The 57,671-nt window shown below is 37.5% G+C and carries 53 protein-coding genes, 1 pseudogene and 1 other annotated feature (1 of these 55 running past the window's edge); of the genes and pseudogenes, 46 read left to right on the plus strand and 8 right to left on the minus strand.

Annotated elements, in window-relative coordinates:
- Positions 1-189: 189 nt before the first annotated feature.
- A complete protein-coding gene (locus LQU94_RS00005; RefSeq protein WP_230633885.1) occupies positions 190-561 on the minus strand; it encodes a zinc ribbon domain-containing protein in 372 nt (123 codons plus the stop codon).
- Between the two features lie 119 nt (positions 562-680).
- Here LQU94_RS00005 and LQU94_RS00010 point away from each other — a divergent pair, with 119 nt between their 5' ends.
- From LQU94_RS00010 to LQU94_RS00055, 10 genes are all read left to right on the plus strand, one after another.
- Entirely contained in the window at positions 681-1,565 is an 885-nt protein-coding gene (locus LQU94_RS00010) for a metal ABC transporter solute-binding protein, Zn/Mn family (RefSeq protein WP_230633886.1), read from the plus strand.
- A gap of 8 nt (positions 1,566-1,573) precedes the next feature.
- Positions 1,574-2,302, plus strand: a complete 729-nt coding sequence (locus tag LQU94_RS00015) for a metal ABC transporter ATP-binding protein (protein ID WP_230696342.1) — start codon at positions 1,574-1,576, stop codon at positions 2,300-2,302.
- Entirely contained in the window at positions 2,295-3,371 is a 1,077-nt protein-coding gene (locus LQU94_RS00020) for a metal ABC transporter permease (protein ID WP_230633887.1), read from the plus strand. Before LQU94_RS00015 ends, LQU94_RS00020 begins: the two co-directional genes overlap by 8 nt.
- Positions 3,368-4,495 carry a metal ABC transporter permease gene (locus tag LQU94_RS00025; protein WP_230633888.1) on the plus strand — a complete coding sequence of 376 codons (1,128 nt, stop codon included), beginning with the start codon at positions 3,368-3,370 and terminating at the stop codon, positions 4,493-4,495. Before LQU94_RS00020 ends, LQU94_RS00025 begins: the two co-directional genes overlap by 4 nt.
- Before the next feature lie 68 nt (positions 4,496-4,563).
- Positions 4,564-5,898 (plus strand): hemolysin family protein, encoded by a 1,335-nt coding sequence (locus LQU94_RS00030; protein WP_230633889.1) that lies wholly within the window; start codon positions 4,564-4,566, stop codon positions 5,896-5,898.
- Positions 5,899-5,948: 50 nt separating this feature from the next.
- Positions 5,949-6,115 (plus strand) — a binding site (T-box leader).
- A gap of 34 nt (positions 6,116-6,149) precedes the next feature.
- Entirely contained in the window at positions 6,150-7,439 is a 1,290-nt protein-coding gene (gene serS, locus LQU94_RS00035) for a serine--tRNA ligase (RefSeq protein WP_230633890.1), read from the plus strand.
- A gap of 209 nt (positions 7,440-7,648) precedes the next feature.
- Positions 7,649-10,348, plus strand: a complete 2,700-nt coding sequence (locus LQU94_RS00040; RefSeq protein ID WP_230633891.1) for a calcium-translocating P-type ATPase, SERCA-type — start codon at positions 7,649-7,651, stop codon at positions 10,346-10,348.
- 231 nt (positions 10,349-10,579) lie between these two features.
- Complete coding sequence (locus tag LQU94_RS00045) at positions 10,580-11,938, plus strand: sodium:alanine symporter family protein (RefSeq protein WP_230633892.1); 1,359 nt, start codon at positions 10,580-10,582, stop codon at positions 11,936-11,938.
- 585 nt (positions 11,939-12,523) lie between these two features.
- Positions 12,524-13,270 (plus strand): SDR family NAD(P)-dependent oxidoreductase, encoded by a 747-nt coding sequence (locus LQU94_RS00050; RefSeq protein ID WP_230633893.1) that lies wholly within the window; start codon positions 12,524-12,526, stop codon positions 13,268-13,270.
- A 654-nt stretch (positions 13,271-13,924) separates the two neighbouring features.
- Complete coding sequence (locus tag LQU94_RS00055) at positions 13,925-14,479, plus strand: NADPH-dependent FMN reductase (protein ID WP_230633894.1); 555 nt, start codon at positions 13,925-13,927, stop codon at positions 14,477-14,479.
- A gap of 548 nt (positions 14,480-15,027) precedes the next feature.
- Here the strand turns inward: LQU94_RS00055 and LQU94_RS00060 are convergent.
- Entirely contained in the window at positions 15,028-16,080 is a 1,053-nt protein-coding gene (locus LQU94_RS00060; RefSeq protein ID WP_230633895.1) for an ArgE/DapE family deacylase, read from the minus strand.
- A gap of 455 nt (positions 16,081-16,535) precedes the next feature.
- Here LQU94_RS00060 and fni point away from each other — a divergent pair, with 455 nt between their 5' ends.
- Entirely contained in the window at positions 16,536-17,552 is a 1,017-nt protein-coding gene (gene fni, locus LQU94_RS00065) for a type 2 isopentenyl-diphosphate Delta-isomerase (RefSeq protein ID WP_230633896.1), read from the plus strand.
- A gap of 41 nt (positions 17,553-17,593) precedes the next feature.
- Here fni and LQU94_RS00070 read toward each other — a convergent pair whose 3' ends face one another.
- On the minus strand, positions 17,594-18,526 hold the full coding sequence (locus LQU94_RS00070) for a DUF2207 domain-containing protein (protein WP_230633897.1): 933 nt from the start codon (positions 18,524-18,526) through the stop codon (positions 17,594-17,596).
- A 91-nt stretch (positions 18,527-18,617) separates the two neighbouring features.
- Between LQU94_RS00070 and trxB the strand changes: the two genes are divergently transcribed.
- The gene (gene trxB / locus LQU94_RS00075; protein WP_230633898.1) at positions 18,618-19,544 is read left to right on the plus strand and encodes a thioredoxin-disulfide reductase; all 927 of its coding nucleotides are present in this window, start codon (positions 18,618-18,620) and stop codon (positions 19,542-19,544) included.
- A 30-nt stretch (positions 19,545-19,574) separates the two neighbouring features.
- On the opposite strand, the gene LQU94_RS00080 is transcribed toward trxB, so the two are convergent.
- Positions 19,575-20,249, minus strand: a complete 675-nt coding sequence (locus tag LQU94_RS00080) for a hypothetical protein (protein WP_230633899.1) — start codon at positions 20,247-20,249, stop codon at positions 19,575-19,577.
- 105 nt (positions 20,250-20,354) lie between these two features.
- Between LQU94_RS00080 and LQU94_RS00085 the strand changes: the two genes are divergently transcribed.
- From LQU94_RS00085 to yihA, 11 genes are all read left to right on the plus strand, one after another.
- The gene (locus tag LQU94_RS00085; RefSeq protein WP_230633900.1) at positions 20,355-21,305 is read left to right on the plus strand and encodes an RluA family pseudouridine synthase; all 951 of its coding nucleotides are present in this window, start codon (positions 20,355-20,357) and stop codon (positions 21,303-21,305) included.
- Positions 21,306-21,317: 12 nt separating this feature from the next.
- Positions 21,318-24,089, plus strand: coding sequence for a PD-(D/E)XK nuclease family protein (locus LQU94_RS00090; RefSeq protein ID WP_230633901.1), 2,772 nt, complete (start codon positions 21,318-21,320; stop codon positions 24,087-24,089).
- Positions 24,070-27,030, plus strand: coding sequence for an exodeoxyribonuclease V subunit beta (locus tag LQU94_RS00095; protein ID WP_230633902.1), 2,961 nt, complete (start codon positions 24,070-24,072; stop codon positions 27,028-27,030). The genes LQU94_RS00090 and LQU94_RS00095 overlap by 20 nt, the downstream gene beginning before the upstream one ends.
- Positions 27,031-27,063: 33 nt before the next feature.
- Entirely contained in the window at positions 27,064-29,652 is a 2,589-nt protein-coding gene (locus tag LQU94_RS00100) for a heavy metal translocating P-type ATPase (RefSeq protein ID WP_230633903.1), read from the plus strand.
- 93 nt (positions 29,653-29,745) lie between these two features.
- Positions 29,746-29,955, plus strand: coding sequence for a YdbC family protein (locus LQU94_RS00105; RefSeq protein WP_230633904.1), 210 nt, complete (start codon positions 29,746-29,748; stop codon positions 29,953-29,955).
- A gap of 23 nt (positions 29,956-29,978) precedes the next feature.
- On the plus strand, positions 29,979-30,392 hold the full coding sequence (locus tag LQU94_RS00110; RefSeq protein WP_230633905.1) for a zinc-ribbon domain-containing protein: 414 nt from the start codon (positions 29,979-29,981) through the stop codon (positions 30,390-30,392).
- 141 nt (positions 30,393-30,533) lie between these two features.
- A complete protein-coding gene (gene tig, locus LQU94_RS00115; protein WP_230633906.1) occupies positions 30,534-31,856 on the plus strand; it encodes a trigger factor in 1,323 nt (440 codons plus the stop codon).
- Between the two features lie 33 nt (positions 31,857-31,889).
- A complete protein-coding gene (gene clpP, locus LQU94_RS00120; protein ID WP_230633907.1) occupies positions 31,890-32,474 on the plus strand; it encodes an ATP-dependent Clp endopeptidase proteolytic subunit ClpP in 585 nt (194 codons plus the stop codon).
- 12 nt (positions 32,475-32,486) lie between these two features.
- Positions 32,487-33,719, plus strand: a complete 1,233-nt coding sequence (gene clpX, locus LQU94_RS00125; RefSeq protein ID WP_230633908.1) for an ATP-dependent Clp protease ATP-binding subunit ClpX — start codon at positions 32,487-32,489, stop codon at positions 33,717-33,719.
- 106 nt (positions 33,720-33,825) lie between these two features.
- Positions 33,826-36,156 carry an endopeptidase La gene (gene lon / locus LQU94_RS00130; RefSeq protein ID WP_230633909.1) on the plus strand — a complete coding sequence of 777 codons (2,331 nt, stop codon included), beginning with the start codon at positions 33,826-33,828 and terminating at the stop codon, positions 36,154-36,156.
- Positions 36,143-36,763: a ribosome biogenesis GTP-binding protein YihA/YsxC gene (gene yihA, locus LQU94_RS00135; RefSeq protein WP_230633910.1), complete on the plus strand. Its 621-nt coding sequence runs from the start codon at positions 36,143-36,145 to the stop codon at positions 36,761-36,763. Before lon ends, yihA begins: the two co-directional genes overlap by 14 nt.
- A gap of 39 nt (positions 36,764-36,802) precedes the next feature.
- Here yihA and rd read toward each other — a convergent pair whose 3' ends face one another.
- The gene (gene rd / locus LQU94_RS00140; protein ID WP_230633911.1) at positions 36,803-36,964 is read right to left on the minus strand and encodes a rubredoxin; all 162 of its coding nucleotides are present in this window, start codon (positions 36,962-36,964) and stop codon (positions 36,803-36,805) included.
- A 170-nt stretch (positions 36,965-37,134) separates the two neighbouring features.
- On the opposite strand from rd, the gene LQU94_RS00145 reads away from it, so the two are divergent.
- The 5 genes from LQU94_RS00145 (at position 37,135) to LQU94_RS00165 (ending at position 40,996) form a co-directional block, all read left to right on the plus strand.
- Positions 37,135-37,539 carry an ATP-binding protein gene (locus LQU94_RS00145; RefSeq protein WP_230633912.1) on the plus strand — a complete coding sequence of 135 codons (405 nt, stop codon included), beginning with the start codon at positions 37,135-37,137 and terminating at the stop codon, positions 37,537-37,539.
- A gap of 120 nt (positions 37,540-37,659) precedes the next feature.
- Entirely contained in the window at positions 37,660-39,483 is a 1,824-nt protein-coding gene (gene typA / locus LQU94_RS00150) for a translational GTPase TypA (RefSeq protein ID WP_230633913.1), read from the plus strand.
- 82 nt (positions 39,484-39,565) lie between these two features.
- On the plus strand, positions 39,566-40,162 hold the full coding sequence (locus LQU94_RS00155; RefSeq protein WP_230633914.1) for a LysE family transporter: 597 nt from the start codon (positions 39,566-39,568) through the stop codon (positions 40,160-40,162).
- A gap of 11 nt (positions 40,163-40,173) precedes the next feature.
- Positions 40,174-40,638: a YbaK/EbsC family protein gene (locus LQU94_RS00160; RefSeq protein ID WP_230633915.1), complete on the plus strand. Its 465-nt coding sequence runs from the start codon at positions 40,174-40,176 to the stop codon at positions 40,636-40,638.
- Positions 40,639-40,723: 85 nt separating this feature from the next.
- The gene (locus tag LQU94_RS00165; protein ID WP_230633916.1) at positions 40,724-40,996 is read left to right on the plus strand and encodes a hypothetical protein; all 273 of its coding nucleotides are present in this window, start codon (positions 40,724-40,726) and stop codon (positions 40,994-40,996) included.
- A gap of 174 nt (positions 40,997-41,170) precedes the next feature.
- Here the strand turns inward: LQU94_RS00165 and pdxS are convergent, their stop codons facing one another.
- The gene (pdxS, locus tag LQU94_RS00170) at positions 41,171-42,028 is read right to left on the minus strand and encodes a pyridoxal 5'-phosphate synthase lyase subunit PdxS (RefSeq protein WP_230633917.1); all 858 of its coding nucleotides are present in this window, start codon (positions 42,026-42,028) and stop codon (positions 41,171-41,173) included.
- A 97-nt stretch (positions 42,029-42,125) separates the two neighbouring features.
- Between pdxS and LQU94_RS00175 the strand changes: the two genes are divergently transcribed.
- Positions 42,126-43,487: a PLP-dependent aminotransferase family protein gene (locus LQU94_RS00175; protein WP_230633918.1), complete on the plus strand. Its 1,362-nt coding sequence runs from the start codon at positions 42,126-42,128 to the stop codon at positions 43,485-43,487.
- A gap of 24 nt (positions 43,488-43,511) precedes the next feature.
- Here LQU94_RS00175 and LQU94_RS00180 read toward each other — a convergent pair whose 3' ends face one another.
- Positions 43,512-43,865: a YbaN family protein gene (locus tag LQU94_RS00180; protein ID WP_230633919.1), complete on the minus strand. Its 354-nt coding sequence runs from the start codon at positions 43,863-43,865 to the stop codon at positions 43,512-43,514.
- An 89-nt stretch (positions 43,866-43,954) separates the two neighbouring features.
- Here LQU94_RS00180 and LQU94_RS00185 point away from each other — a divergent pair, with 89 nt between their 5' ends.
- Genes LQU94_RS00185 through rlmD form a run of 3 tightly spaced genes read left to right on the plus strand, consistent with a single transcriptional unit; the run spans position 43,955 to position 46,625 of the window.
- Entirely contained in the window at positions 43,955-44,527 is a 573-nt protein-coding gene (locus LQU94_RS00185) for a hypothetical protein (RefSeq protein WP_230633920.1), read from the plus strand.
- On the plus strand, positions 44,518-45,336 hold the full coding sequence (locus tag LQU94_RS00190) for a S1-like domain-containing RNA-binding protein (protein WP_230633921.1): 819 nt from the start codon (positions 44,518-44,520) through the stop codon (positions 45,334-45,336). Before LQU94_RS00185 ends, LQU94_RS00190 begins: the two co-directional genes overlap by 10 nt.
- A complete protein-coding gene (gene rlmD, locus LQU94_RS00195; protein ID WP_230633923.1) occupies positions 45,333-46,625 on the plus strand; it encodes a 23S rRNA (uracil(1939)-C(5))-methyltransferase RlmD in 1,293 nt (430 codons plus the stop codon). The genes LQU94_RS00190 and rlmD overlap by 4 nt, the downstream gene beginning before the upstream one ends.
- 106 nt (positions 46,626-46,731) lie before the next feature.
- On the opposite strand, the pseudogene LQU94_RS00200 reads toward rlmD, so the two are convergent.
- Positions 46,732-47,664: pseudogene (locus LQU94_RS00200) on the minus strand (IS30 family transposase).
- 385 nt (positions 47,665-48,049) lie between these two features.
- On the opposite strand from LQU94_RS00200, the gene LQU94_RS00205 reads away from it, so the two are divergent.
- The 14 genes from LQU94_RS00205 to LQU94_RS00265 form a co-directional block, all read left to right on the plus strand.
- Complete coding sequence (locus LQU94_RS00205; RefSeq protein ID WP_230696343.1) at positions 48,050-48,172, plus strand: recombinase family protein; 123 nt, start codon at positions 48,050-48,052, stop codon at positions 48,170-48,172.
- A gap of 139 nt (positions 48,173-48,311) precedes the next feature.
- A complete protein-coding gene (locus LQU94_RS00210) occupies positions 48,312-48,998 on the plus strand; it encodes a Crp/Fnr family transcriptional regulator (RefSeq protein WP_230633925.1) in 687 nt (228 codons plus the stop codon).
- 76 nt (positions 48,999-49,074) lie between these two features.
- Entirely contained in the window at positions 49,075-49,776 is a 702-nt protein-coding gene (locus tag LQU94_RS00215; protein ID WP_230633927.1) for a DUF542 domain-containing protein, read from the plus strand.
- Positions 49,776-50,993 (plus strand): MBL fold metallo-hydrolase, encoded by a 1,218-nt coding sequence (locus LQU94_RS00220; RefSeq protein WP_230633929.1) that lies wholly within the window; start codon positions 49,776-49,778, stop codon positions 50,991-50,993. Before LQU94_RS00215 ends, LQU94_RS00220 begins: the two co-directional genes overlap by 1 nt.
- Positions 50,994-51,236: 243 nt before the next feature.
- Positions 51,237-51,530, plus strand: coding sequence for a hypothetical protein (locus tag LQU94_RS00225; RefSeq protein WP_230633931.1), 294 nt, complete (start codon positions 51,237-51,239; stop codon positions 51,528-51,530).
- 465 nt (positions 51,531-51,995) lie between these two features.
- On the plus strand, positions 51,996-52,340 hold the full coding sequence (locus LQU94_RS00230) for an MATE family efflux transporter (protein WP_230633933.1): 345 nt from the start codon (positions 51,996-51,998) through the stop codon (positions 52,338-52,340).
- A gap of 287 nt (positions 52,341-52,627) precedes the next feature.
- On the plus strand, positions 52,628-52,861 hold the full coding sequence (locus LQU94_RS08100) for a GNAT family N-acetyltransferase (RefSeq protein WP_370631495.1): 234 nt from the start codon (positions 52,628-52,630) through the stop codon (positions 52,859-52,861).
- A gap of 416 nt (positions 52,862-53,277) precedes the next feature.
- A complete protein-coding gene (locus LQU94_RS00235; RefSeq protein WP_230633935.1) occupies positions 53,278-53,625 on the plus strand; it encodes a hypothetical protein in 348 nt (115 codons plus the stop codon).
- A 141-nt stretch (positions 53,626-53,766) separates the two neighbouring features.
- Entirely contained in the window at positions 53,767-54,075 is a 309-nt protein-coding gene (locus tag LQU94_RS00240; RefSeq protein ID WP_230633939.1) for a MarR family transcriptional regulator, read from the plus strand.
- 500 nt (positions 54,076-54,575) lie between these two features.
- A complete protein-coding gene (locus LQU94_RS00245; protein WP_230633941.1) occupies positions 54,576-55,079 on the plus strand; it encodes a TetR/AcrR family transcriptional regulator in 504 nt (167 codons plus the stop codon).
- Positions 55,063-55,425 carry a hypothetical protein gene (locus LQU94_RS00250; RefSeq protein ID WP_230633944.1) on the plus strand — a complete coding sequence of 121 codons (363 nt, stop codon included), beginning with the start codon at positions 55,063-55,065 and terminating at the stop codon, positions 55,423-55,425. Before LQU94_RS00245 ends, LQU94_RS00250 begins: the two co-directional genes overlap by 17 nt.
- Positions 55,426-55,479: 54 nt before the next feature.
- On the plus strand, positions 55,480-56,130 hold the full coding sequence (locus LQU94_RS00255) for a DUF2871 family protein (RefSeq protein WP_230633946.1): 651 nt from the start codon (positions 55,480-55,482) through the stop codon (positions 56,128-56,130).
- Positions 56,120-56,557: a hypothetical protein gene (locus tag LQU94_RS00260; protein WP_230633948.1), complete on the plus strand. Its 438-nt coding sequence runs from the start codon at positions 56,120-56,122 to the stop codon at positions 56,555-56,557. The genes LQU94_RS00255 and LQU94_RS00260 overlap by 11 nt, the downstream gene beginning before the upstream one ends.
- A gap of 619 nt (positions 56,558-57,176) precedes the next feature.
- Positions 57,177-57,671 carry the 5' end (the start) of a Cna B-type domain-containing protein gene (locus tag LQU94_RS00265; RefSeq protein WP_230633950.1) on the plus strand. It continues 4,374 nt past the right edge of the window, so the window shows 495 of its 4,869 coding nt (coding positions 1-495); its start codon is at positions 57,177-57,179; its stop codon lies beyond the right edge, outside the window.

The following is a 57,671-nucleotide window of genomic DNA, read 5'->3' on the forward strand; positions in this document are numbered from 1 at the left end:
GAGAACGTAAAAGGCGTGTGAGATTTCTCCACTCGCAATTTCTATCGAAATTCCTCGGTCGAAATGACGTAACTGGTGGAGGATAACAGAGGAAAAGCCCTTGGGTGTGAGAACGTAAAACCCCTGTCAGATTTCCCGCCCCTTCCAAAAATCCCATAAAAAAAAGACGCATTTTTGCGTCTCTTTTTTTTATACTTTTGTGCCGCAATGGGAACAAAAATGGTCTTCTTGGTCGAGGATTCTTCCACAGTTGTGGCATACTTTTTGGTTGGTTTGCCGATAGTCGTTTAGGGGGGTTAAGTCTTGGATGGATAGTTTTCGGTTTCCTTTTTTCCATTCTTTTGCTATTTTTGGATCGAGTCCATAGACTTCGCCGCAACAGCTCATTCGGACAAAGTATCGACGTCCAAAGGAAAAAAGGGGTATAATAAATAAGTGAAAAACATTTGCGATGGAGAAGACTTGAAATTTCCCATACTTTCCGCAGTGGTCGTGGATAATAAGTGGGTGTTCTCCTGTGTGTTCGGTTTGTTTTTGGTTTACGTAAAAAAAGAAAAACATAGGGACTCCTTTGGGGTTTATTTGTTGTTACTATAATAGTATATCGATTATTTTGGAGGTTGAAAACGAGGATGCAGAAATATTGGAAGAAATTTTCCTTTATCTTAGGATTTCTTTGTTTGGGACTATTTTTGAGTGGTTGTTCTGAGGAGAAATCGGAGGATAAGGTAAAGATATTGGCAACGACGACGGTTGTTGGGGATGTTGCGAAACATTTAATTGGAGATGAGATTGAGGTGGATGTACTTATGGGTCCGGGTGTGGATCCTCATGGGTATACGCCGACGGCTCGGGATGTGGATCGTATTTTGGAGAGCGATTTGGTTTTAGTTTCGGGTCTTCATTTAGAGGGAAAGATGGGAGAGGTTTTCCAGGGTTTGGAGAGAAAGGGCGTTGGCGTTTATGCGTTGACGGATGGAATTTCTCGGGAGAAACTTTTGGAGGAGGCTCCGGGTGCTTATGATCCTCATGTTTGGTGGGATCCTGTTTTGTGGGCGGATACGATTCTTCCTTTGAGTGAATATTTAGGGGAGCAGTTCCCTGAGTTTCGGGATTTGATTTATAAGCGTGGGGAGATGTATCGTGAGGAAATTTTGAATTTGGATGCGGAAAATCGTGAGAAGATAGAGACGATTCCTAAGGAGAGACGGGTATTGGTTACGGCTCATGATGCGTTTTCTTATTTTGCTCGGGCTTATGGTTTTGAGGTTTGGTCGATTCAGGGTTTGAATACCAATGATGAGGCGGGGGCTGGTAAAATGGATTCTTTGGCGGCTTCTTTGGCGGAGAGAGAAATTCCGGCGATTTTTGCGGAGAAGGGTCTTTCTGTGAAGAGTGTTGAGGTTTTGTTGGAGGCAGCCCAGGGATATGGCTATGAGGCGAAAATTGGCGGACATTTGAACAGTGATTCTTTGGGCGAGGATGGTTCTGGCGAGGAGAATTATGTGGGAGCGGTTCGTGGAAATGTGGAGCGTGTTGTTGTTAGTTTGCGAGGTGAGAAATAGTGCTTGGTTTGGATACGGTAGTTCATGTGGAGGATTTGACGGTTGCTTATGGTGAAAAACCGGTTCTTTGGGATGTGGATTTGCACATTCCTAAAGGAAGGATGACGGCGATTGTTGGGCCGAACGGAGCGGGAAAGTCTACGTTAATGAAGGCGATTTTAGGCGTGATTGATAGAACCAGTGGCTATGTTGAAATTTTTGGGGAAGAGGTGGATCAGGTGAAGGGAAAGATCGCCTATGTTCCTCAGTCGGGTTCGGTGGATTGGGATTTTCCGACGACGGTTTTGGACGTGGTTATGATGGGGACCTACGGGAAATTGGGCCTTTTTAAGAAACCGGGAAAAAGGGAGAGAGATTTGGCTCTTTCGGCGTTGAAAAAGGTTCGTATGGAGGATTTTGTGAATCGACAAATTTCTCAGCTTTCAGGGGGTCAACAACAGCGTGTTTTCTTGGCTCGTGCTTTGGTTCAGGAGGCGGATATTTATTTTTTGGATGAACCGTTAAAGGGTGTGGATCTTCGTACGGAACATACGATTATGGAAATCTTAAATGGTTTGCGTGATGAGGGGAAAAATGTTTTGGTGGTTCACCATGATTTGAAGACGGTGCCTACGTATTTTGACGATGTGGTTTTGTTAAATGTTCGCGTGTATTACGAGGGACCGGTAGAGGAAGTTTTTACCAACGAAAACATTCGGGAGACTTTTGGTACGGGAAAAGAGGAAGTGTATGTTTAGTATTTTTCCGATGTCCTATACGTTTACGGTAATTTTTGGGGCTACGATTTTGGGGCTTCTTGCGGGACTTATGGGAACTTTTGCTTTTGTGCGAGGGGAAAACTTGGTGGGGGATGCGATTTCTCATTCGGCTTTGCCGGGGATTGCTTTGGCCTTTATGTTATTTCCTTCTCGTAATATTTTTATTTTGACCATAGGTGCGGCGGCAAGCGGCCTTTGTGCCATGGGAATTATTTTGTTGATTACTCGTCTTTCCAAGTTGAAGATGGATACGGCTTTGGCTATGATTCTTTCGGTATTCTTTGGAACGGGGATGGTTTTTATGGGAATTATCCAGAAACATTTTGGGGCAGAGCAGGCTGGAATTGAGTCGTTTATTTTTGGGCAAGCGGCGGCTTTTATGCGTAGTGATTTGCTTGTGGTCCTTGGTGCGATGGTTGCGATTTTCCTTTTGGTTGTGATTTTTTTCAAAGAGTTTCAGTTGATTTCCTTTGATTTTGGATTTGCGGAGTCTTTGGGTTTGCCCGTTGGAAAGTTGGAGCTTTTATTAAACGCCATGTTGATTGTGGTCATTGTCATCGGATTGCAAACCGTTGGGGTTGTTTTAATGAGCGCCTTATTGATTGGGCCTTCGGCAGCTTCTCGCTTGTTAACCAATAATTTTGTGAAGATGATTGGTTTTAGCAGTTTAATTGGAGCGTTGAGCGGCGGTTTGGGAGCGTTTTTGAGTATAGAATTTTTGCTCCCTACGGGGCCAACGATTGTTTTGGTTCTTATGGTTTTGGTTATTTTGACGTTAACCTTTGCACCAAAAACCGGTTACATTTCAAAAAAATGGGAACAAAAGGCCATGGCGAAATTTGTTCGCAAGGAGTCCATTATTCGTCATATTTTGGAGTTACAAGACGGGGAGGGTTGGACTTCTTTGGAACTTTTGCAGGAACATAGAAAGTTTACCCATTGGCCAGCGGGGGAGTTGGATAACCGTTTGGGTGAGCTGGTTTCAGAAAAGCGGATTGAAGAATCGGCGGGACGTTACCGATTGTTAGGGAAAGGAGAAATAGAATGAGTGCTTTTTTACAAATTCTTTTGATTTTGGTGGCCGTTTCTATTTCTTGTAGCCTTTTGGGGCCCTTCTTAGTGTTGAAAAAAACGGCGATGATGGTAGATGCCATTTCCCATACGATTTTGTTGGGGATTGTGTTGGCGTTTTTCCTTGTGAAAGATTTGAACTCACCCCTTTTAATTTTTGGAGCGGCTTGTATGGGTTTGATTACGGTGTATTTGATTCAGTGGTTGCGAAAAACGGGTTTGGTCGATGAAGATGCGGCCATTGGGATTGTATTTCCTCTTCTTTTTTCCGTGGCGATTTTGTTGATTTCCTTAAAGGCCAGTAACGTTCATTTGGACGTGGATACGGTTTTGTTGGGGAAAGTTGAAATTGCGCCTTTGGATTTTCTTATGATTGGAGGAAGGGATTTTGGTGCAAAGTCTATTTACACAAGCCTTTTTAATGTTTTGTTGAATTTGCTTTGTATTGGGATTCTCTTTAAGGAGTGGAAAATTTATTCCTTTGATCCAGATTTGGCCAAGGCGATGAATTTGCCGTATTTTTGGTTGGAGTTATTGTTTATTCTTTTGACTTCTGTTACTTCGGTTATTAGCTTTTCTTCTGTAGGTTCCATTTTGGTGATTTGCTTAATGGTAGGACCGGCAGCCAGTGCTTATATTTTAAGCAAAGATTTGCGAAAGATGATTTTGTTTAGTTTGCTTTACGGAATTTTTGCGGCGGGAGTGGGAACGACCCTTGCTTTTTGGTTGGATTTGTCCATTGCGGGAACTTGTGCCATGGTGACGGGAATTTTGTTTTTGTTGACCTTTTTGTGGGCTCCTGAGGAGGGTTATTTGGCCATTCAAAGGCGAAACTCTCGCCAACGGAGAGTTTTTTCGGAGCTAAATGTTTTGTTCCATTTGAACAATCACAAAAATTCAGAGGAATATGAGATCGAAGCTCATGTGGAGACGATGAACCGACATTTGCGTTTGGAAAAGAGCAAATATGATTCGATTTTGGCGTCCTTAAAGAGAAAGGAAAAAATCGAAATTCGGGAAGAAGTTGTTTTTGTGACGGAAAAAGGGGAGGAGTTTTTACAGGAAAAGGCCCAAGAATTTGGGATTCCTGCAATGAAATAGATGCAGATTTTTCATTCTGTGATATAATATTCCTATAATTTTATTGATTTTATTTAGGAGGAATGTAAATGGAAGACCCGGGCGGGAGTATTTTACCCCAGCTGATTTTTATTGTTATATTAACTGCGATTAATGCTTTCTTTGCAGCGGCAGAGATGGCCATTGTTTCGGCCAATCGAAACAAAATTGAACAATTGGCAGAAGAAGGAAACAAAAAGGCTTTGACTTTATTAAGAATTACGGATGATCAAACTCGTTTTCTATCTACGATCCAAGTAGGGATTACTTTGGCAGGATTCTTTTCTGCGGGTAGTGCGGCTTCTGGAATTTCTACGGAATTAGGAGCTTGGATTGGAAGCTATGGCGTCCTTTATGGAAGAACCATCGCCTTTGTTCTTGTAACGTTTTTATTGTCTTTTTTGACTTTGGTTTTTGGAGAATTGGTTCCAAAGCGTATTGCTTTACAAAATGCAGAGGCTACCGCGTTGAAATCGGCTCCAATGATAAAGTTATTTAGTAAGTTAACGAAACCCTTTGTCTTCTTGTTAAGTGTTTCTACTACATTGGTACTTAAGGCCTTAGGGAAGTATTCTGAAGATGTAGAGGAAAAAATTTCGGAGGAAGAGCTTCGTTCTTATTTGCAAGTGGGACAGCAACAGGGGGTTATCAATGCCAGTGGCCAAGAGATGATGGTCAATATTATGGCATTTGATGATAAGTTGGCGTACGAAATTATGACGCCACGTACTTCGATTTATATGTTGGATTATGAGGAGTTTAGCCCAGAAATTATTGAAGAGATGTTAAATGAGGGCTATAGCCGTGCTCCTGTTTATAGGGATAATACGGACAATATTGTTGGTACTGTTTATATTAAGGATATTTTTGTGGAATATGCGAAGACAAAATACCAACGTATTGATATTGATGCCGTTTTGAAAAAACCTTATTTTGTGCCAGAAACAAAGAATATTGATCAATTGTTGCAAGAATTGCAGGCTTCAAAAAATTATGTGGCCATTTTGATTGATGAATATGGTGGATTTTCTGGGATGGTTACCATTGAGGATATTGTGGAAGAAATTGTTGGAGAAATTGAGGACGAATACGATGATGAAATCATTCCGATTCAAGAAATTGCTCCCAACACCTATATTGTAGATGGATATATGGATATTGATGATATCAATTCCGAGTTGGACATCAATTTGTATTCAGAAAACCACGAGACGATTTCGGGGTTAATGATTGAGCTTTTGGGATTCATTCCAGAAGAGAATCAGCCAAAACGGGAAAAAATTTATGCGACAAACAACGTTTGTTTGACGGAAATGGGGGTTCGGGATAAGCGAATCACCAGTGTGGAAATTAAAATCTTTGATCCAGAAATTTCGGAGGAGTAAGATTGGTTTTGCAAAGTATTTCGGGATATGATATACTTTAATATAATTTCATAGAGACGTTGAAGAGGAGCAGTACCTTTTGTAAGCTGTGTAGAGAGCCTATGGTTGGTGAAAATAGGACAGGGGAGAAAGGGAATCCGCCTTGGAGTTTTTTTAATGAAGTGAATCGCCTTGGCGATTAATTTGGGTGGCAACGCGGGCCTGTCTCGTCCCTTAGTGGATGAGATGGGCTTTTTTTATTGGAGGTAAACATGTTAGATATTCGTTTTTTAAGAGAAAATCCAGAGATTGTTAAGGAAAACATTAAGAAGAAATTTCAAGACGAAAAACTTCCTTTTGTGGATGAAGTCATTGAAATGGATAAGGAAAATCGTCGTGCCAAAACAGAAGGGGACGAATTACGAGCAAAGAGAAATTCTATTTCTAAATCCATTGGTGCTTTAATGGGACAAGGGAAAAAAGAAGAAGCAGAAGCGGCCAAAGGGGAAGTAAAAGAAATCAACAATAAGTTGGAAGAGTTGGAAAAATTAGAGGAAGAGCTTTCTAAAAAAATCAAAGAAAAAATGCAAGTGATTCCTCAAATTATGGACGATTCTGTTCCTGTTGGAAAAGACGATTCTGAAAATGTGGAAGTGGAACGCTTTGGGGAGCCAGTGGTTCCAGATTATGAGGTTCCTTACCATATTGATATTATGGAATCTTTTAGCGGCGTAGATTTAGACAGTGCAAGAAATACTTCTGGTGCGGGTTTCTATTTCTTAAAAGGGGACGTAGCAAGACTTCATTCTGCGATTCTTTCTTACGCTCGCGATTTTATGATTGATCGTGGATATGAATATCATATTCCCCCTTATATGATCCGTTCTGACGTAGTTACTGGGGTAATGAGTTTTACGGAAATGGAAAACATGATGTACAAAATTGAAGGGGAAGATTTGTATCTAATTGGTACAAGTGAACATTCTATGATTGGAAAATACATCAATACCATTACAGAAGAAGCAACATTGCCTCATCGTTTAACAAGTTACAGCCCATGTTTCCGTAAAGAAGTAGGAGCTCATGGCATTGAGGAGAGAGGCGTTTATCGTATCCATCAATTTGAAAAGCAAGAGATGGTTATTATTTGTAAACCAGAAGAAAGCATGAAATTCTATGATGAATTATGGAAAAATACCGTAGATTTCTTCCGTTCTTTGGATATTCCAGTTCGTACTTTGGAATGTTGTACAGGAGATTTGGCGGACTTGAAGGTAAAAAGTGTAGACGTAGAAGCTTGGAGCCCTAGACAACAAAAATATTTCGAAGTGGGAAGTTGTTCTAATTTAGGGGATGCACAAGCTCGCCGTTTGAACATTCGCGTTCGTGGAGAAGATGGCCAATTGTATTTGGCTCATACCTTAAACAATACGGTAGTGGCTCCTCCAAGAATGTTAATTGCTTTCTTTGAGAACTTATTGCAAGAAGATGGAACCGTATTGATTCCAGAACCTCTTCGTCCTTACATGGGATTCAAGGATAAAATTGAGCCTAAGAAATAAGGAATCTTTGTGACAGATGGAAGATTTCATTGACTGAAAATTTTTCATTTGATATACTGTACAGACAAAGGGGAGTAACTATAACATCTTAGTCGTCATTACGGCCTAAAGCCCGGCTAGGAGACCGAATTCCGGTTGTGAGACCTTTGTTCCATCTAGGGACAAGGGTCTTTTTTTGATGGAATCATTCATAATTTAAGGAGGGTTACATGGATTGGTACAAAAAAAGCGTCGATGATGTTTTGTCGGAGCTAAAAACAGATGCCACATCGGGCTTAACGATAGAAGAAAGTGAAAAACGTCTTTCAGAATATGGGCCCAATGAATTGGCAGAAGAGGCGAAAAAGCCTTTTATGAAAAAATTATTGGAACAATTTTTGGATCCAATGATCATTATTCTTCTCTTAGCGGCCATTATTTCAGGGGTTGTAGGAGAAGTGGTAGACTCTATTATTATTTTGGCCATTGTTATTATTAATGCGGCTTTGAGTCTATATCAAGAAGGAAAAGCAGAGGAAGCCATTTCTGCTTTGAAGAAGATGAGTTCTCCTACGGTAAAAGTTATTCGTAGTGGAAAAGTGCAAGAAATCGACTCAACCACTCTTGTTCCAGGAGATTTGGTTGTTTTGGAAACAGGGGATATTGTTCCAGCGGATCTTCGTTTAATTGAAAGTAGCAATTTAAAAATTGACGAAAGTTCTTTAACGGGAGAATCCGTTGCGGTGGATAAAAATGCCTTGGCTTTACCAGAAGGGGAGCAAGGAATCGGTGATCGTGAAAATTATGCCTATAGTGCAAGTATTGTTACCTATGGCCGTGGACGAGGAATTGTAGCCGAAACGGGATTGAAAACAGAAATCGGTAAAATTGCGACATCCATTAGTGCTATGGAAGAGGAACAAACGCCATTGCAAAGAAAATTGGCCCAACTTTCTAAATCTTTGGGACTTTTGGTTATTGGGGTTTGTATTGTTGTATTTGTAGTGGGTCTATTGTATGGCCACGAAACTTTGGGAATGTTCTTAACGGCCATTTCTCTTGCGGTAGCTGCGATTCCAGAAGGATTGCCAGCGATTGTAACCATTGTATTGTCAATGGGTATGGGAAATATGGCGAAGAAAAACGCCATTGTAAAACGTCTTTTGGCCGTAGAAACATTGGGAACAACGACTTATATTTGTTCTGATAAAACCGGTACGTTAACACAAAATGAAATGACCGTAACTCGTGCTTTTGTAGATGGAAAAGAAATTAAAGTTTCCGGTACAGGATATGAACCAAAAGGGGATATTACCTTTGAGGGAAGTGCGGTAACCGATGGCGATTTCCCATCTCTTCATATTATGAGTACGATTGCGACTTTAACCAACGATGCGGACTTAGATCAAGGAGAAAATGGATACCGAATTATTGGAGATCCTACCGAAGGGGCTCTATTGACCTTTGCGGGAAAACAAGGATATGAAGAGTTGGAAGTGGAGAAAAAATATCCACGTCTACAAGAAATTCCTTTTGATTCCGATCGTAAGATGATGACGACTTTCCACGAAAATTTCTTTGATGGAAAAGTTTCCTCCTTTACAAAGGGTGCTCCGGATATTATCTTAAAACGATGCAATCGCATTTCTCTCAATGGAGAAGTGGTAGATTTAACAGAGGATCTGCGAAAAGAAATTTTAGATGCCAACTCTCATTTTGCGAAAAATGCCTTGCGTGTATTGGCGTTTGCTTACAATAATTACGATACAATGCCAGAGGAAAGAACTTCTGAAGCCATTGAAAAAGATATGATTTTTGTTGGTCTTACAGGTATGATTGACCCAGCTCGTCCAGAGGTAAAAGAGGCTATTCGTGAATGTAAGAGCGCAGGAATTGTTCCTGTAATGATTACGGGGGACTATTTGGAAACCGCTGTTGCCATTGCTGATGATTTGGGCATTTTGGCAGAAGGCGAAAACGCCATGATGGGCGAGGAGTTAAATGGAAAATCTCCAGAAGAAATCCAAGAGATTGTAAAAACAACTCGTGTTTTTGCCCGTGTTTCTCCGGAAAATAAAGTACAGATTGTAACGGCATTAAAACAAAATGGCGAAATTGCTGCCATGACGGGAGACGGCGTAAACGATGCGCCAGCCATTAAAAAGGCAGATATTGGGATTGCCATGGGGATTACTGGTACAGATGTAGCAAAAAATACTTCTGATGTCATTTTGACTGATGATAATTTTGCTACCATTGTTGGAGCCGTTGAAGAAGGCCGAATCATCTATGCCAATATTAAAAAATTCGTAACATTCTTATTAAGCTGTAATATTGGGGAAGTTTTGGTTGTGTTGCTTTCCATTTTAATGAATTTGCCAACACCATTCTTGCCAATTCAATTGTTATGGCTAAACTTAATTACAGACTCCTTCCCTGCTTTGGCCCTTGGGGTAGAAAAGGGAGAAGCGGAAACCATGTTGGAGCCACCACGTGATCCAAAAGAACCTATATTGGACCGTAAAATTATTGTTACTTTGGCGATTCAATCCATTGCCATTACCATTGCCACATTGGGAACCTATTATATCGCCTTAGAAACTCACGGATACGAAGGAGAAGGTTTGGTTTATGCAAGAACCATGGCTTTCGGAACCTTGGTATTCTCGGAATTGTTCCGTAGTTTCTCTTCTAGAAGTATCGACGATACATTGTTCAAATTGGGCTTCTTTACAAACAAACGTCTATTGCAAGCCGTAGCGATTAGTGTGGCTTTGACTTTGTTGGTACTCTATGTTCCATTCTTAGAAGAATTGTTCCACTTAACCGATTTAAGTATGAAAGATTGGGCTTTTGTACTTGTGGCTTCTTTGATTCCATTGGTATTGGGAGAAATTCAAAAAATGATTCGCTTCCGTCAAACCCATTAATTGAGAAATCTTGTGTCTTAGGGCACAAGATTTTTTTAATATATAATAATGTGTTAAAATACCGAATGTGAATGTTTTCCAGAAAAAAATATGCTATAATTTACGCAACAAACGATTTCGCAAATTTTACACAAAGAAGGGAGATGAAGCTCGAAATAACAGGTAGGCAACAAAGGAAGGTATAAAGCAAAAGAAGTCATATTATTATTTTTAATTTATGGAGGAAAATTTATGGCAATTATTGATTTAATGGTCACTCTATCCAACTGGTTTTGGGGTGTTCCAATCTTAGTTGTGCTTGTTGGTGGCGGTATTTTCTTAACCGTTCGTTTGGGGTTTTATCAATTTAGATATTTACCATTTATTTTGAAAAATACTTTCGGAAAGATGTTTGCAAAATCAGAAGGGGAAGGTACGGTATCGGCTTTCCAAGCGGCTACAACCGCTCTCGCTTCTAGTATCGGTGCTTCTAACATTGTAGGGGTTCCTGTAGCCATTGCACTTGGTGGACCTGGTGCTGTATTTTGGATGTGGGTAACTGCGTTGGTAGGATGTGCTACGAAATTTACAGAAATCGTTTTGGGAATCAAATATCGTGAAAAGAATGAAAAAGGGGAGTACGTTGGAGGTGCCATGTACTACTTGAAACACTCTAAATTCCCATTCTTAGGCACAGTATTCGCTTTTATGTTAATGATCGAAATCGCACCATCTATTTCAACACAAACTTTAACATTTATTCAAAATGCAGAGCATTTAGGAATTGACAAATACGTTGCTGTAGGCGCCTTCTTAATAGTGGTTGCCTTGGTAGTATTTGGGGGAATCAAATCCATCTCTGGCTTCTGTGAAAAATTGGTTCCAATTATGGCTGGTTTGTATATCCTAGCTGGTTTGGTAGTTATTGCGGTAAATATTGTGGAACTTCCACACGTATTTGGTATGATTTTCTCTAACGCTTTCACACCAACATCTGCCATGGGTGGATTTGCTGGTGCAACAGTAGCGGCTGGTATCCGTAGTGGTTTGGCACGTGGTGCTTACTCAAACGAAGCCGGTATGGGTACAGCGACTATCGCCCACTCTGCAGCAACTGTAGAAATTCCTGCACAACAAGGGATTTGGGCCGTATTTGAAATCTTTGTAGATACAATGATTGTTTGTACCATTACGGCCGTTGTTGTATTGGTTTCTGGCGTTTGGACAGAAATTGGTTCAGATCAAGCAGCTGTAATGCCTGCAATGGCTTTTGGAGAAGTATTGGGACAAAATTTTGGTGGTGCCTTAGTAGCCATAGCCTTGTTAATGTTCGTACTTTCTACTGTAATCGTAATTATCTTCTTTGGGGAAAAACAAGCAGAATTCTTGTTTGGATCAAAAGTAGCGATGGTTGTTCGTGTCATTTACATTTTATTCATCATCCTTGGTGTAGTTCTTGACTTAGGAACTCTTTATAGCTTACTTGACTTTATGTTGGCTCTTGTTATCATTCCAAATATGATTGGTATCTTGACCATGAGTGGAGAAGCGGTAGAAATGATGAAACAATTGTTTGAAAATCCTAAATATTATCCAAAAGCGAAAAAATAGAGAAAAAAAACACTGGCTTAGCCAGTGTTTTTTTGTGTCTAGTTTTACCAAATGTTTAAGGGTTGGATTTTCAATGTGGATTAATTCTTTTGAAAAATTACTCGTTTGCTTAGTATCTTCATGGGATATATATAGAAACATAGGAGACGAGGAGTTGATTCGATCTTTTCGAATGTTTACACAGGATTCGTATCACTTGTCGTAAATTTGGTATCAACGTAAGTTGGCAGAGTGTCCCGTTCATTTTTAAGAAATGCAATCCGTTTGATTATCCAAAAGCATTCCAAATCCTTTGAAAAAGAAGAAAAAGAAATCTTTTAGCTTATGGATAGTAAGCTGACATAAATTGTATCTTAGTGCAGCTAGGATTAGAAGTTGTTCGAAAAGAACCCTATGATGAATGGATCCTTTCTCCAAGAAATTAGATTCAATTTAAATGGTAAGAAGTATTCAAAAAGTTAGGAAGCATTTTTGTGAGAATTAGGAATAGAATGGAGAAATTGAATTCTTAAAAATTGAGAAATACCATGAAAAGATATTCTCGCTAATTTATTTATTTTGTGTTAGAACAAAAGGGAGGTATATATGTTATTAAAAGATAAGGTGGCTATAATTACTGGTGCTACCCGAGGGATCGGTCGTGCTATAGCGGAAGAATTTTTAAGACATGGTGCAATAGTAACGATTTGTGGCTCTAGAGAAGCAACAGTGAGCAAGGCTTTAGAGGAAATCAAAAAAGAGTTTCCAGAATCTAAAGTATTTGGGAAATGGCCTAATTTAGGAAACCCTGAAGAATTGGATAAACTTGCTAAGGAAATTAAAGAAGAATTTGGGTCTTTAGATATAATGGTAAATAATGCTGGTGTAAGTGATGATTCAAAGACTCTTGAAGTTAGTCCTGAAAGATTTAAGAGTGTTATGGATCTCAATGTTAATTCTGTATTTTATGGGTGCCAAGCTGCTGCGAAGATAATGAAAGAGCAAGGATATGGTTGCATCATTAATACTTCATCTATGGTAAGTAAAAATGGGCAACCATCAGGAGTTGCTTATCCGAGTTCAAAATTTGCAGTAAATGGTTTAACGATTTCGCTTGCAAGAGAATTAGGGCCTATGGGTATTAGAGTAAATGCAGTAGCTCCTGGTATTATTAATACAGATATGGTAGAACAATTACCAAAAGAAATGATAGAACCGCTGATCAAGGCGATACCTATGAGAAAAATTGGTGAACCAAAAGACATAGCAAATGGTTGTGTGTTTTTAGCTAGTGACCTAGCTTCATATGTAAATGGTGAGATCTTGCATATTGATGGAGCGATGAGCGTATAATTGAATTTTAAGAAGCTGTTTTTGTTCAGCAAAAAGAGCTTCTTTTTATATGGCATTACATGGTAAGAACCATTTGGTCTTGAAAAAACGTTAATAATGTTTAGAGTATTTTATTTGGGTAAATATTTTTATGTAGATCGTAGCAGAGAGTCTTTATGGAAAATATGGAACCAAAAATCCAATGGGATCGTAGCAAATAATAAATAGCTTGTCCATTTCAATGATGATAGGGTGAGAAACTCACAATTTTACATTTGACAAAGTCCGGTCATAAGTTGATAAAATATATAATTCCATAAATTAAAAAGATAGTTGGTGAAGTTTTTATCCTATATGACTCTGATGAGAAGAATCTATCATAACTCTTGGATACAATTCTCGAAAAAATTAGGAAGTTGGATGCAAGAGGAAAGCGCATTAAATGAAATAGGAGATGGTATGTAAATAAAAAATGATCAAGAGTTATGGAGGGTTTTATTCCTAACTTGACTCTCTTAGAAAAGGGAAAGGAAATTGCTTTTAGGGAGTTAGTAACAACTGGTATGGTTCCGTTGTTTACTAAGGAATCCTCAAAGTTTATAGTTTTAGTACCAAGGAAAGAATAAAAGACGTTTATAACATAAGTTTATAAAATAAAAATTTTAGGAGGAAAAAATGAAAGTAGGTTTAATCGTAGGTTCATTAAGAAAGGAATCATACAATAGAAAGGTAGCAGAAGCAGTTAAAGAGCTCTTCCCTGCAAATGTAGAGGCGGAATTTATTGATATAACAAATCTTCCTTTATATAATACAGACTTAGAAGGTGAAAATGGTACGCCTGAATACGGTAGAGTAAGAGAAGAAGTTAGAAAATATGATGGCTACATTTTCTTTACTCCAGAGTATAATAGATCCTTAGCACCAGCATTGAAGAACTTAATCGATGTAGTTTCAGTGGATCCAAACGGAAACGCATGGGCTAAAAAACCGGCAGCCGTATTTAGTGCAACAATGGGACCGACAGGAGCTATGGCTTCAAATCTTGCATTACGTCAAGCATTTGTATATGTAGATCTAATTCCAATGCAACAGCCAGAAGTCTACCTATCAACAATCCAAGACTCATTTGATGAAGAAGGAAATATGACAGATAGAACGAGAAACTTTCTAGCAAAAGCCGTTGACGCATTTGTAAAACACGCTGAATTGGTCAGCAGACAAGAAAACTAATTCAATGATAGATATCCTCTTTACTGAAGGAACCAGTAGAGAGGGTATTTTTTTGAGTTTAAAGAGTATAAAGGAAATGACTAAGGATGATTGAACGATAAAAAGGTTTTTTAGATGATGGAAAAAGAAATGCATTATGGTTGATGGGTCTTTTGGAAATTTTTTAAAATGATAAAGGATTATGTATATTATTGCAACAAAGAAAGAATTCCATCTAAAACAAAAATGGATACTACCTATCAAGTACAAAGTAGCATCCATTATAATCAACGAATAGAAATTTCGTATTTAGTTTTACGGGTACACATCTGAAGGTTTTTTGTATTATTTTAAGTAATCTTCTATTATGTGTACATAGGCATTTGCAAATGCTAGGTATTGGCTTAATGGTATCCTTTCATCAATTTTATGGTTTAGCATTGGCATGCCGGGTCCGTATACAGCGAAGTCTATATTTTTAACATGTTTTGTAAATTGAGCGGCATCCGTTGTACCAGCAATTGTAATAGGACCAACCTCTTTCCATCCCTTAATTAGAGGATGATTTTTTAAGTCTTGGCTAGAGTATCTCCCATGCTTTTAAGTAGAGCATCAATCGATAGTTCAGGACTGTTATTAGCAATATTTGCTATAATTTTTACTAGATCTGAGTTGGGATTGGCTTCAACTGGCGGAAGGCTGGAGGTGACTCTTAATTCTAAATCAACGCCTTCTTTTTTATTTAGCTCATCGATAATTTCTTGAATACGGGCAATGATTTTGTCATTTTCTAATTCAGGAATCGTTCTAGCATTAGCTTCTAAGTAAGCTTGATCTGGTATTGAATTTACCTGAAGACCACCGCCAATTATTGTAATATTATGGTCAAAGTTTCCAAGTGAATCATTTTTTATCTGTTCATTCCAATCTTTGGCCTGTTTCGTTATTTTTTCACTTGCTAATAAAAGATTTTCGATAGCCTTGACACCTAGTTCCGGTGTTGATGAGTGAGCCGCCATTCCCTTGGAAATAACTTCATAGTTGAGGCTTCCTTTGTGGGCATATACTATCCCTATATTGCAAGGCTCGCCAATTAAAAGACCATCTACATTTTTCATATATGACTTTTCTTCTAATTGCTCAGCACCAAATTGTCCAACTTCCTCACCAACAGTAGCTAGTAGTCTAATGGTACCGTTAAAATTTTTCTTTTCATTGGCTTCTACTAAAGCTATTACCATGGCTGCAAGACCCGACTTCATATCTGAAGTCCCTCTACCCCAAATAACATCTCCGTCTATATGGCCAGAAAATGGAGGATAGGTCCATAGGTTTTCGTCCCCGGCTTCTACTACGTCCATATGGCCAGAAAGTACAAGAGTCTTTCTTTCTCCATTTGAAACCTCTACAACTAGGCTGGATCTTTCATCGTTATAGTCAATTAATTCCGATTCAATACCTTTACTTTTTAGAAAAATTTTCAAATAATTGGCCAACTCTTTTTCGTTAGTATTTACCGTTTTGATTTGAATCATATCCTGTAATAACTTAATTTTTTCATTTTTGTCTATTACTTCCTCCTTTATACAGCAACTAGTATTTATATCTATAATTATATCCATTTTACTTGATTAAAAACATCAGGTAAAATTCATACAACTTTGTAAAAGCAAAACGCTTATTATGGCAAAATGTTTTTGACAAAAAATATACCAGGAGGAAGGATATGATTTCTATAGATATTAAGTTGACGTGAATTGCATCTTAGTTCAACGAGAAATAGAAGGGCGCTGAAGAATGCCCTATGATTAATGAGTCTATTCTACAGGAAAATAAACTCCATTTGAATTGTAAAAAACTTGAAATATCATAAAATTTTTCATATAGAATTAATGAATAGATCGGAAACTTGATATTTATAAATAAGTAAAATGGATTATGAATAAAAATTTAAAAATGGAAGGAATTTTCTTTCTCTTTTTTTCAAAAACTTGTACATAAATTGATTTTTTGATATTATTATTGTGATAAATTTTGTATTCAATGAGATTTATATAAATAGAAACTGAGGTGCAGTTTGAGAAAATATAGAAAAAGGGAGCATGTAGAAAATTATTTACGTGCCAATTATCGAGGAAATACTCTTTTAGAAGATGTATTCTTGCCTCATAATTCTTTGCCAGAGATGGATTTTGATGAGGTGGACACTTCTGTTATGTATTTAGGGAAAAAAATTCATTTTCCTTTGATGATTAACGCTATGACAGGAGGTACGGATTTTACCGAGGATATCAATCGGGATTTGGCTGAGATTGCGAAAAGACTGCAACTTCCTATGGCTGTTGGTAGCGAAACCGTGGCCTTAGAGGAAGAAGATGCAAGGGAATCTTTTGAAATCGTTCGAAAAATTGTGGGAGAGGACGGAATGGTTCTTTCCAATTTAAGCGGTCGTCTTTCGAAAGAGGATGCAGAAAAAGCCATGGAAATTGTAAAAGCGGACGCCATTCAAGTTCATTTGAATCCAGCTCAGGAATTGGCCATGGAAGAAGGAGATCGTGAGTTTAAGGGAATTTTAGAAAATATTTCGACCCTCACAAAGGAAGTCCAAAAACCTGTAGTGGTAAAAGAAGTTGGGTTTGGTATGTCTGCGGAAACCGTTGAAAAACTTTATAAGGCCGGGGTTCGCAATGTGGATATTTCTGGATTTGGGGGAACCAATTTCTTTGAAGTAGAAAATTTACGTTGCCCTTCTGTGGATATGACAGATTTATATGGTTGGGGAAATCCAACGGCCTATTCTTTAATTGAGGCAAAAAAACTAGGTTATGAAGATTTGCATATTACAGCTTCTGGCGGCGTTTCCAATGCTTTGGATTTAGTAAAGTGTTTGGTTCTTGGAGCAGATATGGTCGGCATTAGTGGTGAACTTCTAAACTATTTAATCCATGGCGGATTGGAATATGCGACACAATATCTTGAAGATTTGATTCATAAGACCAAGGTAATTATGTTGTTATTGGGAGCAAAAAATATAGAGGAGCTATCCAAAGTAAATTGGAAGGCAACGGGAACATTAAAAGAGTTATTGGATTAAAAAAACCACTGGATTCCGAAAGGAGTCCAATGGTTCTTTTTTTAGATAATTTGGAAAGAGACACTTCCAATAAATGTTTTTTTCGTGTTTTCGATAAAGGAGTTTATAAATTCGTCTTCTAAAGATTTTTCTGTTTCAGAAAGATTGGAGGACATTTTTTTATAAGATCCTAAAGCGATGGCATAGAGGCGTAAATTTTCAGAATTGAGATTTTGGTCTCCTGAAAAAGTACGGGTCTCGCCCTTCCGTAGAGGTTGCAAATAGGTATAAACGCTTTGTCCTGTTGTGGGAAGTTTTCCATAAGTTTTTAAGGCAAAGAAAAAATAAATAGTGGCGCCCACTAGAGTAAGGAGGGCGGCTTGAATTTTTAGCCAAATACCAATGAATCCAATGAAATAAAAAGCAATGGAAAGAAGACCATAGACTAAGGTATTTCCATGGTTTCGATGGCTAGGATAAAGCAAATTTCTTTCGATGAGCTCTTCTTTTAGAAGATAGTACCATTGATTCAAATCACTGTAGAATTCATCCCCTTGATTTTTTTGGCTTTTTCCAATAAGAGAAAAGTCAATATTTCGACCCTTGGAGTGTTTTTGTAAAAAGTCGATTAAATACTCTTCACTTTTTGTGATAGGGCCAGGTTGTTCTTTCAATAAAAATCCAGATTCGGTTAAGGTATTTTCTTGAATCCATCCTTTACGATTCCAATCTAGAAAAGTAGCAGCAAGGGAATTTTCCGGTTTCAAGGGTCCTTGCAAAAGGAAGGAAACCTGAGAGGGGGTTAAACGAAGGTTTTTTATGGGAACGTTGGAAACTTTTGGGTGTTTTGACTTCTCTAAAAAATAGACAAAAATAGCCGATATTAGGATTCCAACTCCAAGAAGCAACCACAATTTGCTGGTATTGGAAATGTGTTGAAAATTCAGAATTTGGGTAATTAGACCTTGAGTGGTTTCAGTTGATTGGGAAGGCATATTCTTTTCCTTTCTTTTCGTGTTTGTATTATCATATCACAAAAAATCACAAAAAATATGAAATTAACGGGAAATAAAGTGAGGGATAAAAATGTATGATGTAATAATAATTGGAGCGGGCCCAGCCGGGTTAAGTGCAGGGATTTATGCTGGACGAGGAAAATTAAAGACTTTGATTTTGGAATATGGAATGGAAGGGGGACAAATGGGCCAGACTCTAGAGGTGGCCAATTATCCTGGCGTAATCGAAGGGGAAACTGGAATGGACTTGGCCCTTCGTATGTCCAAACAAGCCAAAAGCTTTGGAGCAGAAATTAAAATGGCAGAGGCAAAATCCATTCGCCTAGAGGGAAGTAAAAAAATTGTGGAAACGGATCAGGGGAATTTTGAGTCCAAAGCGGTGATTGTTGCCACAGGAACCAAATCGAGAAAATTGGGCGTTCCGGGAGAAGAGGAATACGCCGGTCGTGGCGTAAGTTATTGCGCTACTTGCGATGGACCTTTTTATAGTGGAGCGGAAATCTTTGTTATTGGCGGTGGGGATGCTGCCGTAGAAGAGGCCATTTATTTGACGCGATTTGCCAAGAAAGTACACATTGTTCATCGCCGGGATGAATTGCGTGCAGAGGCTTACTTAGAGGAAATGGCAAAAAACAACGAAAAAATTGATTTCTTCTGGAGTAGTGAGTTGGCAGAATTAAAAGGTTCTCAAATGTTAGAGGAAGTTTCCATTCGAAACAAAAAAACGGGAGAAGTTCAAAGCTTCCATAAAGACGAAGTAGGACCGTTGGGAGTTTTCATCTATGTAGGAAACGATCCACAAACGGCTTTTGTTTCGGAATTGGTGGAAAATGAAAAGGGATACATTGTAACGGATTCCAATCAAGAAACCAGCGTAAAGGGAATTTATGCGGCAGGAGATATTTGTAAAAAGAAAGTGCGACAAGTTATAAATTCGGCTTCAGAAGGAGCCATTGCTGCGATTTCTGCCATTGAATATTTAGAACGAAACGAATAAAAAAATCTTCAGCCATTGGCTGAAGATTTTTTATTGTGCGGTTTCTTCCTTAAAATATTTTGTTAATTGATCAATTAATTCTTGGGCTTTAATGGGAGCTTGAATATTGTAGCCTCCCGCCTGAATTTTTTCCATGGCGTTTTGTTCCTGTAGCATTTGAACAAAAACTTTTTCGTTTTGGATTAGTCCTTCTTTATAGACAATATTTGCCACTTCCTCTGGAGTTGTAGGAGAAGGGATTTCAATTTGTACGGTGCGTTTTGCTGCTTCTAAACCGCTTTTTGTTAAAAGAGCAAAGACTTCATCGTTGGTGGATCCTTTTGGAATATCAAAAGTACCTTTGGTAAAGTATTTTCCGTGTCCTTCTCTTAGAGAACGCTGTATAAAAGTTTCAGGATCTTGGATAAATCCGCTTTCTTTCAAAACTTGGGCTACGGCTTTTGGATCCGTATTGTCAATGTTTACCAAAACCGTTGGAGCCGTTTCCTCCTTGGTTTGGGTTTCTTTTAGATGCTCCAATTGTTTCTTGGAACTATCAATTTCTTCTGTAATGGTTGTGGATATTGGTTTTTCTGAACTGGTCATGGCAAAGAGATGATCAATGCGCCATTGAATAATGAAAACCAAAACAGCCAATATGGCGAGGACGGCGAGGAATCGCAACAATCCTATGAATGTACTGGTTAATCGATTAAATATCTTCAAAATAGCCTCTTTTCTATTTCTTCTCACTATGTTGTATAATAAAGGAAAACAAAAATACTTTATCAATCATATATTATAACAATAGAAAGGAAAAAGAGAAACCCTATGCGCCAATTTGAAATATTACGAAATGATGAAGGAATGCGTCTGGACCGCTATTTGAAGAAGATTTTACCAGAAGCGGGCCTTAGTTTATTGTATAAATCCATTCGAAAAAAGAATATTGTGGTAAATAAGAAAAAAGTCACCCAAGAATACATTTTGCAAAAGGGGGATATTGTTTCGATTTTCTTTTCAGAGGAAACGTTTAAGAAATTTGAAGGAGAAAAGAAGAAGAAAAAACGAGGCCATTATCCAAAAATTATCTTAGAAACAGAGGATGTTTTGATTATGGAAAAACCGGCGGGGATTTTAAGCCATGGTGCCGGTGGAAAATTTGAACGAAACATAGTTGACGATATGATTACCTATTTAATAGATAAGGGAGACTACGTTCCTAGAATAGAAAAAACTTTTACTCCATCCATTTGCAATCGCTTGGATCGGAATACGTCGGGTTTAATCATTGGGGCAAAAACCGCCGTGGGGCTTCGGGAAGTAAACCGGATGATTCGAGAAGGAAAGTTAGAAAAATATTACGTAACCATTTGTGAAGGAGAATTAAAAAAAGAAGAAAAAATTGTTTCTCGCATTGGGAAAAATGAGGAGAAAAACCGTGTATTTGCCCATGAAGAGGGGAAGGATTCTGTGGGAATTTATAAACCTTTGGAATACCAAAAGCCTTATACCCTTGTGGAAGTGAATTTGATTACAGGGCGAACCCACCAAATCCGTTATCAATTGTCTTCTATTGGTCATCCGGTTTTGGGAGATCAAAAATACGGGAAGAACCGGGGGAAAAATCCCTATGGAGTAAACCATCAATTGCTCCATTCTTATAAGTTGGTATTTCCTAAAATAGAGGGGTCTTTGAAGGAATTAAGCGAAAAGGTTATTGTAAGCGAGCCAAAAGGGGAATTGGAAAGAGTTTGGAAGGAAATTTCTAAGGGGAAATAAAAAGGAGAAGAAATGAATCGTGGAATGGTTTATCCCATAGGCCAAGGGCGCAGGGATTTTATAGAAGAGTTAGGGAGAAAAAATCGAGAAAATCCCTACGAAAAGCGGATGATTCTTTTGCCCAATCGAAGTAGCATGGAAAGTTTGAAGCGAGAAATTGCAGAGCGTTTCCATGGATATATTGGATTGGAATTTTTTACTTTTGATGATTTGGCCCGTTATTTTTCCTTTGGAAAAGAAGAGGAGAAAATGCCCTTTTTTCCTTATATGTTTCAGGAAAAATTAAAGGAGAGAAAGGAAGAGTTTCCTTATTTTGGAGAGTCTTTTGCCTTTTTATCTTCCATAGAGAGTTTTCTGTCTCTATTTGAAAAAATGGAAGAAGGGGAAAAGCAAGGAGAAGAATTTTTCCAAAAGATTCCCGTTACAGGACGAGAGGAGATGGAGAAAATCTATCTTCTTTACAAGGAATATGGAGAAAAATGGGGAATTACGTCGATTCGAGAAATTTATAAAGAGGCCATAGAAAATATTCAAGAGGGAATTTTTGAAAAGGAAGAATTGTATTTTTATGGGTTTAGCCGCTTTCGCCCTATGGAGGGACGGTTGTTAAAGGCTCTTGTGAAAGGGAATTTTTCCATAACGGGCTATCTATCTTTTGAAATGGAACAGGGTCATGAATTTTTTGAAGAAACCTTAGAGAAGCTGGAAAAAATTGGTTTCTTACTGGAAAGACGAGAGGAAGAAAATCCCGCTCCATTCCAAGAAATTGCCTGGGGAAAACACCCTATAAAAAAAGAATGGGGCGAGAATTTGTTTTTTCTTCAATCCCATAGAAAACAATATCTTCATGAGGAAATTTTAGACCGTGCTCTTTTGGATAACGAAAAATTCCATTGGAATCAGATGGGAATTTTGGTGACCTCAGAGGGGGAGAAGGAAGAATATAGAAGATTGGCCAAGGCAAAAGGAATTCCTTTGGAAGAGAAAAGAGGAGAATTGAACGAGGAAAAACGCTCTATTTTTGCTACTTTCCTCCAACAGGGAGAATATTCTCAAAAAGGGATGGAAGGCTTAATATATCGTTTGGAATCTTCTTGGCACCCTATAGTCGAAGAACCTGAAAAAATATTGGAAATTTTTTACCGCACCAATGGAAATAGCTATGAAGAATTAATCCATGACTTTCAGAATCATACTCTTTTGGATTTGCGTGAGGAAGACATTGAAATTTTACAAGGAACCTACGAAAAAATCCAAGAGGATATGTCCCATTGTCCTAAGGGGAAATTTTCAGAAATTTTAGATTATCTTTCATGGAAGATAGAGAATATGAAAGCCCAAGTAGAGGAAGAGTTGAAAATATGGATGGATGAAATTTTAGAAATTCTATCTTCATGGGAGGCGTATCGGTCCCATTTGGAGGAGATGGAGCTTTCTCAATTTCTATCTATTTTGAAAGAAGAGATGGAAAGAAAAGAAGAAATTCCTACCTACGAAGAGGAAGGGTTAAGGATTTTAACTCTTCAGGAATCCATGGGGACGTATTTTCCTTGGTTGGGGATTTCTAATTTAGAGGGGAAATTTCCTCAATCAGAACCTATGAACTTTTTCTACCATTTAGGAAACCGAGAAGAATGGATTCCATTTGGCCCGATTTTCGAAGGGGAAACGAGAAAAGAAGAGATGGAATATGTATTTTTTCACGCTTTGTCCCAAGGAGACGTTTGTTATTTAGGACAAGGGGGCGAAGAAGAGGATGTATCTCCTATTTGGATTCAATTGGAAGAGCGATTGGAAGAAATCAATAAAAAATCCATCCACCACGGAAAAAAGAAATATAGAATGCACCATGGAGAAGAGGAAAAATATAAATATTCCTCTGAGAGAAATCCCATGAAATTAGAGGAAAGGATTCGAGAGGATGTTTTATCTTCTATGAAAAACCGAAAATTGTCGGCGACGTTTTTGGACCAGTTTATAAAATGTCCCTATGCTTTTTATATGGATCAGTTTTTAATGAAAGATTCTTTGCCTAAATCTGTGGCCATGGAACAAGCTTTATCCATTGGAAAATTCTACCATTTTGTTTTGGAGGGATTTTTTAAGCAAGGGAAAAACATCCAAGAACTTCCTCAACTGATGGATCAGTATCTTTATCGAGTGGACTTTATGGAACGTTTTGAGCCTTTGGAGTTTGAGGTAATGGTTCCCCTTTGGAAAAAATCCATCTCTGCCTTTATTGCCATAGATGAAGAGCGACGAAACAATGAGAAAAAAGACGGAGGATTTTATCCGAAGGCCTTTGAAGAGCGATTTGAAATGGAAGTGTCTGGCTACAAATGGGTAGGCGTGATTGACCGAATTGATGAAAATGCATTGGGACAGGAAATTGTTGTGGATTTTAAGAAAAAAAGCGGCGTAAGTCCTAGTGTTTTTGCCCAAGGGAAAAGTTTCCAATTGCCTCTTTATGCCTATAGCCGATATCTACAAGGAAAAGAGGTTGTTTCTTTGGGATATGGAGAAATTGAAAAAGGGAAATTTTCAACGGTTTTACGAAACGAAGAAGCGGCGGGGAAATATTTCCGGGCGAGTTCTTCCATTTATAAGAATCAAGAAGAAATGGAAGCTTTTTACCGAGAATTTCCGGAGAAGCTTACCTTGTTGTTGAAGGAAATCGAAAAGGGAGAATATCCGCCGATTCCTGAAAAACCAGAAAATTGCAATTATTGTCAATACAAAGAAATTTGTAGAAAGGAGCAATATTATGTCGGAACAATGGAATGAGATACAAAGAGAAGCCATAACGGATTTAGAACATTCCATCGTTCTTCATGCAGGGGCTGGTGCGGGAAAAACCAAAGTGTTAACCAATCGCTTTTTTCGGATTATTGAAAAGGGACAGGAAGAAGGAAAGAACCTTCGGATTTTGGCCATTACTTTTACCAAAAAAGCGAGCCGAGAAATGCAAAATCGGATTATGTCCTTGGTGGCTGGAGATAAGAAGAAATTAGAAAGCTTAAACCACAGTAGCGTTCAAACCATCGATAGTTTTTGTACGGATTTGGTTCGTCAATACGCTCCCATTTTGGGAATTTCTCCAGGATTTTCCGTAATGGAAGAATACCAAAGCAAGGGAATTTTATCAGAAATTATAGGAGAAACCCTTCGGACAGCCTATGTACAAGAGCCCATTTTCCGAGAATTTATGGAAGAAATGGAATGGAATTTTTCAAAAGGGGAAAAAGAATTTTTTGACCTGTATATGGATTTGCGACAAAATGGAAATTTGGACCAATTTGTGCCGAGGGAAATCAAGGGGAGAGAAAATCCCTTAGAAGAAGGAAAGCAAATTATGAAAGATTTGCGAGAACTTTCCATGGGCAAAACGACCAAAGCCTACAAACATTTGTATGGAGAAAAGGCAGAATCTTTCTATTCGGGGCTCCTTTCCCAAGAAGAAGAATGGGCGTTTATAGAAGAAACCCCATCGGCCTGTTCTCGATTGTCTGGGGGAAAAGAGTTTTTGGAGGGTTTGAAATCTTTAGTGGAAAAGCGAAAAGGGGAAGAAGAACACAAAAACATTCCCTATATCGAAAAGATTTCAGAACTTTTGCAAGAAATTCATAAAAAATATTGGGCAAGAAAGCGAGAAGAGGAAAAGTTAGATTTTGGGGATTTATTGGAACAGTCCTTAAAGTTACTGGAACGAGAGGATTTACGAGAAGAAATCCAAAATCTCTACGACTATGTTTTAGTGGATGAATTTCAAGATACCAATTTGCAACAGATCCAGCTGATTCGAACTCTTTCCCAAAAAGGAAATTTATTTATTGTAGGGGATAAAAAACAATCCATTTACGGATTCCGCGGTTCGGATGTAACCTCTTCCCAAGAATTTACGAAAAAAATGGTAGAAGAAGGGTTCCGAGAATTGATTATGTCCAAAAACTATCGCAGTTCCACTGAATTGATGGATCGAATGAATGCATTTTTTCAAGACAAAATGGAAGAATATTCTCCTTTGGAAGGCCATCAATCTCTGGGGGATTTTGTCTATGGAATCAAAAATCTGGTGGAAGAAAAGCAATCCAAAGAAGAAAAAATCACCGCAGAGGCGGAATATATCGCTCGGGAATTTTTGGAAAACCGAAAGAATTCCAATTTAGAGACCATGGCTCTATTGTTGAGAACATCCACTCAGATGCCAATTTATGAAGAAGTTTTTCGAAAATGGAACATTCCCTTTGTCAATCGGAAATCCCAAGGATTTTTCCAACAGCGGGAAATTATGGATTTGCTTCTACTATTGGAATCCCTCTTTCAATCGGAAAATAAAATTTCTCAAATTGGCGTTTTGCGTTCTCCCTTTGTGGGCCTAGAAGATTCTTCCATTTATAAAATGTATAAAGAGGATTTGGAATGGGAAGAAGGGGAAGAAAAAAGCAAATGGGAGCGTTGGAAGAAAAAACAAGAACAATGGAAAAGAGAATTGGAAAGGGGAGAAATTTCCTCTTTCTTAGAAAAAATCTATTGGATGGAAGGATATGAAGATTTTGTAAAAGAGGAATATGGGGAACAAGGCGTGGAAAATCTTTTGGATTTCTTGGAAATGGCTCGCCATTATGAAGAGGAATTTGAAGATAGTTTGGTCGGGTTTTTGTCCTATATTCACAAGAAAAAACAGTGGGAGGATCCAGCACAACCGGATATTTTCTCCTCTGAAAAATATATAGAAATTTCTACGATTCATGGTTCCAAAGGTTTGGAATACGACGTTGTTTTCTTAGGAGATTTATCTGCCTCTGGACGGAAGACAAAACAAGATCTAAATTTTTCCCGGGAGTACGGCCCAGGAATTCAATGGGACGGGCGAGATTATATTCACGGAAAAAATCTAGAGGTACGGGACCAATTTGAGGAAGAAGAGCAGTTGCGTCTTTTGTATGTAGGAATGACTCGGGCGAAAAAACAATTGCATCTTCTGAAAAGCTCAGAGGATGACAAAGGATTTATGAAATATTTTCAAGATTTTCCCTACGAGATTCCAGAAAGAGAATACACAAATACAAAATTAGAAGAAAGTCCAAAAGAAGAAGAACCTTTGATTCAACCTTCCTATCGCCAAAAGAAAAGGCAGATTTCCATTTCTCCTTCGAAACTCTTGAGGGAAGAGAGAGAAATTTCTGTATATGAGGAGGCCATAGGAAAGGAAAAAAAGGCAGACGAAGTAGGGAATTTGCTCCATTTATATGCTGCTTTAACAAAGTCGCCCAATGGAAAAATTCAAGAAAAGATTTTGGAAAAGGCTACAGAGATTTTGTCTGAAGAAGAAAAAAATCGTTTGGAATCTCTTTTGGAAAAATACAATCGTCGCTTGGAAAAAGTGGAAGTTCTATCTACAGAAATGCCTTTTCAAATTCCCTTGGAAGGGTTTCATTTGGAAGGAATTTTTGACCAAATGGCAAAAGACGAAGAAGGAATCAAACTGATCGATATAAAAACGGGGCGCCGGGGAGCAAAAACAGCTTCTATGCCTCAGTACAAAAAGCAATTGCAACTCTATGGGATTGCTTGGCGAAGAATTTATGGAGAGGAGATTCCTTTGGAATTGTTATTTTTGGAAACGGGGGAAGAAGTTTCTGTAGAAAATATTTCAGAATGGGAAGAGAAAACATGGCTAGAGAATCTAGAACGGACCTATTTTGACAGAATGAAAACAGAGTGATAATATGTATCAAAACAGGAAGGTGGGAGTAGAATGAATCAGGAAAAGAAATTTCAAGTTACGGGGATGACTTGTTCTGCCTGTGTAGCGGCTGTGGAAAAATCCGTAAAAAAACTTGAGGGAATCGATTCCGTTGCGGTAAACCTTTTAACCAATTCTATGAAAGTTTCCTATGATTCCGATATTGTGGAAGCGGGAAAAATTATAGAAGCCGTAGAAAAAGCGGGTTACGAAGCAAAGGAAGAAGCCGTAGAAAAAGCAAAAGAGAAAAAAGTAAATCGCGATCCCTATAAAGAGATGTTAGAAATTCAGCAAAAACGGCTGATTTGGTCCTTGTTTCTCTTAATCCCTCTTTTATACATTGCCATGGGGCCTATGGTTGGGCTCTATGAATTTCCGATTTTCAAAGGTCATGAGAATCATTTGATTTTTGCTTTGACTCAAATGTTTTTAACGGCAGGAATTCTTTTGATTCACAATCATTATTATAAAAATGGGTTGCAGGCGTTATTCCGTAGAAATCCCAATATGGACACACTCATTGCCGTAGGATCTGGAGCGGGATTCTTATATGGGATTTTTGTTATTTTTCGATTAGCCTATGGTTATGGCCATGGAGATATGGACTTGATAATGACCTATGGTCATGAATTGTATTTTGAATCTTCAGGAACCATTGTGGTTTTAATTGCCTTTGGGAAGTGGCTAGAGGCGAGAGCCAAACGAAGAACTTCCAACGCCATAACTCAGCTGATGGATTTAACGCCTCCTTCTGGGCGAGTGATTCGAAATGGGGAAGAGATTATTCTGCCTATTGAAGAAGTGGTAAAGGGAGATATTCTCGTTCTTGGTCCAGGGGAAAATGTTCCAGTGGATGGAATCGTAACGGAGGGATTTACCTCCATTGATGAATCGGCTTTAAGTGGCGAATCCATTCCCGTGGAAAAACACGTAGGGGACAAAATTATGGCGGCTACAACCAATGGGGGAGGGCGTATTTTATTTGAGGCCACCTCTGTTGGAGAAGATACAACCATTTCAAAAATTATTGCTTTGGTGGAAGATGCCAATGCAACCAAAGCGCCGATTTCCAAATTGGCGGACCGAATTTCTGGGATTTTTGTTCCCATTGTAATGGGAATTTCCCTAATTACTTTCCTCGTTTGGATGGGAACGGGGCAAGGATTCGAATTTTCTCTTCGAATGGCCATTGCCGTTTTGGTAATTAGTTGCCCTTGTGCCTTAGGCCTTGCCACTCCCGTTGCCATTATGGTAGGAACGGGATTGGGAGCCAAAGGGGGCGTATTGTTTAAGTCTGCAGAAAGTTTAGAAATTTTGCATCATGTGGACACCATTGTATTGGACAAAACGGGAACCATTACTAGGGGAAAACCCTTTGTAACCGATGTTTTTGGTGTGGAAAAAAATCCGAAGGATCTTTTGGCTTTGGCCTATGCTTTGGAAAAAAATTCAGAGCATCCTTTGGCCGATGCCGTAGTTCGTGGATTTGAAACCATAGAAGAAAAGGGAGAAATGAAAACCGTAGAAAATTTCCAAGCCATTCCAGGGAAAGGATTGGAAGGAACGGTGGAAGGAAAAAGAATCTTTGCCGGGAATAAAACGTTAATGGAAGAAAATGGAATTTCCTTGGAGTTGGTAGAGGAAGAATTGTCTTTGGCTTTATCCCAAGGGAAAACGCCCCTGTTTTTTGGCGAAAAAGACCATTTTTATGGTTGGATTGCGGCGAAGGATTTGGTAAAGGAAAGCTCTCTAGAAGCTTTGAAAAAATTGCAAGAAATGGGAAAAGAAACGGTAATGTTAACGGGAGATAACGAAAAGACGGCCAAAGCCGTAGGCGAATCTCTGCCCATTGATAAAATAATTGCCGAGGTTTTGCCTCAAGAAAAAGAATCCTACATTCGTGAATTTGAAGAAAAAGGGAAAAAAGTGGCCATGGTAGGAGATGGAATCAACGATGCCCCCGCCTTGGCTCGGGCGGATGTAGGAATTGCCATTGGCGCCGGAACAGATATTGCCATGGAAAGTGCGGATTTGGTTTTAATGAAGAGCAATCTATTGGATGTTGTTGAAGCCATTCGTTTGTCAGAAAATACCATCCGAAATATTAAACAAAATCTATTCTGGGCGTTTTTCTACAATGTAATTTGTATTCCTGTGGCAGCTGGAGTATTTTATCCCCATTTTGGGTTAACATTAAATCCTATGATTGCTGCTTTTGCTATGAGTATTAGCTCTCTATTTGTAGTAAGTAACGCTTTGCGTTTGAACTTGGTAAAAATAGGGAATGATAGCAGTAAGGACGAATCTTTAGAAGAAGATTCAGAAATTCATTTTCATAAGAAAGAGCTTCAAGAAGAAAAGCCAAATAAAAAGGAGAGAAAACAAATGGAAAAAAGAACGTTGGAATTGGACGGATTAAGTTGCAACCATTGCGTTATGCGTGTAGAAAAAATTCTAAACGATATGAAGGGAATTGAAGCAAAAGTAACCTTAGATCCACAAGAAGCTGTTATTTTTGCGGAAGATTTGAAGGATATAAAAATTGAAGAAATTCAAAAACAAATTACCGAAGCCGGTTACGATGTAAAATCGGTAAAATAAAAAAAGGCCCGGATGTATTTTGCATCGGGGCTTTTCTATGGAGAGAAAAAATAGGGTATAACATAGAAAGAAAAAAAGAATAGGAGGGACACTATGAGTGATTTTTCTTTTGAAATTGTGGAACATATTGGCGTTTTAGGAGAGGGAAAAGACGGCTGGAGAAAAGAATTAAACCGAGTAAGCTATAGTGGACACAAACCAAAATTTGATATTCGTAGTTGGAATGAAGACCATAGCAAAATGTCTAAGGGAATTACTTTATCCGATGAAGAATTTATGGAGCTAAGAGAATTACTAAAATAAAATAATAGAAAGTTAGGAAGAAAATGACTTTTAAGGAAAAAATTCGCAAACAGGCCATGGAATATAGTAGAGGACGATATGGCCCCGATTCTCTCAATCGATTTTTACAATGGACTTCGATTCTATTGGTTGTACTGGGAGTGGTAACGCCCTATCGTTGGATTATTGTTTTGGGATTTTTGGGAATGATTGGGGTAAATTTCCGTATGTTAAGCAAAAATATTTCCCAAAGACGCTTGGAAAATCAAAAATTTCAAAAAATCGTTGCGCCGATTCAAAAGCAACTAAATATTGGAAAGACCCAACGAAAAGAGTGGAAGACATCGAGAATTGTTCGTTGTCCTCATTGTAAAGAAGCTTTGCGTTTGCCAAAAAACAAAGGGAAGCTTCGAATTACTTGTCCCCATTGTAAAGGAACTTTTGAAAAACGGGTTTAAGGGAGAAAAATCTCCGTAAAAAGAAAAAATAGGGCTTTCATTGAGAAAAAAGCCTCTTTATTTGGGAAAAATTGTAGTTAACTGTTGTTTTTTCGTTACTTATGGTATAATACTTTGGATATAAAAATTGGAGGGGTACCCATGACTGAAATAAAAAAACAAGAAAAAAATAAAGTGTATTTTGATTTGACAATTTCTGCAGAAGAAATTAAGAAAGCAGAAATGGACGTTTATAAGAAAAACAAGTCTTATTTCAACGTTCCAGGATTCCGTAAAGGAAAAGCACCAAAGAAAATCATTGAAAATGTATATGGCGATGGCATTTTCTTCGAAGATGCAATTAACGAAGTATTGCCAAAAATGTACGAAGAAGCCATTAAAGAATTGGATTTAGACGTAATCGATCAACCAAATGTTGATATTGAAGAATTCAACCGTGGGGAAGACGTGGTTGTAAATATTGATGTAGAAGTAAAACCTGAAGTAAAATTGGGTAACTATAAAGGCGTAGAGATCGAGGAAGTTCCTACAGAAGTTTCTGACGAATTGATCGACAATGAGTTAGAAAAAGAACGTCACCTAAACGCTCGCAAAATCAACGTAGATGATCGTGCAGCAAAAGAAGGGGACAAAGTAAACATTGATTTCGCAGGAAAAGTAGACGGAGAAGCTTTTGAAGGCGGCACAGCAGAAGATCAAGAATTGGAGCTTGGCGCTGGAAACTTTATCCCAGGATTTGAAGACGGAATCGTAGGGAAAAATGTAGGCGAAACTTTTGATATTGATGTGAAATTCCCAGAAGATTATTTCTCTGAAGAATTACAAGGAAAAGACGCCGTATTTACCATTACTTTGAATTCTATTTCTGTGGAAGAATTGCCAGAAGTAGATGATGAATTTATTAAGGATATTTCTGAATTCGATACAGTAGACGAATACAAAGAAGACGTTCGCAAAAAGAAAACAGAAGAAGTAGAAAATAGCGCGAAAAACATTCGTGTAAGCCGTGTATTGGACAAAGTTGTAGAAGGTTTGGAAGTAGAATTGCCACCAGTAATGGTTGAAAATGCAATGGACGAACAAATTCGCAACATGGATTACAATATGCGTTCTCAAGGCATTGCTTTGGAACAATATCTACAAATGTTGGGACAATCTTTGGATGAGTTCAAAGAAACAATGCGCGACGATGTAGAACAAGAAGTTCTTCGTTCTTTGGCGGTAGAAGCTGTAATTAAAGAAGAAGGATTTGAAGTTTCTGATGAAGAAATGGAAAAAGAAGCAAAAGACGCAGCGGCAAAATATTTTGCTGATGACGAAGAAAAACAAGAAGAAATGGTAAAAACTATGTTAGAAGGCAACACAGAAATGTTGCGTGATGATTTAATCCGTAGAAAAGCCATTGATTTCTTGGTAGATAACGCAAAAGAAGTAGAAGCAAAAGAAGAATCTACAGAAGAATAAAAGAGGCAAATCGCCTCGAAAAGGAGGCATTATATGGCTTTAGTACCTATGGTCGTAGAGCAAACCAATCGTGGGGAGCGCAGTTACGATATTTATTCTAGGTTATTAAAAGATCGAATTATATTTTTAAGTGGTGAAGTAAATAGTCAAATGTCCGATTTGATTGTGGCTCAGTTGTTGTTTTTAGAGTCCGAGGATCCAGACAAAGACATTCAAATCTATATTAATTCACCAGGGGGATCTGTAAGTGCAGGCCTTGCCATTTACGATACAATGCAATATATCAAACCAGATGTATCCACCATTTGTATTGGTATGGCAGCGTCTATGGGAGCCTTTTTGTTGTTGGCAGGTGCTGAAGGGAAGCGTTACGCTTTACCAAATGCCGATGTAATGATTCACCAACCACTAGGGGGCGCGCAAGGACAGGCTTCTGATATTAAAATTCAAGCCGAAAAAATCTTGGCAACAAGAGAGCGCTTAAATAAAATTATTTCAGAAAAAACAGGTCAACCATTGGAAAAAGTAGAAAAAGATACCGATCGTGATTACTATATGACAGCAGAAGAAGCCAAGGCATATGGAATCATTGACGAGGTAATTGAAAAAAGAGGATAGTTTGGAGGAAGTATGTCAACAAATGACGAAACACTTCGCTGTTCTTTTTGTGGAAAACCGCAAAGCAAAGTGGACCGATTGATTTCTGGTCCCAATGTATATATCTGCAATGAATGTATATCTGTTTGCCACAATATGATTGAAGAAGAAGAGGAAGGGGCAAAATCCATTTCTTATGAGATGGAATTGCCAACTCCTTCTGAAATTAAAGATGCTTTGGATAGCTATGTTATTCAGCAGGATCAAGCCAAACGAGCTTTGGCTGTGGCTATGTACAATCATTATAAGCGAATCCAAAATCGTGAAATGGAGAAAGATTCCGAAGTAGAAATTCAAAAGAGTAATATTTTAATGGTCGGGCCAACAGGTAGCGGTAAGACGCTTCTTGCTCAAACGATGGCTCGTATTTTGAATGTACCTTTTGCCATTGCAGACGCCACTTCTTTAACAGAAGCGGGTTATGTAGGGGAAGATGTAGAAAATATTATTTTGAAGCTGATTCAAGCAGCGGATTATGATGTAGAAGCAGCCGAACAAGGAATTATCTACGTAGACGAAATTGATAAAATTGCAAGAAAATCAGAAAATGTATCCATTACTCGAGATGTAAGTGGAGAAGGGGTTCAACAAGCCCTTTTGAAAATTATTGAAGGAACGGTAGCCAATGTTCCGCCACAAGGGGGACGTAAGCATCCGAACCAAGAATTTTTACAAGTGGATACAAGCAACATTCTATTTATTTTAGGTGGAGCTTTTGATTCGATTGATAAAATTATTGAAAGTCGTATTGGTAAAGGGGGAATCGGTTTTGGTAGCAATATCAAAGAAACCAATCGCCCAACAGATGAAATTTTGAAGAATTTAGAAACCCAAGATTTATTAAAATATGGTTTGATTCCAGAATTTATCGGTCGTTTACCAGTTACGGTGACTTTGGAAGAGCTAGACAAAAATGCCTTGAAACAAATTTTGGTCGAGCCAAAAAATGCTTTGGTAAAACAATACCAAGAGTTATTGAAAATGGACGATGTAGAATTGGAATTTGAGGAAGATGCTTTAGATGCCATTGCAGAACTTGCGATTCGCAAAAAAGCAGGCGCAAGGGGACTTCGTGGAATCATTGAAGATACAATGATGAATATTATGTTTGAAGTTCCATCAAGAAGTGATGTGAAAAAAGTAATTGTTACAAGAGAAAGCGTAGAAAAAAACGAATCTCCTATTATGATTTCCAAAGAAGATTAATCTCTTCCAATAGGAGAAACAATCGAATAGAGATTCAGCTATACCTTTCGATATAGATTAACAAAGAGCTCACTTTGGTGGGCTCTCTTTTGTAAAAGGAGGATCTATGGGAATAGATAAAAAAGTGGAATCTTTTCCAATTATCGCCCTACGAGATTTGGTGATTTTTCCCCATATGGTAACCCATTTTGATGCAGGACGAAGCAAGTCCATTAAAGCCATTGAAGAGGCTGAAATGCAAGAAGGAAAGGTCTTCTTACTATCTCAAAAAGATGCCAATAAAGAAGAACCAGAAGAGGAGGATTTGTTTACCATTGGAACCATTGCTACCGTGAAACAAATTCTTCGCTTACCTGGAGGAATCGTACGCGTTTTGGTGGAAGGGGAACAAAGGGGAAGACTCTTGTCCTTTGATAACTCTGGATCTTTTCTTCAAGGAGAAGTGGAATGGATTGAAGAAGAGGAAGAAGAAAATAGCGTAGAAATTGAAGCTTTAATGCGCATGGTAGAAGAAGATGTTAGTGAATACGTTCAGAGAAATAACAAATTATTCCCAGGTCTATTGGATTCTGTAATCGATAAATCCAATCCAAGTACCTATGCGGATACCATTGGAGGATATATTGATCTTCAGTTGGAAAATAGCCAAAAAATTCTAGAGGCGATTACCATTCCAGAGCGATTGATTGTGATTCACGAAGTTTTGTCCAAGGAATTGGAAATCTTAGCCATTGAAAATCAAATTGATCAAAAAGTAAAAGATCAAATGACCCAAGCTCAAAAGGAATATTATTTGAAAGAGCAGATTCGCGTCATTCGAGATGAATTGGGTGAAGGGGACGACGAAGAGGATCAAGTTCAAGAATATAGAACAAAATTAGAAGAAAAAGATCTTCCGGAAGAAGTCCGTGAAAAGGCAGAAAAAGAGCTAAGAAAATTAAGCCGAATGAATATGTCTTCTCCAGAATATGCGGGAATTACCAATTATTTGGATTGGGTTTTGGATTTGCCTTGGCTAGAGGGAGAAGAAGAAAACATTCAAATTGAAAAGGCCAGAAGAATCTTAGATGAAGACCACTATGGCTTGAAAGAAGTGAAAGAGCGGATTTTGGAATTTATTGCCGTAAGAAAACGCTCGGAAAAATCCAAAGGGCCCAATTTGTGCTTGGTAGGCCCTCCTGGCGTAGGAAAAACCAGTATCGCTCGTTCCATTGCTCGAGCTTTGGATAAAGAATATGTGCGTATGAGTTTGGGAGGAATTACCGACGAATCCGAAATTCGTGGCCATCGCAGAACGTATATTGGTTCTATGCCGGGACGTGTCATTACCCTTATGAAACAAGCGGGAGAGAACAATCCTCTTTTCCTATTGGACGAAATTGACAAAGTAGGAAATGATTACAAAGGAGATCCAGCCAGTGGATTATTGGAAGTATTGGATCCCGCCCAAAACAATACCTTTACGGACCGTTTTATGGAAGTGCCTTTTGATTTGTCCAATGTATTTTTCCTAACGACAGCCAATACAACAAGAACCATTCCATCTCCTTTATTGGATCGTATGGAAGTGATTGAAATTGGTGGCTATACACCAGAGGAAAAATTCCACATTGCCAAAAGATATTTGGTTCCAAGAAATGCACAAGAAGCCAATATTTCAGAAGAAGAATTTCAAATTTCGGATAACGCCATTCGAACCATTATTGATTATTACACAAGAGAAGCGGGCGTTCGAAATCTAGATAAAGAAATTGCCAAAATTATTCGAAAAATTTCCTTGGAATTGTTGGAAAAAAATATTTCATCGGTTAGCATTTCCAATCGAAACTTAAGCAAATATCTAGGAAAGAAAAAATATCTTTTTGATCTAATGGAAGAAAAAGATACGGTAGGATTTGTAAATGGATTGGCATGGACGGCCGTTGGTGGCGTAACTTTAGGAATTGAAGTCAATATTACTCCTGGAAAAGGTCGCCTAAAACTAACGGGAAAATTAGGGGAAGTTATGAAGGAATCGGCCCAAGCGGCTTTGACTTATATTTGGAGCAAAGAAGAAGAGTTGGGCATCGATTCAGAATACAAAGACAAACACGATATTCATATTCACATTCCTGAAGGAGCTACGCCAAAAGATGGGCCATCTGCTGGTATTACTATGGCAACGGCATTGTATTCTGCCATTTCAGGGAGAAAGGTACGACGAGATATTGCCATGACAGGAGAAATCACTCTTCGTGGTCGCGTGTTGGGAATTGGCGGATTGAAAGAAAAACTATTGGCCGCCCATCGAATGGGTATTAAGAAAGTAATTATACCGAAAGAAAACGAAAGCGACATAAAGGAATTGGATTCTCCAAGTTTGTCAAAGTTAGAAATTGTAACGGTAGAATCCATGGAAGAAGTATTAAGGGAGGCGATTCGCCGTGAAAATCCGTAGTCTTGAACTAGAAGCTGTAGCCGTAAAACCTCATCAATATCCTCAGGATGGACTGCCAGAGTTTGCTTTTGCAGGCCGTTCCAATGTGGGGAAGAGTAGCTTTATTAATTCCATGTTGAATCGGAAAAATATTGCCCGAACCAGTGGAAAACCTGGAAAAACTCGAACCATTAATTTTTATCGCGTAAACGATGAATTGCGTTTGGTGGATTTGCCAGGTTATGGATATGCTGTAGCCTCGAAAAAAGACAAAGACGAATGGGCGCGAACCATTAATACCTATCTTGGAAATCGAGAAAATTTGAAAGAATTGATTTTATTGGTAGATATGCGTCACGCTCCATCGGCTCAAGATCAGGAAATGTATCGTTGGATTGTAGAAAGTGGATTTGCGGGCCTTGTAGTAGCCACAAAGGCGGATAAATTAAGCCGTAGAGAGCGTCCTCAGGCGTTGCAGCAAATTCGACGGACTTTAGAAATGGAAAATACCGATTTAATCATTCCTTATAGTGCCGTAACCAAGGAAAATATTCCTACTCTTTGGAGCATTCTTATGGATATGGTCGATTTTCATAAAAATCAGGAAGAGGAGATAGAAGAGCAATAAAAAAAAGAGGCCTAGGCCTCTTTTTTTTTTATTGCATAATTATGCTACTTTTTCGAAGTCTTCTTTTCCAGCTCCGCAAAGTGGGCATACCCAATCTTCTGGAAGTGCGTCGAAAGAAGTACCAGCTTCAATACCAGCGTCAGCATCTCCTTCAGCTGGGTCATAGATGTAACCACATACTGTGCATTCGAATTTGTCCATAGTATAATTCTCCTTTCAAAATTTATATTTACTACAATAGTTAATATAAACTATTCTAGCGAAAAAGTAAAGGTTTTCGCTGAATGAAATAGTAGGTAATGAAAAAAGGAGTGATTATAAAAACGACTCTCAGGGTAGAAAAGGTATAGAAAAATAAATGGGGTGAGGATATGGATCGTAGAGTTCTAATCGAAGATCACGTCCCAAGCGATATAGATTATGTGGGCCAATTTCTGTCGAATGCGATGGAGAAGATTCGTAAGCATGTTATAGATGAAGATTTGATTTTTGACATACGATTGATTATTGATGAGCTTGTCGTAAATGGTGCGCAACATGGGAATGAGTGGAATTCTTCGAAAAAAGTTTTCTTGAAAGTGGATATGGATCGGGAAAAGATGATGATTTCTGTGAGAGATGAAGGAATCGGAATGAATTATTCTACCGACCAATTCGATTGTAAGGAAATGAAGTGTAGTGGAAGAGGGCTTGTAATTGTAGAGGCTTTAACGGACGTTATAACCTATAACGGAAATCAAATTTGCTGCACAAAGTATTTATTAAACAAACGGTAGGAAAATAGGAAAAACATTGAAACTATGGGTTTTCATATGAGGGAAAATTGTGTATAATAAATCAGGATGAGGATTGGGTCACCAATCCTTTTTTTTGAGGAAAATTTGAAAAGAGGTATTATGAAAAAACAGGATGTAAGAAATATAGCCATTATCGCCCACGTAGACCATGGAAAAACAACGTTAGTAGACGCATTGTTGCGTCAATCGGGCGTTTTTCGTGAAAATCAAGTGGTTCGAGAAAGGGTAATGGACTCTAACGATATTGAACAAGAACGCGGAATTACCATTTTATCGAAAAATACAGCCGTAGAATATAAAGATACAAAAATTAATATTATTGACACCCCAGGCCATGCGGATTTTGGGGGCGAAGTAGAGCGTGTGTTAAAAATGGTAAGTGGTGTGGTTTTGTTGGTCGACGCCTTTGAAGGACCAATGCCACAGACAAAATTTGTATTGAAAAAATCTTTTGAATTGGGATTAAAAGTTATTGTGTGTATCAATAAAGTAGACCGTCCAGAAGCTCGCCCAGAAGAAGTGGTAAGTGAAGTTTTGGATTTGTTTATTGAATTGGGCGCCGATGAATCTGTTTTAGACGCTCCTTTTGTCTATGCATCAGCAAAACAAGGATTTGCCACCGATGATTTAGAGGTAGAATCCACTACAATGGAACCTCTCTTCAACACGATTTTAGAAAACATTCCGGCTCCAGAAATGAATCTAGACGCTCCTTTCCAATTGTTGATTTCAACCATTGACTATAGCGAATACGTAGGAAGAATTGGAATTGGAAAAGTGGAACAAGGAATTTTGAAAAAAGGGCAAGAAGCTCTTATGGTAAATGCTTTGGACCCCGACAAATCCATTAAGGTAAAAGTAAACCAAATTTATGAATTCCAAGGATTGGAACGAGTGGAAACCCAAGAGGCAAAAGCGGGACATATTATTGCTGTAACGGGAATGGAAGAAATCAACATTGGGGATACCATTACCGATATAGAAAATCCACAGGCTTTGGATTTTGTAAAAATTTCAGAACCAACATTGGGAATGACTTTTTCTGTAAACAATTCCCCCTTTGCCGGACGAGAAGGAGAATTTGTTACATCTAGACAAATCCGTAACCGATTGTATCGTGAGTTGGAAACGGACGTAAGTTTACGTGTGGAAGACACTCAATTTACCGATAGTTTCAAAGTAAGTGGCCGGGGAGAGTTGCATCTTTCCGTATTGATTGAAAATCTTCGTAGAGAAGGCTTTGAATTCCAAGTTTCCAAACCAGAAGTATTGATCAAAGAAGTGGATGGCAAAAAAATGGAGCCAATGGAACTTGTTACCATCGATGTAGGGCAAGAATTTATTGGATCCATTATTGAAAAATTAGGCCGTCGTAAAGGGGAGCTTTTAAGTATGCAAGAGCCAACGGGAGGATATTCTCGTTTGGTATTTAGAATTCCAGCCCGTGGCTTAATTGGATATCGCCAAGAATTTTTAAGCGATACAAAGGGAAATGGAATTATGAACTCCGAGTTTGAAGGATATGAACCTTATAAGGGAGAAATTCCAAAACGTAAATCCGGTTCCATTATTTCCTTTGATACGGGAACGGCTTCCACTTATGGATTAAACAATGCCCAAGAACGGGGAACTTTGTTTGTAGAAGCAGGAGAAGAAGTTTACGAAGGGCAAGTGGTTGGATCTAGTCCAAAGGGATTGGATTTGGAAGTGAGTGTAACAAAAACCAAAAAACAAACCAATATTCGTGCTTCTGGAAGCGACGATTCCCTTCGCCTAAGCCCCATTCGCAAAATGAGTTTGGAAGAAGCCTTGGAATTTATTGAAGACGACGAGTTGATCGAGGTAACGCCAAAATCTTTCCGTTTGAGAAAATCAATTTTGAATGCAAACCAAAGATATAAGGCAAACAAAAACAAAAACTAAGAAGAAAAGGGCGTTTCCTAAGAAGAAACGTCTTTTTTTTCGGGGAAAGAGTAGTGTATAATGGAACAAAGGATGTGAGAAGATGAATTTTGTAGCCTTTTTTTCCTATGTATTTTTAACGACCATTACCCCCGGGCCCAATAATATTGTTTCTATGTCTACGGCCAACTTGTATGGGTTAAGAAAAGGGATGGCTTTTGTTTTTGGTACCTTTTTGGGATTGATTATAATTATGTTAAGTGCCGCCACTTTTTCTTCGATATTGTATGAGAAGATGCCGGTGGCAAAAAAAATCCTTCCGATTATTGGGGCGGGTTATCTTTTGTATTTGGCCTATCATACATGGAGAAATCAGCCTTCTAAGGAACGAGAAATTCCCTCTAGTAAAAATTTAATTGGAAAAGGATTCTTGCTTCAATTTGTAAATGTGAAAGTAATTTTGTATGCGATTACCATTTGGTCTACGTATATTTTGCCTTTTTATAGTGATTTTACTGTCCTTGCCGCTTTTTTTGTATTTCTCATCTTAGCAGGTACAACTGCTGTAAGCATTTGGGCGGTTTTGGGGTCCAGTTTGAAAGTATTTATGAGTAAGTACGAAAAACAGGTTAATATTGTTATGGTGTTGGGATTGCTTTATTGTGCTTTGGCTGTATTAATGACAGCTTTTGGGAGTTAAAGGAGTATTGTATGTCAGTAGAAAATGCACGAAAATATTTGGAAGAGAAAAATTTAAGTGATCACATGATTGAAGTGGAAAATTCTACCGCAACGGTAGCTTTGGCTGCCCAAGAACTAGGTGTAACCGAAGGAGAAATTGCCAAGAGTTTGACTTTCTGGAACAAAGAAAAAGAGCCGGTATTGGTTCTTATGGCAGGGGATAAAAAAATAGACAATAAAAAATTCAAGGCCGCTTTTGAAACCAAGGCGAAGATGTTAAGCTTTGACGAAGTGGAAGAGTGTATTGGACACCGAGTGGGAGGCGTTTGTCCTTTTGGATTAAAAGAAGGGGTTCATGTTTATTTGGATGAAAGTTTGAAAGAATATGAAATAGTATATCCCGCCGCTGGTTCAGAATTTGTTGTATCCAAATTCAAAGTGGAAGAATTGGCAAATGCAACAGATGCTGAAGGTTGGGTGGATGTTTCAAAATAAATAAGGGATTTGAAGTAAGTTTAGACTTGTGTTTGCTTTTTCTTTGATTTCTTTTGTTATACTAAGTCTATAAGGAGGAGGGAAAATGGAAAAAACATTGGATTGGGATCTTTTTGAAAAGAAACGAAAACGAAAAAAACGCAGAAGAAGAATTCGCAGAATCTTATTTTTAGGAATTCTTGTGTTTGTCGTGGTTCAATTTGGACTGGGAACCAATATTACCAATATGGTTTCTCAAATTGACAGCCAAGATATTCGGAACTTTTTAGAAGGAGCTAGAGATACAATCGTAGCCATTCTCCCCACTCTGAAAAATGCTATGGGCGATGGATTGAGCTACATAGCAAATTTTTTATAACACCCCTTGAAAAGAAAATCCCCTGCAGAGATGCAGGGGATTTTTGTGTAAAAAATTTTAGGATGGAAACCTTCCATGGAATAGAGGGTTTCTTATCCCAGAATCAAAGAATTGGTCTGGGTGTATCAATGAAATTGTCAAATTATTCTATATAGGGTAGAAAAGAAAATTTGATTATCTATTTGCCATAATCACTTCAATTTCGTCTTCGTTAATTCCAATCATGGCTTCTCCTAAGTTTTTAGAAACTTCCGCCAAAACTTTAGGATTATCATAATTCTCTACGGCTTTTACAATGGCCTTGGCTCTTTTTTCTGGATCGCCACTTTTGAAAATTCCACTTCCAACAAAGACACCTTCTGCTCCCAATTGGCGCATTAAGGCCGCATCTGCAGGAGTTGCTACGCCGCCTGCTGAAAAATTCAATACGGGAAGTTTTCCCTCTCCATGAACATATACCAACAAATCATAAGGCACTTGTAGATTTTTCGCATAGACAAAAAGTTCATCTTCTCGAAGAGTTTGGACTTCGCGAATTTGTTTTTGTAAAGTGCGCATATGGGTTACCGCTTGAACCACATCGCCTGTGCCGGCCTCTCCTTTGGTTCGAACCATAGACGCTCCTTCGGCAACACGGCGCAAAGCTTCTCCTAAATCTCTACAACCGCAGACAAAGGGAGTAGAAAATTTGGTTTTGTCAATATGGTGTACGGAATCGGCAGGGGATAAAACTTCGGATTCATCAATGTAATCAATGCCGATGGATTCTAAAATTTGGGCCTCAACAAAATGACCAATACGTGCTTTTGCCATAACAGGAATATTTACAGCATGCATAATTTCTTCAATCATATGAGGATCGCTCATTCGGCTTACACCCCCAGCGACGCGGATATCAGCAGGAATGCGTTCTAAGGCCATAACGGCTACAGCGCCAGCCGCTTCGGCAATTTTTGCTTGTTCTGGATTGGTTACGTCCATAATTACGCCCCCAACCAATTGTTTGTGTACCTCTTCTTTTGTTAATTTCATGAAAAATCTTCCTCCTTTTCTTTGCCTCTAGTATAATAAAAGAGTGAATCCATAAAAAGAACCAAAATGGGAAAAATTTATGGATACAGGAGGAAATATGTTTACGATTTATTTTCATAAAAAAGCACCTTTGTACGAACAAATCTATTCTCATATTGTGCAAGAAATTCAGGAGGGAAGAATTCAATCTCAAGAAAAATTGCCTTCTCAGCGAAGCTTGGCCCAACATTTGGGCGTGGGACTCAACACAGTAAAACTTGCCTATGAACAGCTTCTTTTGGAGGGCTACATTGTTTCCAAAGAACGAAGTGGATTCTATGTGGATCTATTAATGGCGGATCGGCTAAAGGGCCAGAAAAAAGAACGGGAGATAGAAATTCCAGAAAAAATATCCTACAAATGGGATTTTTCTTACCACGCCATTGATAAAGATCGGTTGCCCCTATGGGTAATGGAAAAATCCATGGGGAAGAGTATGGAAAAAGCCGTGTTTTCCAAAGGGAAGGAAAAGGGCGGCACTTGGAGTTTGCGAAAGGAACTGGCCCATTATTTGGCGCGGCGAAGAGGTTTGGAGGTAAACCCTAGAAATATTCTTATTACTAGCGGATACGGGGAAAGTTTGTTTTTGTTGTTAAGTGTATTGAAACATCCTATTTTTTCCACAGAGAATCCAGGATATACAAAAACGCTGAAGATCATACAAAGTTTTACAGAGGAAATTCATTCCATTCCCTTAGATAAATATGGATTTTCTGTAGCCGATTTGGAACAAACCAACAGCAATGTAGCCGTAGTTACGCCCAATCACCAATTTCCTACGGGAATGGTTATGGGAATCCGAAGGCGACAACGTCTTTTGGAATGGGCCCGAAAAAAGGAAGATCGCTATATTATTGAGGACGACTACGACGGAGATTTTTCTTATTCCTCCAAGCCGATTCCTCCTCTAAAGGGAATGGACATCGACGATCGGGTTATTTTTTCTGGAACTTTTTCCCAATCCATTGGGCCCTTTGTTGGGATTTCCTATATTGTATTGCCAGAGATTTTGCGAAAAAGGTTTGAAAATATGTATATTCCCATTTTAGGAGCTTCTCCTTTGTTGGAATATTTTTTGGAAGAATTTCTCTCTAGTGGAGATTTTGATCGCCATGTGAATCGAATGAACAATTTGTATCGAAAGAAAAACGAAAAAATCCGTAAACTTCTGCGAGAAAAGGTAGATTTTGAAATATTGGGACAGGAAATGGGTCTTCATTTTCTTTTGCGTGTTCATTCTTTTTTCGGGAATCCCTTGGAAATAGAGGAACAAGGGAAGAAAAAGGGAATAAAAATAGAATCCCTACACCGATATGAAAAAGATGGCAAGAGGCTTCAAGATTTTATTATTGGTTTTGGAGGCATTCCCTTAGAAAAAATGGAAGAAGCGGTGAAAGATTTGGAAGAATTGTTCCCATAAAAAAAGTGTACGAAATTTCGTACACTAGACTCCTTTTAATGACATCAGATGCCAAGTAACGCCAATGGCAATACCAATAAGAAGGAGTTGAATTTTTATATTTTCAATAAAAAATAGACTTACCCCAATTCCTACATACAAAAGCGTCAAAGTTTTTCTGCGATGGGATGCCGTAATCTGTTTCTTTTCATAATTTCTAAGATATTCCCCGAAATATTTATGATTCATAAGCCAGTGATAGGCTTTGTCGGAACTGCGAAGAAAACAAAAAGCGCTGAAAAGCAAAAAAGGCGTTGTAGGAAGTAGGGGGAAGAAGAGACCGATGGTTCCTAAAACTAAGGATAGGCACCCGGCTCCAAACAAAATATATTTTTTCATAAAAATCCTCCTAGAAATAGTATAACAGATGGAAATTGAATTGCCTATTTCTTCTATATGTGGGAAAATAGAGAGAAGGAGTTGAGTCAATGTTTGGAAGGAAAAAGAAACCCAAAACCGTATATCAAAAAGTATTGAAAAATGTCTTTGAAACAGAAGATGGAAAAATGGAATACGAACATATAACAGGAGAAAAAATCGTAGAAAAAAGCGATACGACAAAATTGGATATCGCCATATTGGAATATTTTGGGCGAGAAGCATGGGCAATGGAACATTTGGAACAATTTTTCCAAAAGAATACGGCCCTATCTGCCATCCCTTCCTTTGAAAATTGGCTCTATAGTTTTGATCGAATGGATCAGCCAATGTTGGGATTGGCCATATTATTAATGCGAGATTCCGAACTTCCCGAAGCGGTAAAATTTGGAATCTATTTAACTCGTTTTACAGATTTGGAACAAAACGCCATGGTAAAGGAAATGGTTATAAAGTTGGGAAAACACCCAGCTTTCGCCTACTACGCCATGGACGCTCTCTTACAATTTCCCTTGGGAACTTCCGACTTTTATGAAATCGGGCAAGAAACCCAAGGATATGGAAAGAAAATATACGAAAAACTAGCAAAAGATCTAATGGAAAAGAGGATACAATGGAATTAGGAAAAGTACAGACCCTAAAAATCGTAACGGCAACGGAGAAAAAATTACAGGGAACCGATGGAAAAGAGACCATCGATTTAGAAATCATCAAAGGGGAATCCCATAAAGTGGGCGAGGAAGTAGAAGTCTTTGTCTACAGAGAAAATTCTGGGAAACTGGCCGGAACCACAAGAACGCCCAAAATTGAAGTAGGAAAAGTGGCAAAACTGGCAGTGGTCAGCAAGACGAAAATTGGATATTTTGTAGATATCGGCGCGCCAAAGGACGTATTGTTGCCTTTTAGCGAAGCCAGCGAACGAGTACGAGAAGGAGGAAAATATCTATTCCTATTGTACATTGATAAATCCGACCGTTTGGCAGTAACGATGAACATTAAAGATCATCTAAAATCTGACAGCCCTTACGAAAAAGGAGATATGGTAAAGGGAAGTATCTATCATATCAATCCAAGATTGGGCGCTTTGATTGCCATTGACGATCAATACGACGGCCTCATTCCTACGAAAAATCTAATGGGAATTCACAATGTAGGAGACGAGGTAGAGGTGCGTGTCGCATCCAAATTGGCCGATGGAAAATTGACGCTGAGTATGAGAGAATTCGCCCATATCCAAATGGGACAAGATTCTGAAATCGTATTGGATTTAATCGACGAATACAAAGGCGTTTTGCCTGTGGGAGACAAATCCGATCCAGACGAAATTTTAGATATAACCGGGCTTTCTAAATCGGCCTTCAAACGTGCCGTAGGAAAATTATACAAAGAAGGAAAAGCTGTTCCAGGGCCGATGGAGACAAGAAGAAAATGATGGAAATTATGGATTTAGTCGAATTAGAAATTATCGATTATGACCATAGAGGAAGAGGATTAGGAAAAGTAGAGGGAGCCGTTGTCTTTTTAGATAGCGGCTTTATTGGCGATAGGGTAGAAGCTCAGATTACCAAAAAGAAAAAACGATTCTTTGAAGGAAAGGTTTTGAAAATACTCGAAAAGTCCAAAGACCGAGAAAAAAATCCTTGCCCTTACGGTCATAGATGCGGCGGTTGTGCCTTTTTAGGGTGGAGCTACGAAAAAGAATTGGAGTGGAAGAAAAATTTTGTAAAAAATGCCATTCAGCGAATTGGAAACATAGAAGGGGATGTAGAAAACACCTTAGGAATGGAAAATCCAACCCACTATCGAAACCATATGCAATTTCATAAAACAGGCGATGGATGGGGGCTTTACACAAAAGATTCAGCAGAAATTATTCCCATTGGAAATTGTTTGATGCAAAGGGAAAGAGCCAACGAAATTTTGGAAAAGCTTCAAGGAAAAAAATACAACCGAGAGATGAAACTTTTAGGACTTAGAACCAACGAAGTTGGAGAAATTATGGCCATTTTCGTAGGAGAAAAAACCCTAAAAGAAAGCACAAAACACAAACTCGTTGCCGATGCCATAGAATTTGGAATCGACTCTCTCTATTACAGCGAAAACCGGAATCCAAAATTTCACTACGGAAAAGAATTTATCCATCTCTATGGAAAAGAAGTATTAAAAGAACAATTCCAGGGCTTTGAATACGAAATTTCTCCTGGGAGTTTTTTCCAAGTCAACTTACATCAAGCCGAAGAATTGGCCAAAAAAGTAGTAGAAGGAATGGGAGAAGAAAAATGGAACTATGCCATGGATTTATTCTGCGGAATTGGAACCTTAACCCTTCCTATTTCCCAAAAATCCAAAGAAACCATTGGCATTGAAATCAATCCCCAAGCCATTGAAGACGCCCGAAGAACCGCCAAAAAAAATGGAGAAGAAATTCGCTACATTGCTGGGCGAGTAGAAAAAATCTTGCCACGACTGTTGGAGGAAGAAAATATTCAGCCAGAGATTGCTGTCTTTGATCCGCCACGAGGTGGCGTAGAAGAAGAAGCCCTAGAAGCCATAACGGAATCCGCCCCCGAACGCATTCTATACGTCAGCTGCAACCCCACCACTTTAGCGCGCGATCTAAAATATTTAGGAGAAGAATACGAAATAGAAAAAATTTGGCTCGTAGATATGTTTCCGCGAAGCGGTCATGTGGAGACGGTAGTATTGATGTCAAGAAAATAGAATAACAAGCTATAAAGCTGTTGAAATCAATGGTTTTTAGGATTTTAGAAGAAATCTTAAAAGCCATTATTTTATTTATGATGAATTGCAAATAATAATGCGACACTTAGAGTAAACTAAGTTCGTGCATAAATACATCAAATGGAGTTTTATAATTTAGACAATTTCTAGGTCTATTATTAAGCTCTATCATATTTTTTATTAAATCTTCTATCTCGATTTTCGCTAAATCTGTTTTCTTTGGATAGTATTCCCTTAATAGTCCATTTGAATTTTCGTTACTACCCCTTTGCCATGCTGAATATGGATCGGCAAAATAAAAGTCTATTCCTATATCTTCAATTTCTTTATAGCAAGCAAATTCTTTACCTCCATCGGATGCAAAGCTTTTCAAAGCGGATTTTGGAAGATGTTTTATTAATTTTTTCATTGCTTCAAGCATAGATTCTTTGGTTCTATCTTTCATAGGTAAGGCAACATAAAATCTGGATTTCATTTCAACAAAAGTAGCCAAGCAACCTTTACTTTTACCTCTAGAAGATACAACAGTATCTAATTCCCAATGACCAAATTCAATTCTTTTTTTTACTATACTTGGTCTTTTTCCTATGGAAGTTTCAATATTGAACCTACCTCTAGTTTCTTTTGTTTTTCTTGATTTACCTTTTCTTCTAAGTTTACTTATATCAAATTTGATAGCACCTGAATAAACCCAATTGTATATGGTTTTAAAGGAAACTACTCCCTCTAAAATAGTAGAGGGAATCTGTTCAGGTGACTATTTACAATTCAACTTATTAAGTATGATATTTTTAATTGTTTCTGTAGCTTTACAATTTCTTCCTTTGCGTAATGATTTAATACTTCTATCTTTATTTGCTTCACTAGCTGAATAAATGTTGTTACATCTTTTCAATTCTCTAGAGATAGTAGAGTGGTGAAAGCCTAAAATTTTCGTTATTCTTCTAGAAGAATAGCCCTCTAGTTTTAATACCTCTATCTTATTTTTATCATTTAGTGTAAGATGTTTGTAACTCATATTAACCTCCGTGTATGTTTTTGTGGTTATTAACATTTTACACGAATTTAGTTAGTATGAGTTTTTACTTTTTATTTAGTGTCGCATTTAATTTTACAACTTATCTAAGTAAAAGCATCTAGAAAATATAGGTGCTTTTTTGATGTCCAAAATTAGGAGGTGATTTAAACCAATTTCAAAATATGTACGATTTGGAATTATTTCTGAATAGGATTAAAATTAGATTTCAACAAAGGTAGATTCAAGTAAACCTAGGGTATACAAGGATTGAGAAGTAAAAACTCATCATCGTTTTAGAAGAGCAAAAACAATAAAAAGAATTTACTGAGAGTATTTTGAAGGCTCTAGTTTTCCAGATATAAAAGAAGGTCTAGAGAAAGATGGAATTGTAAACGGAGCAGGAAATAAGAAGTGGAATGTATCAGACCTCACTCAAATTTTAACTAATGAGAAATATATGGGAGATGCCATTTCACAAAAAACATTCACGGTAGATTTTCTGAATTAGAAAAGAATAGAAAATGATGGAATTGCTCATCAATACTATGTAGAGATGCAGTAGTTGGAGCCATAAATAAGTTTATAGGTGAATGTACAAGAACTTAAGATTAGTCGTTATCATTAAAATAACAAAACAGGAGGATTTTATGGAAATGTGTAAAGCTTGCAAAGCTGACGGTAGATGTTTATCAAAAGTTAATCTTTTTAAAGAAATAGGAGTAGATGAATCAAAAAGCATCTATCTTTCTGCCAATCAAAAGGATTATGAAAAAGGTGCAAGTATTTTTTTTATTGGAGATTTTATTGATAAGATTATAATTGTTAGATATGGAAAAATTAAAACTTCCATCTATGATGAAGATGGAAGAGAAAATATAAGAAAAATTTATGTTGAAGGAGATATTATAGGGGAAGATTCAATTTTTTTAGACAAGTACTTTGAATCCAATGCAGTAGCTATAGAAAAAACGGGGATTTGTCAAATTGACAAGGCAACCCTAAGAAGTATTTTAGTTAAAGACCATAACTTTTCTCTAAATATGATAAAAGCATTAAGCAAAAAAGTTTATGAGACTGAAAAATTGTTGGAAATTCTATCAATAAGAGATGCCTATACAAGACTGGCTGCTTTTTTGGCTTACAGGGCTAGAATAATAAAAGACGACACTATAAATCTTAATCAAGAAACAATAGGTCAAACAATAAATATGTCTAGAGAAACTGTATCTAGAAAGTTAGCCCAGTTGGAAGAAGATGGCTATATTGAAAATCAAGCATATAAAAAAATAAAGATAAAAAACCTTCCTGGTCTAATTAACTTAAGTATTTTTTAAAATGTGTGACATAAGACACGGAAAAGAAGTCCTTCCTTGGATAAAATAGAATTAAGAAAATTAGAGGAGACGAAAAATGATAAATACTAACACTAAGATTGAAGATATTGTAAAACTTGATAACGCCATAATGGATTTTTTTAATAAAGAGAAAATTGATTTCTGTTGCAATGGTCACATGACAATTGAAGAAGTTGCTGGCGAGAAAAATATCAGTCCCCAGGATCTTCTTGAAAAAATTGAAAAGAATATGGACGCCAATAATTTTAGAGAGAAAGAAGGGTTGGACTTAGAAAAATTTAAGGACCTTAGTCTAAAAGAAATGGTAGCGTCTCTAATTGTAGACCATCACAATAAGGAGAGAGACCTATTATTTGAAATAGATCCTCTATTAAATAAAATTCTATCTGTCCACTATAATCATCATGGTAAAGAATTAATGAAACTTCACTCTTTATTTGCTGATCTAAAAAAGGAACTAGAGGAGCACTTTGTAAAAGAAGAAGAAGTAACTTTTCCATTGATGTTAAAAAATGAAAACCCAAGTCCAGAAATAATAAAAAAAGTTGAAGATTTAGAAGTAGACCACGAAAAAGCTGGATCTATAATAAAGGAAATGATAGATTTAACATCTTGGTTTAAAGTGCCAGAAGATGGATGTAATACTTATGAATACACCTTTAACTTGTTAGAAAAATTAGTAAAGGATGTCTTTGTCCATATATTCAAAGAAAACTCTATTATGTTTGAGAAGTATATAGAAAGTGAGGAAAAATAATGAAAAAGCGAATCAAGAACAATGTTTATTGGGTTGGAAAAATTGACTGGGAACTACAGGAATTCCATGGGAGTGAATTTTCTGTTCACCATGGCTCTAGCCAAAATGCATACCTAATACAAGAAGAAAAAACTGTATTGATAGATACAGTCTGGACACCTCATAAAGAGGAGTTTGTTAAAAATCTCAAAACAGAAATTGACCTAAAAGAAATTGATTACATTGTAATTAATCACGGAGAACCAGACCATTCTGGATCACTTGTAGAAATCATGGAAGAAATTCCAAACACACCGATTTATTGTACAGCCAATGGAAAGAAATCTCTAATTGGCCAGTATCACCATCCAGAATGGGACTATAGGGTAGTTAAGACTGGTGATTCTGTGGATATAGGCAATGGCAAGCAATTAGTTTTTGTAGAAATGACCATGCTTCATTGGCCAGACTCAATGGCAACATATATGACTAGCGATAATATCTTGTTTTCAAACGATGCCTTTGGCCAACACTATGCACTAAGTGAACTTTTCAATGACAAGGCAGATCCAACCATCCTTTGGAATGAAGCTATGAAATACTATGCGAATATATTGACACCTTTCTCAAGTTTTGCAAAAAAGAAAATAGAGGAAATTGTTGCAATGAACCTTCCTATAGATATTATAGCAACAAGCCATGGAAGCATCTGGAGAGAAAATGCTCTAGAGATAGTACAGAAATATGCTGAGTGGGCCGATAACTATAAGGAAGATCAAGTAACAGTTATCTATGATTCAATGTGGGGAGCAACTAAAAAAATAGCCCACAAAATTGCAGATGATATTAGAGAAATTTCCCCATCAACCAGGACCAAAGTCTTATCAGTTGCAGAAATGGATAGAAATGATATTATGACAGAAGTATTTAAGTCAAGAGCAATAGCTGTTGGTTCGCCAACAGTTGGTAGATCTGCGATTACTACTATATCTGGGTGGCTACATTTTCTTCAAGAACTTAAATTCAAAGATAAGGTGGCCGGTGTCTTTGGATCATACGGCTGGTCTGGTGAAGGAAATAAGATATTGAGAGATGAGCTTGAAAAGGCAGGATTTAAACTTATAGATGAAGAACTAAAGGTTTCTTGGATGCCAGATGATGAATTTTTAAAGGGAACTGAAAAGTTTTCTAAGTCTTTACTTGATGCATCGACTTTTGAAGATGAAAAAACAAGATAAAGTAATAACATTTTAAGAACAGTACTCTTGCAAAAGGTATTAGCACAATTTTCAATACTATTCCAATAGAAATTACCTTTGAGGATGAGGATAATATCAATCATTATTTCAATGAAGGTTATTGGAATAAAAGTAACCTCAGATGTGTCGAAAAAACTTGATTTGAATAAAACGGTCTTCGACATTATGTAGGAATACCCGGAATTTGTCCATATTTTGGCAGGACTTGGGTTCACGGGAAATATGGAAAAGACAATGTTTCATTCCGTGGGTAAAATGATTACAATTCCCAAGGGTACTAAAAATGAAGAAGGAGTTGCTTCGAATAAGACTGAAGAAATTAATGTAATTAATAAAAAGATTGGGGACAAACAAAAAAATTATTCATCAGTAACTGATAAAGTGGATAAGTCCAATGAAGAAAAACAAAAGCTTCTAGTTATTGAAGCATCCAAAGAGGATACAAAACGAAGGGTGGAACAAATAAAAAAATTCATCGTTGAACAAGAAACAAGTGATATTCAAGTCAGGAATTGATAATGATATTTCAAAAGAGTAATAGCCCAGGTCGATTAAGACTTGGGTTATATTTTCTTGAGAAAATTTTCACCAAATGGTTTTTAATTTGATATGATACGTTATAGAAATAAACAATGGTTTAGATGTAAATATGAATAATGATAAAAAGCCTAATAATAGATGAGTTTGATAGTAGAATTTTGGTTGTCATCAAGCTCGTTTTGACTATACAAAAACACTTCATTTCCGCCAAGTTAGTTGACATTATTTAGGCAGATAAATTTTAATTCAAAGGACTGCAATATACTATGAGCGAAAATAATAAAATGGGAATCGGGTCCGAGAGGAAGCTGCTTTTGACTATGGAACCGCCGATTGTGCTGTCTATGCTGGTGCAGGCTTTGTACAACATTGTTGAAAGCGCCTTCGTCAGCTGCCTTGGTAGAGGATGCGCTGTCCGCTGTGTCGTGGGTGATTACTGCCTTGACTATCAGTATTGGTGTTGGTATGTCTCAGGTGATTTCGCAGAGCCTTAGGGAGAACAATCAAAAGAAAGCCGCATCCTCGGCAGTGCAGGGCTTATTTCTATCAGGGCTCTGCTTTGTGCTTTTGGCTTTGTTCGGTCTCCTTTTTTCAAAAGCTTTTTACGACTGGCAGAATGTCTCGGAAAATATTGCTGTGCAAGGCAGCGATTACCTGCGTATCATAACTATATTTTCACTCGGTATTTTTACAGAGATTGCATTTGAGAGAATGCTGATTTCCACAAGTCATGCGAGAGAATCTATGATTTGCCGCTTCCATTTTGCAATAAGTGTTAAGACCTAGTGCTTGATGAAGGATTATCGTCAGAGGGGTATTGACACATGTTGAAGCCCTAATCCCTTCGATGACAAAAGAAGAAAGAACGAACGATAATGATAGATAGAACAATGCCTTTTTGCAATATGATACTAAAATGCGAGGACTATGAATAGGAAGAGCTTGCTCTGCCTGAGGGTTTTAAGATTAGAAGTTGCTGCATAAGGGATGAAAAGTCATGGGCTAAGCTTGAATACGAAATCGGAGACTTTGAAAGTCAAAAGGAAGCGGAACAATACTTTATTTCGAACTATTTGAAAGAGGAGATTCTTTTAAGTAATATCTTATTTTTAATAAATGACCAAGGGCATGTGATTGAATTCTGCATTGTTTGGACAGATGAGCGAAATGACTCTAGAGTTTCTTCCTTGCACTGGCTTGTAGTTGACAAGATTTATCAGGGGCAAGGATTGGGCAGAGTGCTATATATTGCAGTAATGAATAAATTTGCTGAGGAAGGCAGACTTCCAGTATATATCCATACGTAGCCATGGAGTTTAAAAGGGATACTCCTCTATGTATCTTTAGGATTCAAAATACAAAGGGCAGATACCTTCTCCCATTATGAGAATCAATTCGACTTAGCTATGGAAACCTTGCGAGAGCTTGTTTCTGAAAAACAATGGAACTTTAATACAAGCATCTGTAGAATAAAGTCGAATTCTAGCCTACCTTTTGAGTTCTATAATAATAGTGCTTCAAGATATAATGTGAAAACCAATATTTATAACCAGAAAGTACTAGAAAATCAAGATAAGAAAATATGGGAAAAATATCTTCGAAATAAATGAGCACAGTAATGGTTGATGAATCAACTATTATTGTGCTATAATTTTGCCTTGATAGAAAGGGGTGAAAGAATGAAGTATAAACGTTATATTTTCCAGTATTAATGGGTTTTACGATGAGCAATGTAATGCTCATTGTTAATACGGGGAGAATTGTTTTTCCTATAATTATTATGACGATGCTATTACAAGCAGTGGTTGCAAGTATAGCTTCATTAATATTTCCAGCAGGAACGATTGGAGCTAGATTGACTAAAAAATATTTTCCAAAACTTGGAAACCTAGGACGTCTGTTAGTATCATCAATTTTACCAGCTGTTTTTTTTTACAGCGATTATGTCTATAACTGGGTTGCTGAAAATGAGGGGATACAGCCCAGAGTTCTGGAGAATTTATTTTATCTCGTTACATACGCTTGTGTTGTATGGATATGTCGTAAGCATTATTTTGAATATAATCATTGATAAGATTTTAGTTTTAAAGAGGAATTGATGTGAAAAAAAAGTATTGGCCGTTTAATTTCAGTACTCTCCAGAGAGATAGCACAGGATTTAAAAGATATAGTTTAGCCATTTGGCATTACAGTAGGGGAGGAACCTTATTTCATGGAACTCTTTCATGAAGAAGGAATATCACAAGATCGATTGACTGAAATAGTAGATGTGGATAAGGCCGCTACGGTAAGAGCTGTAAAGTCTCTTGAAAAGAAAAAATTAGTTAGAAGAGAAATAAATCAAGAAGATAAAAGAAATAAGAAATTATATCTGACAGATAAAGGGAAAAAGTTATACCCAGATCTTGTGCACTCTTTGAGTGATTACAATAAACAGTTAACTTCAAAGTGGTCTGAAGAGCAGTATGAAATGGTATATGAGCTATTGAAATCTATACAAAAGCATGAACGCGATTCTTAAATAACCCAGGGAAGAATCGTACAAATCCTATTTTGTCGAGAAGATTCCTTTTAATGATAGCCTCCACCTACAATGTTTGAACAGGAAATGGCTATTGGAGTGTAGGAAATCTTGAATATCCATATGAATAGGAAGAAATAAAATAAATAATAAGAGCCTTTTTGGCAGTCTATCGTTTAAGAGGATCGATAGACTGGTAGAAGGGCTCTTGTTTGTATATAGAAGGTAGAAAGAAGAATTGGGATCCTAGGAATTATTTTTTATAATACAAAAAGCGGGGATATGTTTTGTTAATTTGCAATGAAAAAATATGGATTGCAAAGGTGAAAAATAAGTGATTCCTATTGACGAATAACACCATGTCATATAAAATGACATGGTGTCATAAATGGATTAGAAAGAAGGTTCTATAAATGCCTAAGCAAACATATTTCAACTTAAACGATGAAAAACAAAATAAAATTTATGAGACTCTTGTAAGGTGCTTCAAAGAAAAAACGATGAAAGAAGTGACCGTTAAAGAGATTGTTTTGGATTTAGAGATTCCTAGAGGGAGTTTCTACCAGTATTTTGAATCTATAAATGAAGCGTATTTTTTTGTGCTGGATCAGGAACTTATTGAAATATACGAGAGTTTTCTTAACCTGGTAAGAGAGAATGATATGAATGTTATGAAGGCGATTGAACAGTTTGGCGAAGTTGTGGCGGATGAAATCTTTACAGAGAAAAATTACAATCTCTATCGAAATAGATACATTGGTCTGGATGTTGAACTGGAAAGGCAATGGAAATTGTATAGAAATAATACTATGAAATATGGGCAAGATATTATGTCGATCGCAGAAAAAGAAAAAATGACATTTATCGGTGGCATAATGCATTCTCTTGTACAAAGATTGTTTACTGAGTCTTGGGATAGGGGAGCATTTCTCCACCACTATGAAATATATATGCATTGGATAAAGAGAGGTATAGAAGAAGTTTTTAATGGAATCGCCATTTGATACAGTATATCTCGGATTGATATTAGCACTTGGCTTAAGGTTGATTTTGGAAAACAATAAACAGGGAAAGAGTTTTGGATTTATGGCAATCATCCTAGGGTTAGGAGATGCTTTTCACCTTGTCCCTAGAATAATTAGTAATCTTACGATAAATGGATTTGATAAATATGTTACTCTATTGTCATGGGGAGAATTCGTGACAAGTGTTACAATGACTTTGTTCTACATTCTTTTTTACTGTTATTATAGAAATTTAAGTGGGGATAAGTACAAAAAGAAAGCGATTTGGATTTATTTTTTGGCGGCGGTTCGATTCATTATGATACTTCTTCCCCAGAATCTTTAGGGAACGCAAGGAAGTTATTTTTGTGGAATACTTAGGAATGTTCCTCTTGCCATCATGGGAATTTTCTTAATTATCTGGACTTGGAAGTATAGGGATAAAGAGGGTCTAAAAAATACAAGTATACTCATTGCAGCCAGCTTTCTATTCTATATTCCGGTAGTGGTTGGAGCGTGCTTTATACCTGAACTTGGTGCATTTATGATACCAAAGACAATAGCCTATGTTCTATTGGTTGTTACAGGTTTTAAATTTTTCATAAAGGATTTCAGCCCTGAAAATATATTAAAGAATTCAGCGGTATTCCTTTTTATGGGGTTAGTGGGTGGTGTATTCTACAGAGAATTCATCAATATATTCCCATGGGGAGAATTTACCACACTGAGCATTGTCCATGTACATCTCATTGCTTTGGGACTTATTACACTATTTGTTATATATGTGCTTATGCAAAGTGAGAGAGAAAGAATAGAGGAAATAAAAATCCCGCTAACCGTTTATATTACGGGGCTAACATGGACGGTCGCATCATTTTTGGTAAGAGGAATCTATAGTATCACTTCTTCAAAATCGGAGCTATTCCCTGATGCAGCATTATCAGGGATTGCAGGAATAGGACACGTCCTTTTGGGAGTCGGCATGGTTTGTTTAATCCTTAAAATCATATCTATCAAAACATATATCGAAGGTGCTGAAAATGAACAATAGAAGAAAAATATATATGGTAGATAAAAAAACTTTGATAACTATCGCCGATATCGTTTGGTGCATGGCAGGTTTTAATGTTTTAAGGCTTGGAATATTAGCTTACGGTAAGATTGAACTTCGTTTTCTTTACCCTATAGTATCCGTTGCAGTTTTTACGATTTTTGGAGAGATGTTTATTTTTATGAGCAAAAAACATATCAAAAGAATTATAACAACGGAAGAATTATACAGCCCATTTTGGAATTTTTTTGACCTAAAGTCGTATCTTACTATGCTATTTATGATGTCAGGTGGAATATGGTTAAGAGCATCAGATTTTGTACCCAAAAGCTTTATCGCCTGTTTCTATTCAGGCCTTGGGTTCGCTCTTATTTTGGCAGCGCTATCTTTTTTGAATTTTAGTTTTGTTGCGCTAAAAAAGGTATAAAAAATTTTAATTGCAAGTGAATTTACGAAAGATTTAGCCAAGTCACTAATATTGTGTAAATTTCCCTATCACAACAATTATGACATTCTAATTTATTATTTGGACGATATTGATCAATCTTCATTGATGTTAATGAGGATTGCGTTAATTAATCGCATAGCTGAATCTTCCTCTGGAAATGTATATAGCTAAGGAGTGGAGTAAAATCACTTACTACGAGAATAATTTACTAAATCGGTAGGGTAGAAAAAGACATAGAATAGAAAAGATAGAAAAATTCTTTGTGGGAGAAAAATTCGTTAGTGAGAAATAGCACATAAAGCAGACTATAAAAGATGAAAAAAGATATAACACAACAGCAAAGACGGATTTAGATTTAAAATCCTCAATCCAATCGCTATAGAGGTTTTTCAAAATATAACACATATCCTTGATAAGTAAGAGAATCCATATATTTATTGTGTAATTTAAGCTTAATGTGGTATGATTTAATATAAATAATGTATAGATGGACTCTAAAGGTAAATATGACTATTGGTATGAATCTTTATGGGATTTCACTTTGAGTGGGTCTATAGATTATTTTAATATGGAATAAGGAGATTTTAAGAAAAAGCACATGAGAAAAATATTGATCAGTCTTTTCGTAATGGTGCTGTTTCTTTTTTCGAATCCGGCATATGCTGCGGAACCGGAAGAGGCTACTGGTGCATCCGTAGCACCTGCTGCCGTAGAAGCTGAGACAGGAGTAGAAAAAAGAGATGTGGCATCCGACACCGACATTTCGGTTGGAAAGGTTGTTGAATTGACTTTGGATGAGACTCTGCAGTTTGGTGAAGAAACAATACAACCGAAAGAGGATGATGCACTACAGCCTGATGAAGCGGAAACAATCCCTTTGGAAACCGAAAACGCAGCAGATAAAATTGGTGTTGGCGTTGAAAAGCAGCTGATGAAAAACAACGAATCTGTAGCGAGTGAGGAAAATGGATTGACTGTGCCTCAAACGGATCCAATGAAAGAAAAAGTGGAAGAAAAGAGTGACAAAATAGCGATCGAAGACGAGGAAGTCACCTTAAAAGAGGGAACGACTCTCGATGCGAAAATACTTTCC

The sequence above is a fragment of the Peptoniphilus sp. KCTC 25270 genome, assembly GCF_021012875.1.
Lineage (GTDB): Bacteria > Bacillota > Clostridia > Tissierellales > Peptoniphilaceae > JAJMZJ01.

What these genes read in the sequence shown, in the direction of transcription:
- LQU94_RS00005 (WP_230633885.1), bottom strand. Translation starts at nt 561, where the DNA reads ATGTTTTTCTTTTTTTACGTAAACCAAAAACAAACCGAACACACAGGA.
- LQU94_RS00020 (WP_230633887.1), top strand. Translation starts at nt 2,295, where the DNA reads ATGTTTAGTATTTTTCCGATGTCCTATACGTTTACGGTAATTTTTGGG.
- LQU94_RS00025 (WP_230633888.1), top strand. Translation starts at nt 3,368, where the DNA reads ATGAGTGCTTTTTTACAAATTCTTTTGATTTTGGTGGCCGTTTCTATT.
- LQU94_RS00030 (WP_230633889.1), top strand. Translation starts at nt 4,564, where the DNA reads ATGGAAGACCCGGGCGGGAGTATTTTACCCCAGCTGATTTTTATTGTT.
- serS (WP_230633890.1), top strand. Translation starts at nt 6,150, where the DNA reads ATGTTAGATATTCGTTTTTTAAGAGAAAATCCAGAGATTGTTAAGGAA.
- LQU94_RS00040 (WP_230633891.1), top strand. Translation starts at nt 7,649, where the DNA reads ATGGATTGGTACAAAAAAAGCGTCGATGATGTTTTGTCGGAGCTAAAA.
- LQU94_RS00045 (WP_230633892.1), top strand. Translation starts at nt 10,580, where the DNA reads ATGGCAATTATTGATTTAATGGTCACTCTATCCAACTGGTTTTGGGGT.
- LQU94_RS00050 (WP_230633893.1), top strand. Translation starts at nt 12,524, where the DNA reads ATGTTATTAAAAGATAAGGTGGCTATAATTACTGGTGCTACCCGAGGG.
- LQU94_RS00055 (WP_230633894.1), top strand. Translation starts at nt 13,925, where the DNA reads ATGAAAGTAGGTTTAATCGTAGGTTCATTAAGAAAGGAATCATACAAT.
- LQU94_RS00060 (WP_230633895.1), bottom strand. Translation starts at nt 16,080, where the DNA reads ATGGATATAATTATAGATATAAATACTAGTTGCTGTATAAAGGAGGAA.
- LQU94_RS00070 (WP_230633897.1), bottom strand. Translation starts at nt 18,526, where the DNA reads ATGCCTTCCCAATCAACTGAAACCACTCAAGGTCTAATTACCCAAATT.
- trxB (WP_230633898.1), top strand. Translation starts at nt 18,618, where the DNA reads ATGTATGATGTAATAATAATTGGAGCGGGCCCAGCCGGGTTAAGTGCA.
- LQU94_RS00085 (WP_230633900.1), top strand. Translation starts at nt 20,355, where the DNA reads ATGCGCCAATTTGAAATATTACGAAATGATGAAGGAATGCGTCTGGAC.
- LQU94_RS00090 (WP_230633901.1), top strand. Translation starts at nt 21,318, where the DNA reads ATGAATCGTGGAATGGTTTATCCCATAGGCCAAGGGCGCAGGGATTTT.
- LQU94_RS00095 (WP_230633902.1), top strand. Translation starts at nt 24,070, where the DNA reads ATGTCGGAACAATGGAATGAGATACAAAGAGAAGCCATAACGGATTTA.
- LQU94_RS00100 (WP_230633903.1), top strand. Translation starts at nt 27,064, where the DNA reads ATGAATCAGGAAAAGAAATTTCAAGTTACGGGGATGACTTGTTCTGCC.
- LQU94_RS00105 (WP_230633904.1), top strand. Translation starts at nt 29,746, where the DNA reads ATGAGTGATTTTTCTTTTGAAATTGTGGAACATATTGGCGTTTTAGGA.
- LQU94_RS00110 (WP_230633905.1), top strand. Translation starts at nt 29,979, where the DNA reads ATGACTTTTAAGGAAAAAATTCGCAAACAGGCCATGGAATATAGTAGA.
- tig (WP_230633906.1), top strand. Translation starts at nt 30,534, where the DNA reads ATGACTGAAATAAAAAAACAAGAAAAAAATAAAGTGTATTTTGATTTG.
- clpP (WP_230633907.1), top strand. Translation starts at nt 31,890, where the DNA reads ATGGCTTTAGTACCTATGGTCGTAGAGCAAACCAATCGTGGGGAGCGC.
- clpX (WP_230633908.1), top strand. Translation starts at nt 32,487, where the DNA reads ATGTCAACAAATGACGAAACACTTCGCTGTTCTTTTTGTGGAAAACCG.
- lon (WP_230633909.1), top strand. Translation starts at nt 33,826, where the DNA reads ATGGGAATAGATAAAAAAGTGGAATCTTTTCCAATTATCGCCCTACGA.
- rd (WP_230633911.1), bottom strand. Translation starts at nt 36,964, where the DNA reads ATGGACAAATTCGAATGCACAGTATGTGGTTACATCTATGACCCAGCT.
- LQU94_RS00145 (WP_230633912.1), top strand. Translation starts at nt 37,135, where the DNA reads ATGGATCGTAGAGTTCTAATCGAAGATCACGTCCCAAGCGATATAGAT.
- typA (WP_230633913.1), top strand. Translation starts at nt 37,660, where the DNA reads ATGAAAAAACAGGATGTAAGAAATATAGCCATTATCGCCCACGTAGAC.
- LQU94_RS00155 (WP_230633914.1), top strand. Translation starts at nt 39,566, where the DNA reads ATGAATTTTGTAGCCTTTTTTTCCTATGTATTTTTAACGACCATTACC.
- LQU94_RS00160 (WP_230633915.1), top strand. Translation starts at nt 40,174, where the DNA reads ATGTCAGTAGAAAATGCACGAAAATATTTGGAAGAGAAAAATTTAAGT.
- LQU94_RS00165 (WP_230633916.1), top strand. Translation starts at nt 40,724, where the DNA reads ATGGAAAAAACATTGGATTGGGATCTTTTTGAAAAGAAACGAAAACGA.
- pdxS (WP_230633917.1), bottom strand. Translation starts at nt 42,028, where the DNA reads ATGAAATTAACAAAAGAAGAGGTACACAAACAATTGGTTGGGGGCGTA.
- LQU94_RS00175 (WP_230633918.1), top strand. Translation starts at nt 42,126, where the DNA reads ATGTTTACGATTTATTTTCATAAAAAAGCACCTTTGTACGAACAAATC.
- LQU94_RS00180 (WP_230633919.1), bottom strand. Translation starts at nt 43,865, where the DNA reads ATGAAAAAATATATTTTGTTTGGAGCCGGGTGCCTATCCTTAGTTTTA.
- LQU94_RS00185 (WP_230633920.1), top strand. Translation starts at nt 43,955, where the DNA reads ATGTTTGGAAGGAAAAAGAAACCCAAAACCGTATATCAAAAAGTATTG.
- LQU94_RS00190 (WP_230633921.1), top strand. Translation starts at nt 44,518, where the DNA reads ATGGAATTAGGAAAAGTACAGACCCTAAAAATCGTAACGGCAACGGAG.
- rlmD (WP_230633923.1), top strand. Translation starts at nt 45,333, where the DNA reads ATGATGGAAATTATGGATTTAGTCGAATTAGAAATTATCGATTATGAC.
- LQU94_RS00210 (WP_230633925.1), top strand. Translation starts at nt 48,312, where the DNA reads ATGGAAATGTGTAAAGCTTGCAAAGCTGACGGTAGATGTTTATCAAAA.
- LQU94_RS00215 (WP_230633927.1), top strand. Translation starts at nt 49,075, where the DNA reads ATGATAAATACTAACACTAAGATTGAAGATATTGTAAAACTTGATAAC.
- LQU94_RS00220 (WP_230633929.1), top strand. Translation starts at nt 49,776, where the DNA reads ATGAAAAAGCGAATCAAGAACAATGTTTATTGGGTTGGAAAAATTGAC.
- LQU94_RS00225 (WP_230633931.1), top strand. Translation starts at nt 51,237, where the DNA reads ATGGAAAAGACAATGTTTCATTCCGTGGGTAAAATGATTACAATTCCC.
- LQU94_RS00235 (WP_230633935.1), top strand. Translation starts at nt 53,278, where the DNA reads ATGAGCAATGTAATGCTCATTGTTAATACGGGGAGAATTGTTTTTCCT.
- LQU94_RS00240 (WP_230633939.1), top strand. Translation starts at nt 53,767, where the DNA reads ATGGAACTCTTTCATGAAGAAGGAATATCACAAGATCGATTGACTGAA.
- LQU94_RS00245 (WP_230633941.1), top strand. Translation starts at nt 54,576, where the DNA reads ATGAAAGAAGTGACCGTTAAAGAGATTGTTTTGGATTTAGAGATTCCT.
- LQU94_RS00250 (WP_230633944.1), top strand. Translation starts at nt 55,063, where the DNA reads ATGGAATCGCCATTTGATACAGTATATCTCGGATTGATATTAGCACTT.
- LQU94_RS00255 (WP_230633946.1), top strand. Translation starts at nt 55,480, where the DNA reads ATGGGAATTTTCTTAATTATCTGGACTTGGAAGTATAGGGATAAAGAG.
- LQU94_RS00260 (WP_230633948.1), top strand. Translation starts at nt 56,120, where the DNA reads ATGAACAATAGAAGAAAAATATATATGGTAGATAAAAAAACTTTGATA.